Origin of the sequence: Leisingera sp. NJS201, assembly GCF_004535885.1 — a bacterium.
Classification (GTDB): Bacteria; Pseudomonadota; Alphaproteobacteria; order Rhodobacterales; family Rhodobacteraceae; genus Leisingera.
Map to the genome: position 1 here is coordinate 4061348 of NZ_CP038234.1, position 56025 is coordinate 4117372.

At 58.0% G+C, this 56025-nt stretch carries 56 protein-coding genes and 3 pseudogenes (2 of these 59 only partly in view); 36 read left to right on the top strand and 23 right to left on the bottom strand.

All coding sequences use genetic code 11. The features are described from left to right. The 4 genes from addA to ETW23_RS20100 all read left to right on the top strand — a co-directional run. Positions 1-958, top strand: partial view of a double-strand break repair helicase AddA gene (gene addA / locus ETW23_RS20085; protein WP_134831047.1) — the 3' end only. Its footprint begins 2396 nt before the window's first position; the window shows 958 of its 3354 coding nt (coding positions 2397-3354); the start codon falls outside the window, past its left edge; it ends in the stop codon at positions 956-958. Between the two features lie 62 nt (positions 959-1020). Next, a complete protein-coding gene (gene trxA, locus ETW23_RS20090) occupies positions 1021-1341 on the top strand; it encodes a thioredoxin (protein WP_027256960.1) in 321 nt (106 codons plus the stop codon). 157 nt (positions 1342-1498) lie between these two features. Beyond that, positions 1499-1846 carry a Lin0512 family protein gene (locus ETW23_RS20095; protein ID WP_134831048.1) on the top strand — a complete coding sequence of 116 codons (348 nt, stop codon included), beginning with the start codon at positions 1499-1501 and terminating at the stop codon, positions 1844-1846. Then, complete coding sequence (locus ETW23_RS20100; RefSeq protein WP_134831049.1) at positions 1843-2208, top strand: Lin0512 family protein; 366 nt, start codon at positions 1843-1845, stop codon at positions 2206-2208. The genes ETW23_RS20095 and ETW23_RS20100 overlap by 4 nt, the downstream gene beginning before the upstream one ends. A 58-nt stretch (positions 2209-2266) precedes the next feature. Here the strand turns inward: ETW23_RS20100 and ETW23_RS20105 are convergent, their stop codons facing one another. Continuing rightward, the gene (locus ETW23_RS20105) at positions 2267-2458 is read right to left on the bottom strand and encodes a DUF1127 domain-containing protein (RefSeq protein ID WP_134831050.1); all 192 of its coding nucleotides are present in this window, start codon (positions 2456-2458) and stop codon (positions 2267-2269) included. 220 nt (positions 2459-2678) lie between these two features. Here ETW23_RS20105 and hslV point away from each other — a divergent pair, with 220 nt between their 5' ends. From hslV to ETW23_RS20125, 4 genes are all read left to right on the top strand, one after another. Further along, the gene (gene hslV / locus ETW23_RS20110; RefSeq protein ID WP_129372676.1) at positions 2679-3242 is read left to right on the top strand and encodes an ATP-dependent protease subunit HslV; all 564 of its coding nucleotides are present in this window, start codon (positions 2679-2681) and stop codon (positions 3240-3242) included. Position 3243: 1 nt separating this feature from the next. Then, entirely contained in the window at positions 3244-4314 is a 1071-nt protein-coding gene (locus tag ETW23_RS20115) for a hypothetical protein (protein WP_134831051.1), read from the top strand. Positions 4315-4327: 13 nt separating this feature from the next. After that, the gene (hslU, locus tag ETW23_RS20120) at positions 4328-5638 is read left to right on the top strand and encodes an ATP-dependent protease ATPase subunit HslU (protein WP_134831052.1); all 1311 of its coding nucleotides are present in this window, start codon (positions 4328-4330) and stop codon (positions 5636-5638) included. A 78-nt stretch (positions 5639-5716) separates the two neighbouring features. After that, entirely contained in the window at positions 5717-6832 is a 1116-nt protein-coding gene (locus ETW23_RS20125) for an alpha/beta hydrolase (RefSeq protein ID WP_134831053.1), read from the top strand. A 6-nt stretch (positions 6833-6838) separates the two neighbouring features. On the opposite strand, the gene ETW23_RS20130 is transcribed toward ETW23_RS20125, so the two are convergent. From ETW23_RS20130 to ETW23_RS20140, 3 genes are read right to left on the bottom strand one after another with little or no spacing between them, the layout of a single operon-like run. After that, complete coding sequence (locus ETW23_RS20130) at positions 6839-7426, bottom strand: Smr/MutS family protein (RefSeq protein WP_129372673.1); 588 nt, start codon at positions 7424-7426, stop codon at positions 6839-6841. Beyond that, on the bottom strand, positions 7427-8479 hold the full coding sequence (locus ETW23_RS20135; protein ID WP_134831054.1) for a murein transglycosylase A: 1053 nt from the start codon (positions 8477-8479) through the stop codon (positions 7427-7429). Beyond that, positions 8476-9132 carry a Tim44/TimA family putative adaptor protein gene (locus ETW23_RS20140; RefSeq protein ID WP_134831055.1) on the bottom strand — a complete coding sequence of 219 codons (657 nt, stop codon included), beginning with the start codon at positions 9130-9132 and terminating at the stop codon, positions 8476-8478. Before ETW23_RS20140 ends, ETW23_RS20135 begins: the two co-directional genes overlap by 4 nt. A 115-nt stretch (positions 9133-9247) precedes the next feature. Between ETW23_RS20140 and ETW23_RS20145 the strand changes: the two genes are divergently transcribed. After that, positions 9248-9748, top strand: a complete 501-nt coding sequence (locus ETW23_RS20145) for an FxsA family protein (RefSeq protein ID WP_129372670.1) — start codon at positions 9248-9250, stop codon at positions 9746-9748. A 56-nt stretch (positions 9749-9804) separates the two neighbouring features. Further along, the gene (secB, locus tag ETW23_RS20150) at positions 9805-10293 is read left to right on the top strand and encodes a protein-export chaperone SecB (RefSeq protein ID WP_134831056.1); all 489 of its coding nucleotides are present in this window, start codon (positions 9805-9807) and stop codon (positions 10291-10293) included. 72 nt (positions 10294-10365) lie between these two features. Here the strand turns inward: secB and dnaQ are convergent, their stop codons facing one another. From dnaQ to ETW23_RS20170, 4 genes are read right to left on the bottom strand one after another with little or no spacing between them, the layout of a single operon-like run. Continuing rightward, positions 10366-11091, bottom strand: a complete 726-nt coding sequence (gene dnaQ / locus ETW23_RS20155; RefSeq protein WP_134831057.1) for a DNA polymerase III subunit epsilon — start codon at positions 11089-11091, stop codon at positions 10366-10368. Next, positions 11084-11677 carry a dephospho-CoA kinase gene (gene coaE / locus ETW23_RS20160; protein ID WP_134831058.1) on the bottom strand — a complete coding sequence of 198 codons (594 nt, stop codon included), beginning with the start codon at positions 11675-11677 and terminating at the stop codon, positions 11084-11086. The genes dnaQ and coaE overlap by 8 nt, the downstream gene beginning before the upstream one ends. Continuing rightward, positions 11674-12507 (bottom strand): shikimate dehydrogenase, encoded by an 834-nt coding sequence (locus ETW23_RS20165; RefSeq protein ID WP_134831059.1) that lies wholly within the window; start codon positions 12505-12507, stop codon positions 11674-11676. Before ETW23_RS20165 ends, coaE begins: the two co-directional genes overlap by 4 nt. After that, the gene (locus tag ETW23_RS20170) at positions 12504-13103 is read right to left on the bottom strand and encodes a nucleoside triphosphate pyrophosphatase (RefSeq protein WP_134831060.1); all 600 of its coding nucleotides are present in this window, start codon (positions 13101-13103) and stop codon (positions 12504-12506) included. Before ETW23_RS20170 ends, ETW23_RS20165 begins: the two co-directional genes overlap by 4 nt. A gap of 409 nt (positions 13104-13512) precedes the next feature. On the opposite strand from ETW23_RS20170, the gene ETW23_RS20175 reads away from it, so the two are divergent. The 7 genes and pseudogenes from ETW23_RS20175 to ETW23_RS20205 all read left to right on the top strand — a co-directional run bounded on the left by ETW23_RS20175 (position 13513) and on the right by ETW23_RS20205 (position 20956). Then, positions 13513-13968 carry a CopD family protein gene (locus ETW23_RS20175; RefSeq protein WP_134831061.1) on the top strand — a complete coding sequence of 152 codons (456 nt, stop codon included), beginning with the start codon at positions 13513-13515 and terminating at the stop codon, positions 13966-13968. Positions 13969-14142: 174 nt separating this feature from the next. After that, positions 14143-15414: a transcription termination factor Rho gene (rho, locus tag ETW23_RS20180; protein WP_129372663.1), complete on the top strand. Its 1272-nt coding sequence runs from the start codon at positions 14143-14145 to the stop codon at positions 15412-15414. A 32-nt stretch (positions 15415-15446) separates the two neighbouring features. Next, a complete protein-coding gene (gene mnmE, locus ETW23_RS20185) occupies positions 15447-16733 on the top strand; it encodes a tRNA uridine-5-carboxymethylaminomethyl(34) synthesis GTPase MnmE (protein WP_134831062.1) in 1287 nt (428 codons plus the stop codon). A 13-nt stretch (positions 16734-16746) separates the two neighbouring features. Continuing rightward, positions 16747-18621 carry a tRNA uridine-5-carboxymethylaminomethyl(34) synthesis enzyme MnmG gene (mnmG, locus tag ETW23_RS20190; protein WP_134831063.1) on the top strand — a complete coding sequence of 625 codons (1875 nt, stop codon included), beginning with the start codon at positions 16747-16749 and terminating at the stop codon, positions 18619-18621. Next, positions 18618-19235, top strand: coding sequence for a 16S rRNA (guanine(527)-N(7))-methyltransferase RsmG (gene rsmG, locus ETW23_RS20195; RefSeq protein WP_134831064.1), 618 nt, complete (start codon positions 18618-18620; stop codon positions 19233-19235). The genes mnmG and rsmG overlap by 4 nt, the downstream gene beginning before the upstream one ends. Continuing rightward, positions 19228-20036 (top strand): annotated as a pseudogene (locus ETW23_RS20200) (ParA family protein). The gene rsmG and the pseudogene ETW23_RS20200 overlap by 8 nt, the downstream one beginning before the upstream one ends. A gap of 26 nt (positions 20037-20062) precedes the next feature. Beyond that, positions 20063-20956, top strand: coding sequence for a ParB/RepB/Spo0J family partition protein (locus tag ETW23_RS20205; protein WP_134831065.1), 894 nt, complete (start codon positions 20063-20065; stop codon positions 20954-20956). Here the strand turns inward: ETW23_RS20205 and ETW23_RS20210 are convergent. From ETW23_RS20210 to rph, 4 genes are read right to left on the bottom strand one after another with little or no spacing between them, the layout of a single operon-like run. Then, positions 20946-21299, bottom strand: a complete 354-nt coding sequence (locus tag ETW23_RS20210) for a YbaN family protein (RefSeq protein WP_129372657.1) — start codon at positions 21297-21299, stop codon at positions 20946-20948. The two genes, ETW23_RS20205 and ETW23_RS20210, sit on opposite strands and share 11 nt — an antisense overlap. A gap of 4 nt (positions 21300-21303) precedes the next feature. Beyond that, entirely contained in the window at positions 21304-22458 is a 1155-nt protein-coding gene (gene hemW / locus ETW23_RS20215) for a radical SAM family heme chaperone HemW (protein WP_134831066.1), read from the bottom strand. Beyond that, complete coding sequence (gene rdgB / locus ETW23_RS20220) at positions 22451-23065, bottom strand: RdgB/HAM1 family non-canonical purine NTP pyrophosphatase (protein ID WP_134831067.1); 615 nt, start codon at positions 23063-23065, stop codon at positions 22451-22453. The genes hemW and rdgB overlap by 8 nt, the downstream gene beginning before the upstream one ends. Then, positions 23062-23775: a ribonuclease PH gene (gene rph, locus ETW23_RS20225; RefSeq protein WP_134831068.1), complete on the bottom strand. Its 714-nt coding sequence runs from the start codon at positions 23773-23775 to the stop codon at positions 23062-23064. Before rph ends, rdgB begins: the two co-directional genes overlap by 4 nt. Positions 23776-23918: 143 nt before the next feature. Between rph and hrcA the strand changes: the two genes are divergently transcribed. Both hrcA and ETW23_RS20235 read left to right on the top strand, forming a co-directional pair. Beyond that, positions 23919-24983: a heat-inducible transcriptional repressor HrcA gene (hrcA, locus tag ETW23_RS20230; protein WP_129372653.1), complete on the top strand. Its 1065-nt coding sequence runs from the start codon at positions 23919-23921 to the stop codon at positions 24981-24983. Between the two features lie 9 nt (positions 24984-24992). Then, complete coding sequence (locus tag ETW23_RS20235) at positions 24993-25556, top strand: nucleotide exchange factor GrpE (protein ID WP_027256989.1); 564 nt, start codon at positions 24993-24995, stop codon at positions 25554-25556. Between the two features lie 89 nt (positions 25557-25645). Here ETW23_RS20235 and mutS read toward each other — a convergent pair whose 3' ends face one another. Together mutS and ETW23_RS20245 are read right to left on the bottom strand one after the other, a co-directional pair. After that, positions 25646-28276 carry a DNA mismatch repair protein MutS gene (mutS, locus tag ETW23_RS20240; protein WP_134831069.1) on the bottom strand — a complete coding sequence of 877 codons (2631 nt, stop codon included), beginning with the start codon at positions 28274-28276 and terminating at the stop codon, positions 25646-25648. A gap of 101 nt (positions 28277-28377) precedes the next feature. Next, a complete protein-coding gene (locus tag ETW23_RS20245) occupies positions 28378-29211 on the bottom strand; it encodes a flagellin (RefSeq protein WP_134831070.1) in 834 nt (277 codons plus the stop codon). 300 nt (positions 29212-29511) lie between these two features. Here ETW23_RS20245 and ETW23_RS20250 point away from each other — a divergent pair, with 300 nt between their 5' ends. Both ETW23_RS20250 and ETW23_RS20255 read left to right on the top strand, forming a co-directional pair. Beyond that, positions 29512-31767: an NADP-dependent malic enzyme gene (locus tag ETW23_RS20250; protein ID WP_129372650.1), complete on the top strand. Its 2256-nt coding sequence runs from the start codon at positions 29512-29514 to the stop codon at positions 31765-31767. Positions 31768-31772: 5 nt separating this feature from the next. Next, positions 31773-32645 carry a ribokinase gene (locus tag ETW23_RS20255; RefSeq protein WP_134831071.1) on the top strand — a complete coding sequence of 291 codons (873 nt, stop codon included), beginning with the start codon at positions 31773-31775 and terminating at the stop codon, positions 32643-32645. Positions 32646-32724: 79 nt separating this feature from the next. Here the strand turns inward: ETW23_RS20255 and msrA are convergent, their stop codons facing one another. Then, a complete protein-coding gene (gene msrA, locus ETW23_RS20260; protein WP_247676689.1) occupies positions 32725-33354 on the bottom strand; it encodes a peptide-methionine (S)-S-oxide reductase MsrA in 630 nt (209 codons plus the stop codon). Between the two features lie 185 nt (positions 33355-33539). Here msrA and ETW23_RS20265 point away from each other — a divergent pair, with 185 nt between their 5' ends. Together ETW23_RS20265 and ETW23_RS20270 are read left to right on the top strand one after the other, a co-directional pair. Further along, the gene (locus ETW23_RS20265; protein WP_134831073.1) at positions 33540-34448 is read left to right on the top strand and encodes a D-amino acid aminotransferase; all 909 of its coding nucleotides are present in this window, start codon (positions 33540-33542) and stop codon (positions 34446-34448) included. Further along, complete coding sequence (locus ETW23_RS20270; protein WP_134831369.1) at positions 34448-35161, top strand: HAD family hydrolase; 714 nt, start codon at positions 34448-34450, stop codon at positions 35159-35161. The genes ETW23_RS20265 and ETW23_RS20270 overlap by 1 nt, the downstream gene beginning before the upstream one ends. A gap of 74 nt (positions 35162-35235) precedes the next feature. Here ETW23_RS20270 and ETW23_RS20275 read toward each other — a convergent pair whose 3' ends face one another. The 3 genes from ETW23_RS20275 to ETW23_RS20285 form a co-directional block, all read right to left on the bottom strand. Continuing rightward, complete coding sequence (locus tag ETW23_RS20275) at positions 35236-35520, bottom strand: SCP2 sterol-binding domain-containing protein (protein WP_129372646.1); 285 nt, start codon at positions 35518-35520, stop codon at positions 35236-35238. A gap of 79 nt (positions 35521-35599) precedes the next feature. After that, on the bottom strand, positions 35600-36064 hold the full coding sequence (locus tag ETW23_RS20280) for a DUF1810 domain-containing protein (protein ID WP_129372645.1): 465 nt from the start codon (positions 36062-36064) through the stop codon (positions 35600-35602). Beyond that, positions 36061-37287 carry an argininosuccinate synthase gene (locus tag ETW23_RS20285; protein ID WP_134831074.1) on the bottom strand — a complete coding sequence of 409 codons (1227 nt, stop codon included), beginning with the start codon at positions 37285-37287 and terminating at the stop codon, positions 36061-36063. The genes ETW23_RS20280 and ETW23_RS20285 overlap by 4 nt, the downstream gene beginning before the upstream one ends. A gap of 139 nt (positions 37288-37426) precedes the next feature. On the opposite strand from ETW23_RS20285, the gene ETW23_RS20290 reads away from it, so the two are divergent. Both ETW23_RS20290 and ilvA read left to right on the top strand, forming a co-directional pair. Next, positions 37427-38155: a hypothetical protein gene (locus tag ETW23_RS20290; protein ID WP_134831075.1), complete on the top strand. Its 729-nt coding sequence runs from the start codon at positions 37427-37429 to the stop codon at positions 38153-38155. 69 nt (positions 38156-38224) lie between these two features. Further along, the gene (gene ilvA, locus ETW23_RS20295; RefSeq protein ID WP_134831076.1) at positions 38225-39451 is read left to right on the top strand and encodes a threonine ammonia-lyase IlvA; all 1227 of its coding nucleotides are present in this window, start codon (positions 38225-38227) and stop codon (positions 39449-39451) included. A 14-nt stretch (positions 39452-39465) separates the two neighbouring features. Here ilvA and ETW23_RS20300 read toward each other — a convergent pair whose 3' ends face one another. After that, positions 39466-39789, bottom strand: a complete 324-nt coding sequence (locus tag ETW23_RS20300; protein WP_134831077.1) for an Hpt domain-containing protein — start codon at positions 39787-39789, stop codon at positions 39466-39468. A gap of 187 nt (positions 39790-39976) precedes the next feature. On the opposite strand from ETW23_RS20300, the pseudogene ETW23_RS20305 reads away from it, so the two are divergent. Continuing rightward, a pseudogene (locus ETW23_RS20305) lies at positions 39977-41229 on the top strand (PP2C family protein-serine/threonine phosphatase). Between the two features lie 78 nt (positions 41230-41307). Here ETW23_RS20305 and ETW23_RS20310 read toward each other — a convergent pair. Then, the gene (locus tag ETW23_RS20310) at positions 41308-41751 is read right to left on the bottom strand and encodes an NUDIX hydrolase (RefSeq protein ID WP_134831078.1); all 444 of its coding nucleotides are present in this window, start codon (positions 41749-41751) and stop codon (positions 41308-41310) included. Between the two features lie 77 nt (positions 41752-41828). On the opposite strand from ETW23_RS20310, the gene ETW23_RS20315 reads away from it, so the two are divergent. The 8 genes and pseudogenes from ETW23_RS20315 (at position 41829) to ETW23_RS20350 (ending at position 51171) form a co-directional block, all read left to right on the top strand. Continuing rightward, positions 41829-42815, top strand: coding sequence for an Hsp33 family molecular chaperone HslO (locus ETW23_RS20315; protein ID WP_134831079.1), 987 nt, complete (start codon positions 41829-41831; stop codon positions 42813-42815). Continuing rightward, positions 42808-43416, top strand: coding sequence for a CoA pyrophosphatase (locus ETW23_RS20320; RefSeq protein ID WP_254695090.1), 609 nt, complete (start codon positions 42808-42810; stop codon positions 43414-43416). Before ETW23_RS20315 ends, ETW23_RS20320 begins: the two co-directional genes overlap by 8 nt. Beyond that, positions 43416-44566, top strand: a pseudogene (locus ETW23_RS20325) (CCA tRNA nucleotidyltransferase). The gene ETW23_RS20320 and the pseudogene ETW23_RS20325 overlap by 1 nt, the downstream one beginning before the upstream one ends. Before the next feature lie 217 nt (positions 44567-44783). After that, complete coding sequence (locus tag ETW23_RS20330) at positions 44784-46622, top strand: ABC transporter ATP-binding protein (RefSeq protein WP_134831081.1); 1839 nt, start codon at positions 44784-44786, stop codon at positions 46620-46622. Beyond that, positions 46619-48463 (top strand): ABC transporter ATP-binding protein, encoded by a 1845-nt coding sequence (locus ETW23_RS20335; RefSeq protein WP_134831082.1) that lies wholly within the window; start codon positions 46619-46621, stop codon positions 48461-48463. Before ETW23_RS20330 ends, ETW23_RS20335 begins: the two co-directional genes overlap by 4 nt. Positions 48464-48517: 54 nt before the next feature. Further along, positions 48518-49765: a class I SAM-dependent RNA methyltransferase gene (locus ETW23_RS20340; RefSeq protein ID WP_134831083.1), complete on the top strand. Its 1248-nt coding sequence runs from the start codon at positions 48518-48520 to the stop codon at positions 49763-49765. A 1-nt stretch (position 49766) separates the two neighbouring features. Beyond that, on the top strand, positions 49767-50576 hold the full coding sequence (locus ETW23_RS20345) for an ion transporter (RefSeq protein ID WP_134831084.1): 810 nt from the start codon (positions 49767-49769) through the stop codon (positions 50574-50576). Between the two features lie 67 nt (positions 50577-50643). Beyond that, a complete protein-coding gene (locus ETW23_RS20350; protein WP_129372632.1) occupies positions 50644-51171 on the top strand; it encodes a murein L,D-transpeptidase family protein in 528 nt (175 codons plus the stop codon). Positions 51172-51235: 64 nt separating this feature from the next. Here the strand turns inward: ETW23_RS20350 and ETW23_RS20355 are convergent, their stop codons facing one another. Continuing rightward, the gene (locus ETW23_RS20355) at positions 51236-51718 is read right to left on the bottom strand and encodes a CAP domain-containing protein (protein WP_129372631.1); all 483 of its coding nucleotides are present in this window, start codon (positions 51716-51718) and stop codon (positions 51236-51238) included. Positions 51719-51888: 170 nt separating this feature from the next. On the opposite strand from ETW23_RS20355, the gene ETW23_RS20360 reads away from it, so the two are divergent. Together ETW23_RS20360 and ETW23_RS20365 are read left to right on the top strand one after the other, a co-directional pair. Beyond that, entirely contained in the window at positions 51889-52506 is a 618-nt protein-coding gene (locus ETW23_RS20360) for a L,D-transpeptidase (RefSeq protein ID WP_129372630.1), read from the top strand. 138 nt (positions 52507-52644) lie between these two features. Then, positions 52645-52827: a hypothetical protein gene (locus ETW23_RS20365; protein ID WP_024092111.1), complete on the top strand. Its 183-nt coding sequence runs from the start codon at positions 52645-52647 to the stop codon at positions 52825-52827. 80 nt (positions 52828-52907) lie between these two features. Here the strand turns inward: ETW23_RS20365 and ETW23_RS20370 are convergent, their stop codons facing one another. Both ETW23_RS20370 and hemH read right to left on the bottom strand, forming a co-directional pair. Continuing rightward, complete coding sequence (locus tag ETW23_RS20370; protein ID WP_134831085.1) at positions 52908-55916, bottom strand: aminotransferase class III-fold pyridoxal phosphate-dependent enzyme; 3009 nt, start codon at positions 55914-55916, stop codon at positions 52908-52910. Between the two features lie 72 nt (positions 55917-55988). Further along, positions 55989-56025, bottom strand: partial view of a ferrochelatase gene (hemH, locus tag ETW23_RS20375; protein ID WP_134831086.1) — the 3' portion only. It continues 1025 nt past the right edge of the window; 37 of the gene's 1062 nt are visible here — the last part of the coding sequence; its start codon lies beyond the right edge, outside the window; the stop codon is at positions 55989-55991.

Genomic DNA, 56025 nt, shown 5'->3' on the forward strand with positions numbered 1-56025 from the left:
TGCTGAAATCATGCTGGCAAATGGCACCCCGGTCTGGAAACTGCCCAAAGACCAGATGCCAGCCACTATGCTGGCCGCCCGTGAAGCCGCGCAGGACAAACTTCAAAATGAACGGTTGCGCCTGTTGTATGTGGCTCTAACCCGGGCAGAAAAGTGGCTGATCGTCGCCGCAGCCGGCGACACCGGTGAGCAGAACGACAGTTGGTACCGTATGTCGGAACGTGCATTGCGGGACGGCGGAGCGGTAGAATTTGAATACGAAGGCGGCACCGGGTTACGTTTGCAACACGGTGATTGGGACGGGCTGCCGCTCATAGAAACGCCTGCGCGAGCTGTTGAGAAACACATCTTGCCGGAAGTCTTTACCCGGCTGGCCAGACCTTACGCAGCACCGGCTCCCGCGCTCAGCCCTTCGGATTTGGGCGGGGCCAAGGCATTGCCGGGGGATCAGGGCTTGGACGAGGAGGCCGCCAAAGCCCGCGGCAGCAGGCTGCACCTGCTGTTGGAGCATCTGCCCGGCCGATCCGAAGGGGATTGGCCGGAGCTAGCAAAAAACCTTCTGCAAGATGCAGAAGACAGCGGCGAACTTCTGGCCGAAGCCTCAGCCGTTCTCAAAAACGCTGATTTGATTCATATTTTCAAGCCGGACACTCTGGCCGAGGTGCCTATTACAGCAGATTTGCATGGTTCGCGCCTGCATGGGGTGATCGACAGACTGATCGTAACCCCGGAAAAAGTCCTGGCGGTGGATTTCAAATCCAACGCAACTGTACCCGAAACGCCTGAAAAATGCCCCGAAGGCCTGCTGCGGCAGATGGGCGCCTATGCCCATGCGCTTGCACAGGTTTATCCGGATCACGCCATTGAAACCGCGTTGCTTTGGACCTGCAATGCAACCCTGATGCATTTGCCGCACGAGCTTGTGACAGGCGCGCTTCTGCGGCGGATGGAACCTTGACGATCAGTTAAGCCGTACCTAGGTTCCAACTCCAGTTGCCACACACTCATGGAGACATGCATATGTCCACCGTAGCCGTCACCGACGCCACTTTTGACGCCGAAGTCAAGAACTCCGACATCCCCGTTGTGGTGGATTTCTGGGCTGAGTGGTGCGGTCCCTGTAAGCAGATTGGCCCCGCTTTGGAAGAGCTTGCCGCAGAATTCGGCGGCAAGGTGAAAATTGCCAAGGTCGATGTCGACAACAACCCGAACTCCGCCGCCGCCATGGGTGTGCGCGGAATTCCGGCGCTGTTTATCTTCAAGGACGGCCAAGTGGTTTCGAACCGTGCCGGCGCCGCCCCCAAAGCTGCGCTGCAAAGCTGGATCGAAGACTCGATCTGAGCCTGATCCTTTTTGCGGATTTCAGAGGGTTGTCCCCGCGGGGACAGCCCTTTTCTTTTGCCCGCATACGCTGGTGTATCTGGGGACGGTAAACTGGCTCTTTCCATTGCCTCCATTGCCTGTAACGGTCCGGCCCGGAACAGATACAGGAGGCACTATGGCCAAGACCCGGGTATTGGTGGAATTCGGCATGGGCACATCGCTCAGGCGCGAAGATTACACCGAAGCTGCCCGCCGCGCGATCAAGGACGCGCTGTGGCACAACTCCGTCAGCATGGCGGAACTGTTTGATTTCCAGAAAGAAGACATGATCATCGACGCAGAGATCGGCGTTCAGAAACCCGAAGCCGTGGACAAGGATGCGCTGCTGGAGATTTTCCCCTATGGCCAGCCCAGCATCCGGGTTGTGAAGGGTGGTCTCAATATCGAAAAGCCCCACGGCGGCTGCACGGTAATCGCCAATGCGGCCGTGATTGTGTCCTTTGACATGGAGGCAGCGGAATGACCGAAAAACGCATCATCCTGGAAATGGGCACCGGCAATGACCTGTATGGCCAGGATTACAACAAGGCCGCCCGCCGTGCGGTGCAGGACGCGTTGCACCATTCGTCGATCACCCTGTTTGCCAAGCTCGGGATTGATCACGGCGAAATGCGGGTGGACGTGACAATCGGTGTGCAGCAGCCGGAAGCAGTGGATTGCGATCTGGTGGCCCAGGATTTGCCGCGGGGCCGCGCCAGTGTGCGCGCCGTGATGGGCGGGCTGGATGTAGAGGATGCAGAAGCCGGAACACGTCACGTGGTCGCCACGGCTGCGATCGAGGCCTGGCTGCCGGATCAGGCTGGCAAGTATAAAACCAGCATCTAAAAATGAACAAAGCCGCCCGATAACGGGCGGCTCATTCAAAACTGCTGATCATCTGATATCAGATATTGGCGATATCAGCACGGTTCATGCCGATGTCTTCCAGCTGAGCGTCCGACAACCGGGCCAAAGCCTTGCGGGTTTCACGGCTCTCGTTCCATTCCACGAGAGCATTTTTCACGTTGATCAATGTGTCGACCACGCGGAGAACGGTGACTGCTCCGAGCGGCGCATAGATGTTTGCGGTAGTCATAGCGCTAGTCCTTCTGAGAAACAGCCGACCCTGTGCCGGTTGTGAGCCCCATTTAGGATGTGCAGCTGAGTCTCACAATTGCCGGTTCATCAGCCCCGGATTGCAATTTCTGCATAGCAGTGAACAGCCCTGCAGCAGCTGCCTGGCAGTGGACTTTGCGCGTTCTCTTGTGCCGGCGGTGGGATGGTTCCATATAGAGGGCAATAAAGCGGAGGCACAAATGGCAGACGATCAATTCCCCGGCTGGCACGGCACCACCATCATCGGCGTGAAGAAGGATGGCCAGGTTGTCATCGCCGGCGACGGCCAGGTGTCGCTGGGACAGACGGTGATCAAAGGCACAGCCCGCAAGGTGCGCCGCCTGTCCCCGGGCGGGTTTGACGTGGTGGCGGGATTTGCCGGATCAACAGCCGATGCATTCACCCTGCTGGAGCGGCTGGAAGCCAAGCTCGAGGCCACTCCAGGCCAGCTGGCGCGGGCAAGCGTGGAACTGGCCAAGGACTGGCGCACCGATAAATACCTGCAGAAACTGGAGGCCATGCTGATCGTCACCGATGGTGCCGACATGTTCGTGATCACCGGTGCCGGCGACGTGCTGGAGCCTGAGCACAACGTGGCTGCCATCGGCTCCGGCGGCAATTTTGCCCTGGCAGCAGCACGCGGCATGATGGACAGCGGCAAATCCGCCGAAGCTGTGGCCCGCGATGCCATGGCCATCGCTGCTGAAATCTGCGTTTACACCAATGGCAACCTCACAGTTGAGAGCATAGGCCAGGAAAGCTGATATGACCCAGATAGATCAAATTGATCTGCGCGCTGCAGTAGGATCCGGCTTGCTGTCCGAGGCCCAAGCTGCCTCGCTTCTGGCTTTGGCGCACAGCCGCAGAGGCGCACGGGAGAATCTGGCGCCTGGCGATGAACCCTTTGAACTGTTCAAGGGGTTCAATGAAATCTTCATTGTGATCGGGCTGTTAATCCTGGCCTCTGGCTGGATGGCCTTCACAGCGGTTGATCTGGCCGGGTCAATCGGCGGCTATCAGGACAAGGCCGTCTATTCGGCCATCGCCGGTGCAGCCGTGCTGTGGATGCTGTCTGAATACTTCATCCGCCGCCGCCGGATGGTGGCACCCGCGATCGCACTCTCGCTTCTGTGGGCCGGCAACGCCGGTACCGGTTTTTCTGCTGGCTACTCCCAGCCCTTCATGATCGCGCAAAACGATTTTTCGAGCCTGCCGCTGCCATTTGCGCTGACAACCGTTGCCATTGCTGTTTTCTGGCTGCGCTTTCGCGTTCCATTTGCCATGGCACTGATCGCCTTGGGTGTCTTTGTTCTCGCCCTCTTATCAGGATCGATACAGGCAGGCACTCCTGCCGGCATCAGCGACCTATTCCTGCTGTCGGCCAGCGGGCCGTTTGCCTGGATTACGCTGGCCGTCGGATTTACTGTATTTACTGCAGCCATGGCCTTTGATCTCAGCGATCCGCACCGGGTAACCAGGCGCTCGGCCCAAGGTTTCTGGCTGCACGTCGTTGCGGCGCCGGCCCTGGTGAATACTATTGCGCTCAGCTTGCTGGAGGCCGGCACCGCAGGTTCCAACATGCTGCTGCTCGGTGTGCTGCTGCTGTTTGCCATGATCGCAATCATCATTGACCGGCGCTCGTTCCTGATTGCCGCAATCGGCTATAGCGTTACCCTTGCAGGAACTGTTTTCAACGGTGAAGGCACCGCCATTACGATCCTGGCGCTCGGCGTGTTCCTGGTCGCTCTGGGGGCTTTCTGGAGCCATATCCGTGCTGCGCTGCTCTCAATCTTGTCTGGCGTGCTGCCGCTTGACCGGCTGCCGCCATCCCACTGAAACGGAAGTACCAATGACTGATCTGACCCCACGCGAAATCGTTTCTGAGCTGGACCGTTTCATCATCGGCCAGAAAGAAGCCAAACGTGCCGTTGCCGTGGCCCTGCGCAGCCGCTGGCGGCGCAAGCAGCTGGCTGATGACCTGCGGGATGAGGTATACCCGAAGAACATCCTGTTGATCGGCCCAACCGGTGTTGGCAAAACTGAAATTTCCCGTCGTCTCGCCAAGCTGGCACGCGCGCCCTTCATCAAGATTGAGGCGACCAAGTTCACTGAGGTCGGATATGTGGGCCGCGATGTGGAGCAGATCATCCGGGATCTGGCAGACAGCGCCATCGCCCAGACCCGCGAATTCATGCGCGAGGATGTGAAAGCCAACGCCCAGAAAGCTGCCGAGAACAGAGTGCTGGAAGCCATTGCCGGCTCAGACGCGCGCGAAGCCACCCGCGAAATGTTCCGCAAGAAGTTGAAATCCGGCGAACTCGACGACACCGTGATCGAACTGGATGTTGCAGACACCTCCAACCCGATGGGCAATATGTTCGAAATCCCCGGCCAGCCCGGCGGCAATATGGGTGCGCTGAACCTGGGCGACCTGTTCGGCAAGGCGATGGGCGGACGCACCACCCGCAAAAAGATGACCGTTTCCGAAAGCTATGAGGTGCTGATCAGCGAAGAGGCAGACAAGCTGCTGGACGATGAAACCGTCACCCGCATCGCGCTGGAGTCGGTGGAGCAGAACGGCATCGTTTTTCTGGACGAAATCGACAAAGTCTGCGCCCGCCAGGAGACCCGCGGCGGCGACGTCAGCCGCGAAGGCGTGCAGCGCGATCTGCTGCCGCTGATCGAAGGAACCACCGTCAGCACCAAACACGGACCGGTCAAGACCGACCACATCCTGTTCATTGCCTCCGGCGCGTTCCATATTGCCAAACCCTCGGACCTGCTGCCGGAACTGCAGGGCCGTCTGCCGATCCGGGTAAGCCTGCGGGCGCTGACCGAAGCGGATTTCGTGCGTATCCTGACCGAGACCGACAACGCATTGACCCTCCAGTATACTGCATTGATGGGCACGGAAGAGGTTGAGGTAACCTTTACCGAAGACGGTATCGCCGCGTTGGCCAAGATTGCCGCCGAAGTAAACCAGACCGTGGAGAACATCGGCGCCCGGCGGCTGTACACGGTGATGGAGCGGGTCTTTGAGGAGCTGTCATTTACAGCGCCGGACCGCTCGGGCGAAGCGGTCACTGTGGACGCAAGTTTTGTGAAGAAAAATCTGGGCGAGCTTGGCCGCTCAGCTGATGTCAGCCGTTACGTGCTCTAAATTGCCAGAGAACGTTGCGGCCACTGGACTTTGGCGGCAGGTGGAGTAGCCTGCCGCCAATTGATTGAGGTGAACATTATGCACGGGCTGCGCCTGATTTCCGGTGTGATCATGGTCCTTCTGGCCGCCTGTACTGACAGATCCTTTACACCAACAGTTCCTGAGGCGTTGGAACTGGGCAGTCCCAAGACCATTTTCGCAGCCACAAACCGCGAACCGCTGCCGGACGGCACCTTTGGGTCAGAGCGCACCGATGGAGTGAGCCTGCTTGAACTCACGGTTTCAATCCCGCCGGATCATAAGCCCGGTTCGCTGAAGTTCGGCTACGCAAACCCGGACCCCTCCACTGAATTCACCATGGCAGGCCGAAAAACGTTTACGACAGAGGCAGCCTTTTCCGCCCGGCTGCAGCAAGAGCTGGCAAAGTTTCCCAAACAGGAGCGCGAAGTCACGGTTTTTGTTCACGGTTTCAACTCCACCCAGGCCGAGACCGCTTTCCGGGCTGCCCAGTTGACCCACGACATTAATGTTCCCGGGGCAACGGTCATCTATTCCTGGCCAAGCAAGGGCCGTCCGCTGGGCTATGCCTATGATGGCGACAGCGTGCTGTTTGCCCGCGACGGGCTGGAGGCACTCCTGCGCAATCTGCGCGCGTCCGCGGTCGAACGGATTGTGGTTGTTGCCCACTCCATGGGCGGGCTGCTCACGATGGAAACCCTGCGCCAGATGGAGATCAAAACGCCTGGCTGGACAGCGCAGAACCTGGGAGGTGTCATCCTGATGTCACCCGATCTGGATGTCGACGTGTTCAAATCCCAGATGCAGAGGTTCACGCAGGTGCCGCAGCCGTTCCTGATTTTCGTTTCACGAAAAGATAACGTCCTGACACTGTCACAGCGCCTGCGCGGCCTGAATGGCCGTGAAAGACTGGGAAATCTGGACAGTATTGACGCTGTCAGCGGTCTGCCGGTTGAAGTGATCGACACCACAGCCTTTGCAGATGAAGCGGAATCGCAGCATTTTGTGGCAGCCTCGTCGCCGGCGCTGATTGCCCTGTTGAACGGTGCGCGGGAAACCGCAGACACATTCACGCACAACCAGGACCTGCTGCAAAAGATTCTGCCGGGTCAGATTGTTATCCAGGACAGCACCATCAAGGTTGCACTGGAAAGCACGCCCGCGGACAACAGATAAGCGGCGTCAGCGGCTGCGTCTGAGATAAACGTAATAGGCGCCTTCACCGCCATGGCTGATATGGGCAGGGGTGACCTGCATCACTGCTTGCGCCAGCGGCGGCAGCGACAGCCATTGCGGCACCTTGTGGCGCAGCACCCCGCGCGGGACCGGCATCGGGCCTGGCTCATCACGGTCCTTGCCCTTGCCGGTGATCACCAGCACCAGCCGCTTTCCGGAGGCCTGGGCAGACAGAATAAACCGGGTGAGGGCAGGGTGCGCCGAGTCGATCCTCATGCCGTGCAGGTCCAGCTTGCCTTCCGGCCTAAGTTTGCCGCGCTTCATACGGCGGAAGGATTTCTCATCCATCTGCACCGGATTGCCGGCCAGGCTGCGGGCAATCGAAGGCTTCAGATCGTGTTTCAGCGGTTTGGGCTTGGCGCGGCTTCCAATCTCAAACGGATCCAATCTCGGCTCAGGGTGCTTAACCGGTTTGGGTTTCGGCATCGGCGGAGCAGGGGGCGTGGAATGCGCGCCCGGATGTATACGTTCTGCGTGTTTCACGACCTTGTGCCAGAGGTCGATCTCATCTCCTGTCAGTTTCCGCCGTGTCATTCAAAGGTCTTCCGGCAGCATCGCATAGGCCCGCTGGATCGGCAGCAGAACCACCATCCGCCCAGGGTCTTTCATGGTTCCGGCGGTCTCGCCGGCCTCATCACCTGTGCCGACAAAAATATCAGCCCGCTGTGCGCCCTTTATTGCGGATCCGGTATCCTGCGCCACCATCAGGCGGCGCAGCGGCATATGCCCGTCCTTTTCCACCCAGACCGGCGCACCCAGCGGGGTGTATGCGGGATCGGCGGCAATGGTGCGCATTGGCGTGACCGAGCGGTTCATAGCGCCAAGCGGCCCTTTGGAGGCAGCCACTTTGCGCACTTCGCGAAAGAACACATAAGACGGATTGTGGAACAGCAGCTCCTTGCCGTCCGACGGGTTGCGCCGGACCCAGGATTTGATCACCTGGGCGCTGACCTGATGGGCGTTGTAGACACCGCGGCGCACCAACTCCTTGCCGATGGATTTATAAGTGTGGCCATTGGCACCGCCATAACCCACCCGGATCATAGAGCCATCAGGCAAGCGGATCCGGCCAGAACCCTGGATCTGCAGAAAGAACAGCTCCACCGGGTCATCCACCCAGGCAATCTCCAACCCGCGGGATTCCATGACACCACTGGTCAGAATGTCCCGCCTGGGCAGCCACGAACCGGTGCCGCGTGCCTCGGGCGGCATCTTGTAGACGGGATAGCGAAACCGGCCTGTGGGGTAGCGGGAACCGTTCAGTTCCGGCTCGAAATAGCCGGTGAACAGAGCCTGATTGCCATCCTCAATCAGAACCGGGCGGAAGAACAGTTCGAAAAACGCTCTCGCCCCCTCGGGGGTCTGCGATTGCGCTGCCTTGCACAAGGCAGCCCAGTCGGGATCCTTTAAGTCCTTGCAGGTTCCCAGAAAAACCTGAAGTGCCTGAGCATGATCGTCTTTTGCCCAGCCATCCAGCTGAGCAAAGTCCAGGATGCTGGACACGGCTTCTGATTGCGCCCCGGAGGCGGTCATCGCGGCACCTGCGATTGCAGCTGCCCCAAGTACCCCCCGAAGCGCCGCAATCATGCGTCCGTCGCTACCAGCTGCCAATTGGGGTCATCGACGCCCATGTTGCGGGCAAAGACCCAGGTGTCCTTCTGACGCTTCACTGCCTTGGGGTCGCCTTCGACAATATCACCGCCGCGGTCGCGGACAACAGAGGTCATCTCACCAACAAAACGCATGGTGATCTCAGCGCGGCCCGTTTGTGTGTCGAGCGAGGCATCCGCCACGGTGGTTTCGCGCACGCCGATAAACTCAGCCTCGATCTTGAACCCCTGATCCTCACGCTGCGCAACGGCGTCTACAAAGCTCTCGAACACATCCTCGGCCAGGAACGGCTGGATGTCGTCCAGATTGCCATGCTCAAAGCCCATCAGGATCATTTCGTATGCACCGCGTGCACCCTGAACGAATTCCTGGACCTGAAAGGATGGCTCAACCCGCTTCATCGCAGCCAGGGCCTGGGCTTGCGGGCTGTCTTCGGCCACATAATCGGTGATGTCGCGGTCCGGGCCGCCTTCGATCACTTCCAGATCGGGGCGGCGGCTCCGCGCTTCGGATTGCGGCAGCGGTGGCTTTTCGAAACCTTCGCGTGTCCCAAGTACGCTTTTCAAGCGCAAGATCAGAAACACGGCGATACCGGCCAGAACCAAAAGCTGAATCACAGGCGACTCCATGGATACCTCATGCTAGGCGTTCGTGCTTTGTTTGAAACCAAAGCGGTCAGACCTTATGTAGGTGACGGGCGGGGGCAAGTCTACCGCCCGGGTGTATGATCGCAAGGAAACCCGCATGTATCTCTTCCTGGCTTTTCTGATGGTTCCCATCATTGAAATCGCTTTGTTTATTCAAGTCGGGGGCGCCATCGGGCTGTGGCCGACTCTGGCTATCGTGGTTCTGACCGCCGTGATGGGCACCTGGCTGGTGAAAACCCAGGGCCGCATGGCGATGGGGCAGCTGCGGTCGTCGTTTCAGAAAATGTCCGATCCGGCTGAACCTTTGGCCCATGGGGCTATGATCCTGTTCGCCGGCGCCCTGCTGCTGACCCCTGGATTCTTTACCGACGCCTTTGGCTTTGCCCTGCTGATACCGCCGGTGCGGCTGGCAGTTTACCGCTACATTCGGGCCCGAGTAACAGTGGCGCAGTTCCAGATGGGGCCCGGCAGCATGCAGGGGCGCAACTACCCTGGAACCGCCGGCAAGCCGGATGATATCATTGACGGAGATTATGAAGATGTGACCCAAGGTGAACGTCCAAACACCCCGTCAGGCTGGGTTGACGGCCCCCGTTGAGCTACCCGGACCAAGCTGCTAAGCACGGTCAAAAGCAAATTTTCAGGAGTATCCCGATGGCCGAAAACGGCGAAGCCCAGCAGCAGCCGCAAGTCCAGATGAACGTTCTGGGCCAGTTCATCCGCGACATGTCGTTTGAAAACGTGATGGCGCAAAAAGGCACCGGCGGCGACGTGCAACCCGATGTCAGCGTTCAGGTGAACCTGGATGCGAAAAAACGTTCGGCCGAGAACCAGTATGAAGTTGTCACCAAACTGACTGTTGAATCCAAGAACAAGGAAGGCGGCGAAGTCCTGTTTGTTCTGGAACTGGAATATGTCGGCGTGTTCAACATCGCCGGCGTGCCGGAAGACCAGCTGCATCCATTCCTGCTGATCGAATGCCCGCGCATGACCTTCCCGTTCCTGCGCCGCATCGTGTCAGACGTCACCCGCGACGGCGGCTTCCCGCCGCTGAACCTGGACAACATTGATTTTGTGGCGATCTATCGCAACGAATTGGCCCGCCGTCAGACCGAAGCGGCAGCGGCGGCCCCTACCCAATAAAGTTTCTGATATTCGGAATAGAAAACGCCGCTGGGTTTCAGCGGCGTTTTTCATTTGCGGATCTGACCCCGGTCAGGAGACATTCCACAAAGCCTCTTCACCCAGCTTTGCCACGAACTCGTCATGCGCTGCCAGCTCCTCTGCGGTGATCCGCTGGGGCAATGCCGAGGGGCGAGGGCCAGGGCGCCAGTCATCTTCCACCTTTGCAGTGCCGGAAGCCGACTGTGCAGACAGGCCAAAATCCGGCTGGCGGCCGCCGATCAGCTCCAGATAGACATCGGCGAGGATTTCAGAGTCGAGCAATGCCCCGTGCAGGGTGCGGTTGGCATTGTCGATATTGAAGCGCCGGCACAGCGCGTCCAGCGTCGCCGGCGAGCCGGGAAACCGCTTGCGCGCTATCGCCAGCGTGTCGAGCGCCTGATCCATCGGCAGTTTGGGCAGTCCCATCCGGTCCAGTTCATAGTTCAGGAACTTCATGTCGAAGCTGGCGTTATGAATGACCAGTTTTGAGTCCTGCACGAAATCCAGGAAACTCTGCCCAACCTTGGCAAAAACCGGCTTGTCCCGCAGCGTCACCGCGCCGGGTTGAGGCTTTTGCGGCGGCTCCAGCAGGTCTGGACCGATGCCGTGAACCGAAAACGCCTCGGCCGGCATCATCCGTTCCGGATTGATATACTCATGGTACGTCTTGCCGGTGGGCATGTGGTTAAACAGCTCTACCGCACCGATTTCAACAATCCGGTCGCCGGAGAACGGGTCAAACCCGGTGGTTTCGGTATCAAGAACGATTTCACGCATTGACCTGTTTGCTCCTGATATCTGCGAGGATTGCTGCCACCTGCGCCTGGGCGTGTTCCAGCGTGTCCGTTTCGATCACGTAATCGGCGCGGGCGCGTTTTTCCTCAATCGGCATCTGCTTTTGCAGGATATGCTCGAATTGCTCAACCGTCATCGTTCCCCGGGCAAGAACCCGTTCTTTTTGTGTCTCTGCATCCACGAACACGCAGGCCACTGCGTCCATTTCTGCATCACCACCCGTTTCAAACAGCAGTGGAATGTCAAAGACCAGGATATCGTTTTGCGCTTCTTTGCGGAACTCTGCCCGGTCCTGTGCGACAAGCGGATGCACAATAGCTTCGATATGCTTCAGTGCATCAGGGTTTTCCCCGATGATACGTTTCAACACAGCACGGTTTACCGCGTCATCCCCGATCGCATCAGGAAAAGCTGTCTTCATTGCCTGAACCGCTGCGCCTCCGGCGCTGTAAAGCCGATGCACGGCTGCATCTGCATCCCAAACCGCACAATCCCCGGCGGCGAACAGCTTGGCAGTTGTACTTTTGCCCATTCCGATAGAGCCGGTAAGGCCGAGGCTGAAGCTCATCTTAAAGCCGCCGCCCGCGTTGCGGCATCCACATCGGGGCGGTGTCCGAACCAGCGTTCGAACCCTGGCACCGCCTGATGCAACAGCATGCCCAGCCCGTCAACCACAGTGCAGCCAGCATCCTCAGCCGTCTGCAGCAAGTCGGTTTTCAACGGCGCATAGATCAGATCAGTCACAACCGCATTCGACTGCAATCCATCCATTGGAACACGCAGACGCGGTTTACCGACCATTCCCAAAGAGGTGGTGTTCACAATCAGCGCACCCTCCTCGATGACATTGCCGGCCTGTACCCATTCGACCACCCGTACACGGTTGCCGAATTCCGAATGCAACTGGTCAGCCCGGCCGCGGGTGCGGTTGGTCAGCAGGATCTCCGGCACTCCGGCTTCCAGCAGTGAGGCAACAACCGCGCGGCAGGCGCCGCCAGCCCCCAACAGAACTGCTGGGCCGGATTGCGGATCCCAATCCGGCGCTCCCTGATGCAGATTGGTGATGAAGCCGTAGCCGTCAGTATTGTCAGCCAGGATTGTTCCATCCCTGCGAAAGATCAGCGTGTTAGCAGCGCCGATCAGTTTAGCCCGGTCTGTGACCTTATCCGCAATCTCCATCACTGCTTCTTTGTGCGGAATGGTGACATTTGCACCAACAAACCCCATTTTAGGCATCAGCCGGACGGTTTCGGCCAGATCATCAGGTTCCACATGCATCGGCACATAGTGGCCGGAAATACCATAGGTGTTCAGCCAGTGACGGTGCAGCTGCGGGGACTTGGAGTGTCCAACCGGACAGCCGATCACGCCGGCGAGCGGGACTTTTGCTATTGTCATTGCTCGATTACCCCTTGCAAACCCAAGTAACTGATAAGCTCCATCAGCGGCAAGCCCAAGACATTAAAGTAGCTGCCGTCAATGCTGGCAAACAGCCGCACACCTTCTTCCTCCAGCTTGTATGCACCCACCGCATGGCGGATGCTTTGCCAGTTCCGGGCGACATAATCCTCGAGATATGCATCGGTGCATTTCCGCATGACCAGACGGACTTGTCCGACATGGCGCCAGATGGGCTCACCGTCGCGGTAAATCACGGCGGCAGACAACAGTATGTGCCGTTTGCCCCGCATCTCCTTCAACTGAGCCACCGCTTCATCGGCACTGACAGGTTTCGAAAGAAGCCTTCCTTCGAAATCAAGAACCTGATCACATCCCAACACAAGCTTTCCGGGACGCTTGCCGCTGATCTTACGTGCCTTGGCTTCTGCCAGTGCATCGGCGACATCGCGCGGAAGCGCCTCTTCGGCCAACAGCGCGGACTTGATCGCCTGCTCGTCCAGACGCGGGACATCGGTTTCAAATTCTATCCCGGCCTGACGCAGCAGTTGCGCCCGGATTTCGGAACCTGAAGCCAGCACTATGTGGGCAGTCATGTGGAAAACCCCGTGGGAAAGAAGCAGACGGTTTCAGGACGTTTTGTATGGTTTTCCGCGGTTAAGTAAAGACTCCAGGGCTTGACGCAAATTCCGGGATTCAATTCGCTGAGTCGTCCTTTGTGGGGCAGGATAACTTTATTTTCGTGGATATGCCGGCTCTCCCCGGATCATCCCGGCCTTATCCCCAAGCATCGAAGAGTGAACACATCATGAATGCACCTTATTTCTAAGGCGTTAAAAAAACTTCATGCCTCCTGTCCCGTCCCATCTGGAATCTTATCCCTGCTGGGGATAAGCGGAGGAGGATTCACTTATCCACCGGAATCCATGCACACTACAAAAACATCATCCTTCTAATATATCTTTAATTATTAGGGTGATCAGATCTGACCGGGGAGAACTGCCCATGGACCTGAGCGACCTGATGTTCACGCTCTACCCGTATGCCAAATCACTGCACATCATGGCTGTGCTCAGCTGGATGGCAGGGCTATTCTATCTCCCCCGTTTGTTCGTGTATCATGTGGAGCAGGCAGAGAAGGTCCAGGATACAGTGCCGATCTTTCTGCAAATGGAAGAGAAGCTCCTCCGGATCATCATGCGCCCTGCAATGTACGTATCTTGGGCCGCAGGGCTGTTTATCGTGCTGACTCCAGGGATTGTTGACTGGACCTATGTTTGGCCGTGGAGCAAGGGCGTATCCGTGATCGCCATGACGTGGTTCCACCATTGGCTGCTGTTCCGCTATCGCGACTTTTCTGCAGGGAAGAACAGACTGTCGGGCCGGCAGTTCCGAATGATGAACGAAGTGCCAACCGTCCTGATGGTGGTGATTGTTGTCTCGGTGATCTTCAAATTCTAACGCAGAGGCGCGGCAAGGGACCTGGCAACCCCGGAATGCCTGCAGCCGGCGTTTGACTCATCTGAAACGAGTCCCTATGTATGGCACTCAACGGGCCCGTCCGGGCCACCGTGTTTTCCAATCCTGTCGTGTGACCACCCCCTGAGTAAGCGGGGGAGTAGAGGCCGTATCTATATGACCGTGCAATCCCTGAATCTGTCTGATCTCAAGGCAAAAAGCCCCAAGTCTCTGCTGGCTATGGCCGAGGAGCTGGAGATCGAAAACGCCTCGACAATGCGCAAGGGCGAGATGATGTTCCAGATCCTGCGTGAACGCGCGGATGAGGGCTGGGATATCAGCGGTGACGGCGTGCTCGAAGTGTTGCAGGACGGTTTTGGTTTCCTTCGGTCGCCTGAGGCTAACTATTTGCCGGGACCGGACGACATTTACGTGTCACCCGACATGATCCGCCAATACTCTCTTCGTACCGGCGACACTGTTGACGGCCAAATCAAGGCGCCGCTGGAGACAGAGCGCTACTTCGCGCTGACCAACGTTACCTCGATCAACTTTCAGGAGCCTGAGAAGGCACGCCACAAAATCGCCTTTGACAACCTCACGCCGCTGTATCCGGATGAACGGCTGAAGATGGAAGTCGAGGATCCCACCATCAAGGATCGCTCGGCGCGGGTGATCGACCTGGTGGCACCGATCGGCAAAGGCCAGCGGTCGCTGATCGTGGCGCCGCCGCGGACCGGTAAAACGGTGATCCTGCAGAACATCGCGCATTCGATCGAGAAGAACCATCCTGAGTGTTATCTGATCGTATTGCTCATCGACGAGCGCCCGGAAGAGGTGACGGACATGCAGCGTTCGGTGAAGGGCGAAGTAGTGTCTTCCACCTTTGATGAACCTGCCACACGCCATGTAGCGGTGTCCGAAATGGTTATCGAAAAAGCCAAACGTCTTGTAGAGCACAAACGAGATGTTGTTATCCTTCTGGATTCAATCACAAGACTTGGTAGGGCCTTTAACACTGTTGTGCCTTCGTCAGGCAAGGTTCTGACCGGTGGTGTTGATGCAAACGCCCTGCAGCGGCCCAAGCGGTTCTTTGGCGCTGCCCGGAACATCGAAGAGGGTGGCTCGCTGACCATCATCGCCACCGCGCTGATCGATACCGGCTCGCGTATGGACGAAGTGATTTTCGAAGAATTCAAAGGCACCGGTAACTCGGAAATCGTGCTGGACCGTAAGATTGCGGATAAGCGGGTGTTCCCTGCCATCGACATCCTCAAGTCCGGTACCCGGAAAGAGGAGCTTTTGGTCGACAAGATCGATTTGGCCAAAACCTTTGTGCTGCGCCGCATTCTGAATCCGATGGGAACCACAGATGCGATTGAGTTCCTGTTGTCCAAGCTGAAGCAGACAAAGTCGAACACCGAGTTCTTCGACTCGATGAACACCTGATCGGGGCGGGCGAGTAAAAAAAGGGCCATCCCATGGACACGATCTTTGCGCTGGCCTCCGCACAGGGGAAGGCCGGAGTCGCAGTAATACGCATCTCAGGTCCTTTGGCGCATGAAGCCGGCGCGCAGCTTTGTGGAGGCGTTTTGCCGGCGCGGGACAAAAGTCTGCGTGTCTTACATGACGACTCAGGTGAGCGCCTGGATGAAGCTTTGGTGCTTAGCTTTACGGCTCCCAAGAGCTTCACTGGGGAAAATACTGTTGAATTTCAAGTGCATGGAAGTACAGCTGTTGTATCAGCGGTGCTGGAAAACCTAGGCCGCTTTACTGGTTTGCGGATGGCTGATCCGGGCGAATTCACCCGGCGCGCTTTGGAAAACGGTAACCTGGACTTGGCTCAGGTTGAGGGGCTCGCGGATCTGATTGACGCGGAAACCGAGGCGCAGCGCAAGCAGGCACAGGTTGTTCTTGCCGGCGGGCTTGGAAAATTGGCTGAAACCTGGCGCAGCAGTCTGATTCGCGCGGCTTCCTTGATCGAGGTAACTATTGATTTCGCTGACGAAGAAGTGCCGGTTGATGTAACCCCGGAAGTCTCTGCGCTGCTGTCTAATGTTCAGGCCGGCCTCGAAAGAGAGACAGATGGGGTGAAAATTGCGGAGCGAATCCGCAGCGGGTTCGAAGTGGCCATTATCGGCGCACCCAATGTCGGAAAATCCACACTGTTGAATGCGTTGGCCGGCCGCGAGGCGGCGATCACGTCTGAGTTTGCCGGAACCACCCGCGATATTATCGAAGTGCGTATGGATCTGGCCGGCTTACCAGTCACTTTACTGGACACTGCAGGTTTGCGGGATACCGACGATCACGTTGAGGGTATTGGCATCGCATTAGCGCGGAAACGCGCGGAAGATGCGGATATGCGCGTATTTTTGGCGGAAGATGATGATATTTTGGACGTCGAGATGGAGAATGGTGATATCCGTCTTCGCCCAAAGGCTGACCTCCGCGAAAACACGGCAGATGCGATCTCAGGCAGGTCTGGTCAGGGAATCGACAGGCTTGTCGAACACATTTCGTCGGTTCTTAAAGAGCGCTCAACTCAGGCCGGAATTGCGACTCGCGCCCGACACCGGGATGCTATGCTTTCTGCGTTGGTTAGTTTGGCCGAAGCACAGGTTATCCTGTCGCGTGGTTCGGAATTCTATGATATTGCCGCCGAAGAAATGCGCTCGGCGATCCGGGCTCTGGAGACACTAGTGGGCCGGATCGGAGTGGAGAATCTCCTGGATGAGATTTTCTCGAGCTTCTGCCTGGGAAAGTGAAGGAGTGTTTCACGTGAAACATTCGAAGTATGATGTGATTGTCGTTGGTGGTGGCCATGCCGGCACGGAAGCCGCTCACGCTGCCGCACGAATGGGTGCGAAAACGGTACTGATCACACTGAGCCGCAGTGGGATTGGTGTTATGTCTTGCAATCCTGCTATTGGTGGATTGGGTAAGGGGCATCTTGTCCGTGAAATTGATGCCTTTGACGGCGTAATGGGCCGTGTTGCTGATCTAGCTGGGATACAATTCCGTCTCCTGAATCGTCGGAAAGGACCAGCGGTTCAAGGGCCAAGAGCGCAATCCGACCGAACAATTTACCGTCAAGAAATCCTGAGGCTAACCGAAGCGCAACCGAACCTTGATATTCTCGAAGGTGAAGTAACTGATTTTCTCATGTCGGGCAAAGCCGTGACAGGGGCTGTGCTGGCTGACGGAAGTGAAGTTCCAGCAAAGGCAGTTATTCTCACCTCCGGAACATTCCTGCGTGGCGTCATCCACATCGGAGACATCTCCAAACCAGGAGGCCGGATTGGTGACAGGCCTTCCGTCCGGCTAGCGGAACGCCTGGACAGCTTTGAACTGCCGCTAGGCCGGCTGAAAACGGGTACACCGCCCCGACTGGACGGACGCACAATCGACTGGGATAGTCTGGAAGCCCAGCCAGGGGACGATGACCCGGTCTTCTTCTCATTTATGACAAGAGCAATAAGCGCTAAGCAAGTTTCCTGCGGAATTACTCACACCAATACCCAGACACATGACATCATCCGGCAAAACCTGGAGCGGTCAGCAATGTACGGCGGCCATATTGAAGGTGTTGGTCCACGTTACTGTCCGTCGATAGAAGACAAGATTGTCCGTTTCTCTGACAAAGAATCGCATCAGATTTTTCTGGAACCCGAGGGTGTTTCGGATCACAAAGTCTACCCAAATGGCATCTCGACAAGCTTACCGCAAGACGTTCAGGAGGCATATGTCCGGTCTATCAAGGGACTTGAGAGAGCTACTATCCTTCAGCCCGGATATGCCATTGAGTATGACTATGTAGACCCGCGCGTATTGAAGCTGGACCTGTCCCTGAAGGATACTCCAGGTTTGTACTTGGCCGGGCAGATAAATGGGACAACCGGATACGAGGAAGCGGCAGCACAGGGATTGGTTGCCGGTTTGAACGCTGCGTGTATGGCGCGGGAAGAAGAGCCTGTTACGTTTGGCCGGTCAAGCAGCTACATCGGCGTAATGATCGATGATCTCACCACAAACGGTGTCACTGAGCCCTACCGGATGTTCACATCCCGTGCTGAGTTTCGCCTGTCCTTACGGGCAGATAACGCGGACCAAAGGCTAACGCCCATGGCTATAGAACTGGGTTGTGTTAGCGATGGCCGGCGGGCTGCGTTTCAGGAGAAAAATGACGGGCTAATCTCAGGGCGGAACATCTTGGAGACACATAAATTCACACCCAAGGAGGTGTCCTCAGCCGGAATACGGGTTAACCAAGATGGAAACCGCCGTAGCGGAATGGACGTTCTTGCGTTTCCTGAAGTCTCCTTTGAAGACGTCATTCCACTGATGCCGGATTTGGCAGGTGTAAAGATGGAAAATCGTCGGCAGTTGGAGCGTGATGCTCTCTACGCCAACTATATTGCACGCCAAGAACGGGAAGTCACTGCGATGAAGAAGGATGAGGGATACCGTTTCCCCGCCGAATTTTCATTTGAAGGAATTGACGGCCTTTCCAAGGAATTGCAAAGTAAGTTGTCTCAGTCCAGACCGGAAACCCTGGCGCAAGCCGCCCGCATTGACGGAATCACTCCGGCTGCGCTTGCGCTTTTGCTCGCACGTTTGCGTCGTGGCCTTCCAAGAGAGGGGAAATCCGCGTGAAAAATGGGAAACTTCCTCAAGGACTTGATGTTTCACGTGAAACATTGCAGAGGCTTGAAGCCTTTGAACGGGTCATACAAAAGTGGAATCCGAAAATAAATCTCGTTTCGAAATCGAGCTTGGAACATCTTTGGATGCGCCATATCGCCGATTCCATTCAAGTTTTTCGCTGTACAGATCCTGTTGGACATTGGGTCGATATAGGTAGCGGTGGCGGTTTCCCAGGGCTGATTGTTGCGATTTTGGCTGCAGATGAAGTACCGGACATGAAGGTAACATTGATCGAAAGTGATCAGAGGAAATCTGCGTTCCTTAGAACAGCCGCGCGAGAATGTGCTGTCAAGACGACTGTTTTAACCGAAAGAATTGAACAGGTTGAACCTCAAAGAGCGGATATCCTGTCTGCGCGTGCTTTGGCGGACTTGTCTACATTGCTTGAGTTTTCAGAGCGCCATCTGGCATCCGAAGGGATGGCTCTGTTCCCTAAGGGGGAAAGCTGGAAAAAAGAAGTGGATAACGCCAGGCAGCAATGGCAGTTCGTGGCGGAACAGGTTAAAAGCCTGACAGAACAAGAAGCAGTAATCCTGAAAATAAGGGAAGTGGCACGTGTCTGATTATTCCCGCCCTGAGGGGCCTCGTATTATCGCGGTCGCAAATCAGAAAGGCGGGGTTGGGAAGACAACAACAGCCATAAATCTGGCGGCTGCTTTGGTGGAAACCGGGCTTCGTGTGTTGGTCGTCGACCTTGATCCGCAAGGGAATGCCTCAACTGGCCTTGGGATTGAACCGTCGGATCGGGATCTGACGACATATGATCTTTTGGTTGAAGACTCATCTCTGGGTGAGGTCATTCAAACAACCGAGATTGAGGATCTGTGCATCATCCCAGCGACTGTTGATCTCAGCTCTGCGGATATCGAACTGTTTACCAATGAAAAACGCAGTTTCCTTCTGCATGATGCTCTACGCCAAACCGCGATGGACGAATATGATTGGGACTATGTTCTGATTGATTGTCCGCCTTCGCTGAATCTCTTGACAGTCAATGCAATGGTTGCAGCACATTCGGTTCTGGTTCCGTTGCAAAGTGAGTTTTTTGCCTTGGAAGGGGTGACCCAGCTCATGCTGACAATTAGAGAAGTTCGGCAGTCAGCGAATCCAAACCTTCGAATCGAAGGAATTGTCCTGACAATGTTCGATCGTCGCAACAACCTGTCGCAGCAGGTGGAACAGGACGCCCGGGATAATCTGGGTGATTTGGTGTTTCAAACAAAGATCCCCGCAATGTCCGGGTGAGCGAAGCACCTTCTTATGCGCAACCGGTTCTAAACTATGACACAAACTCTCTTGGCGCACAGGCATACCGGGCGTTGGCAGAGGAAATCCTCACAAAACATCACAAGATAGCGGCGTAAATGCAGAATACCTACCGGAGGCAATCATGGCAGACAAAAAAACAAAACCACGCGGACTGGGCCGGGGATTGTCAGCATTGATGGCAGATGTGAACCCTGCACCGGTGAGTACGCAGGCAGAGGCACCACGGAATGCAGAGATTCTGGTGCCGATCGAAAATGTCATTGCCAACCCAAATCAGCCGCGCCGTCAGTTCTTGCAAGAAGACTTGGATGATCTGACAGCCTCAATTAAGGAAAAGGGTGTTCTGCAGCCGCTGATCGTGCGGCCGCGGCCTGGCGGAAAATTCGAGATTGTGGCTGGTGAACGCCGCTGGCGCGCCTCACAGGCCGCGCAGTTGCATGAAGTTCCAGTACTGATCCGGGATTACTCGGATCTTGAGATGATGGAAGTGGCCATCATCGAAAACATTCAGCGCTCGGATCTTAATGCGCTGGAAGAGGCGCAGAGCTACAAGCAACTGATGGAAAAGTTCGGCCATACGCAAGAACGCATGGCCGAAGCACTTGGCAAAAGCCGGAGCCATATTGCTAATCTAGTGCGCTTGTTGCACCTGCCGGATGATGTTCAAATTCTGGTGCAGGAGCGCAAGCTGTCGGCTGGCCATGCCCGGGCACTGATCACTTCGGATAATGCTTCAGATCTTGCCGTGAAGATCGTCAAGGGTGGGCTGTCTGTCCGCGCGACCGAAGCATTGGTGAAGAAAGATGCCGCCGGAGTTCAGACATCTGCCGAAAAGAAACCGAGAAAGCCGCAGGAAAAGGATGCGGATACCCGTGCTCTTGAAGGAGATCTGTCGGCAGTTCTTAAAATGAAAGTGCTTATTGATCACAAGCCTGGTGGCGAGGCCGGCGCCGTAACGATCAGCTACGAAAACCTGGATCAACTGGATGAGCTGTGTAACCTGCTCAGCCGCTAGGCCGGGTCCAGATGAAGAAAAGAACAGAAGATAGAACAACCGCCTGGATCCCTATTATGTAGCCAGGGGCACCAAGCAGCAGAGATAGTCCGAAGACGGCGGCAATCGAAACGGTTGCCGCCTTTTTTGCGCCTGGCCGGATGGCGCCGTGGTCGCGCCAATCCAGGATCATGGGACCAAAAATGTTGTGATCAACGATCCAACTGTGCAGACGTTCAGATGAGTTGGCGAAGAAGAACGCGGCAAGGAGAAGGAAAGGCACGGTTGGAAGTAAAGGCAGAACAATACCTACGACGGCCAAGCCGACACAGAACAGTCCTAGGCCGGCATAGATAAAACGCATTGATTCAATCCATCAACAGTTCGCGGAGCACTGCATTCAATAGCGCGCGTCCTTGATCAGTCGCGCGGAGCTTCTTCTCTGAGATAGTGACCATGCCCATCTGTACAAGATCCTCAAGTCGACCCTCGGGGAGATTAACGCCTGATAGTTGAGTGTACCGTGCTAAATCCAGACCTTCGGACAGGCGCATCCCCATCATCATGTATTCAGCCGCAGCATCTTCCTGCGAAAGAGATTCGCGCAGGGACTCCCCGTTTCCCTTGCTGACGGCTTCCAGCCAGGCACCTGGGGCCAGATGGGTTTCCGTGGCGTACCGGTTTCCATCAATGCTCAAACGGCCATGAGCGCCGGGGCCGATCCCGGCGTAGTCGCCATATCGCCAATAGATCAGATTATGACGGGATTCCGAACCCGGCTTGGCGTGGTTGGAGATTTCATAGCCGGCCATGCCAAAAGACGCGCAGATGTCCTGGGTGGCCTGATACATATCCGCGGCGGTGTCGTCAGCTGGCAGACCGCGCAGTTTACCCCGGGCGTAGCGATCACCAAAAGCGGTGCCGTCCTCAATTGTCAGCTGGTAGAGCGACAGGTGGTCAATAGCCATGGAAAGTGCTTCGCGAAGTTCCGCTTCCCAGGTTTTCAGTGTTTGGCCCTGACGGGCATAAATCAAATCAAAGCTGACACGGTCAAAGCATTTGCGGGCGATATCAAAGGCTGCTTTGGCTTCGGAGACACTGTGAATACGTCCCAGCCGGCGCAAGTCCTCGTCGTTCAGGGCCTGAATACCCATGGAGATCCTGTTGACTCCGGCGTCGCGGTAGCCGGCAAAGCGACCTGCCTCGACCGAGCCGGGATTTGCTTCAAGAGAGATCTCTATGTCATTGGCAAAGGGCCAAATTTCACGTGCCCGATCAATAACAGCGGCGACAGTTTCCGGCTGCATCAGAGAGGGGGTGCCTCCGCCGAAGAATATTGAGTTAAGGACACGGCCTGAGAGCTGTTCCGAGAGTCTGTCGAGTTCGCTTAGATAGGCTCTAACCCATAGTTTTTGGTCTATATTTGCGGCGACATGACTGTTGAAGTCGCAATAGGGGCATTTGGCTTGGCAAAAGGGCCAATGCACGTAGAGGCCGAAACCCCCATTGCGCCAGTCATCCACCGAAACAGCCCCGGATGAACTGGGCAACTGCTTTGCCACGATGGCTGATCTTGTTCTTTTCCGTTGGGTCCATTTCGGCGCAAGTGATGCTATACCCCTCCGGTTGGAACATCGGATCGTAACCAAACCCATGCTCGCCGCGGATTGGCCAAATCAGCTGGCCGGGCATCACGCCTTCGAACACCTCGTCGTGGCCGTCTGGCCAGGCAATGACCAGGGTACAGCGGAACTGGGCGGTGCGGGGGGCCTCGGGGCCGGCAGCGTTCAGCTCGTCATTGGCGCGGGTCATCGCCATTTGGAAGTCACGGCCATTCGGGGTTTCTGCCCAATCGGCGGTGTAGACCCCCGGGGCACCGTTCAGAGCGTCGATAGTGATCCCGGAATCATCGGACAAGGCCGGCAGGCCGGTTGCCTTGGCCGCTGCATGGGCCTTGATGCGGGCATTGCCGACAAACGTGTCTTCGGTTTCTTCCGGCTCCGGCAGGTTCATTTCGCCGGCGCCGGCAACGCTGACGCCAAACGGGGCGAGTATCTCGGTGATCTCGTTCAGCTTGCCCTTGTTGTGGGTGGCGACAAGCAGCTTGCCGCCTTCCAGTTTGCGGATCATGTGCAGGCGGCCTTTTGCATCTCTGCCAGCTCTGTGGTGCCTTTGGCGGCCAGATCCATCAGCTGGTTCATCTGGTCGCGGGAGAACAGGGAGCCTTCGGCAGACATCTGCACTTCGATCAGCTTGCCCGAGCCGGTCATGATGAAGTTGCCATCGACGCCGGCCTCGGAATCCTCCGGGTAGTCGAGATCCAGCACCGGCTGGCCGGCATAGATGCCGCAGGACACAGCAGAAACAGGATCCATCAGCGGGTCGATGTGGACGTCGCCGGCTTTCATCAGCTTGTTAACCGCCAGGCGCAGGGCGACCCAGCCGCCGGTGATCGAGGCGCAACGGGTGCCGCCATCGGCCTGCAAAACGTCACAGTCGACGGTGATCTGACGCTCGCCCAAAGCCACGCGGTCGACGCCGGCCCGCAATGCGCGGCCGATCAGACGCTGAATTTCAACCGTGCGGCCGCCTTGCTTGCCCGACGCAGCCTCGCGGCGCATCCGGGTGTTCGTGGCGCGGGGAAGCATACCGTATTCAGCAGTGACCCAGCCAAGGCCGGTTCCCTTGATAAAGGGCGGCACCCGGTCTTCGATGGTGGCGGTACACAGGACGTGGGTATCGCCAATCTTAATCAGGCAGGAGCCCTCAGCGTGTTTGGTGAAGCCGGTCTCAATCGACACGGCGCGCATTTCATTCAGTTCTCGTCCTGAGGGTCGCATGGCACATCCTTTATTTGCTGGCTTGGGGATATCCCCCGGACGCCAAGCTATGCAAGCCCGATTGACCTTTTCCCATGCTGCTCTTTAATGACAACCTAGCTTTGGGTTCTTATGTTGAATCCGCAAGAAACGCTGGAACATCGATGAGCGACGCGAACAATATTCTGCAAGATCTGAATGACCGTTCGCGGGAAGTCTTCCGGACGGTGGTTGAAAGCTATTTGGAGAGCGGCGATCCGGTTGGGAGCCGCACGCTGACACGTTCACTGAGCGAAAAGGTAAGTGCGGCCACGGTTCGCAACGTTATGCAGGATCTGGAATTCCTTGGCCTTCTGGATAGCCCGCATATTAGCGCTGGCAGGGTGCCCACCCAGATGGGCTTGCGGATGTTTGTCGATGGGTTGCTGGAGGTTGGCGACCTGAACGCAAACGACCGCCAGAAGATCGACGCGACGCTGGGCAAAAATGCCGGCGATGTGGGGGGCATGCTGGACCGGGTCGGCGCGGCGCTGTCCGGTGTGACGCAAGGTGCTTCGTTGGTGCTGACGCCCAAACATGAGGCGGAGATCCGGCATATTGAATTTGTCTCATTGGCGCACGACCGGGCGCTGGTGGTGCTGGTGTTCTCGGATGGCCATGTAGAAAACCGCCTGTTTAAGCCGCCGCCGGGACAGACGCCCAGTTCGATGCGGGAGGCTGCGAATTTTCTTAATGCGCTGATTGAAGGGCGCACGCTGAGCGAGGTGCAGCGGGAGATCCAAAAAGAGATCTCGGCACGGCGGCAGGAAATCGATAGTCTGGCACATGCGATGATCGAAAGCGGGTTGGCCGTCTGGGAGGATGACGACAGTGATCAGGCCCGACTTATTGTACGCGGGCGGGCGAATCTTCTGGCGGAAACCGGTGCGGCGGAGGAGCTGGAGCGGATACGGACCTTGTTTGACGATTTAGAGCGCAAGCGTGATATCGCCGAATTTCTGGAACTGACCGAAGACGGCGATGGCGTGCGCATTTTTATCGGTTCGGAGAACAAACTTTTCTCACTTTCGGGTTCCTCTTTGGTGGTGTCTCCCTATATGAACGCGGATCGAAAGATCATCGGTGCGGTGGGGGTGATTGGCCCGACGCGCCTGAATTACGGACGGATTGTGCCGATTGTAGACTATACGGCACAACTGGTCGGCAAACTGTTGTCGGACCGGAGTTAGAGGTGAAACATGGCAGAGCTCAAGGACGAAGACTTTCTGGATGATATCGCTGCCGCCGAGGCAGAAGAGCTGGCGGGGCAGACCGAGGAATTTGATGATGCCTCGTTGGAAATCGATGCACTCCGGGCGGAACGGGATGAGCTGAAGGACCGGTTCATGCGGGCGCTGGCGGATGCCGAGAACGCCCGCAAACGCGGTGACAAGGCACGCCGGGAAGCGGAGAATTACGGTGGTTCGAAACTGGCCCGTGACATGCTGCCGGTTTACGACAACATGAAGCGCGCGATCGAAGCGGCGACCGATGAGCAGCGCGAAGTTGCGGCGGCGCTGATCGAAGGTGTGGAACTGACCATGCGGTCGCTGCTGGGTGTGTTTGAAAAGCACGGCATCCGGGTTGTGTCGCCAGAAGTTGGCGACAAGTTTGATCCGCAGGTGCATGAGGCGATGTTCGAAGCGCCGGTGCCGGGCACCAAGGCAGGTGACATCATCCAGGTGTCCGCCGAAGGCTTTATGCTGCACGACCGCCTGCTGCGGGCCGCGCAGGTTGGTGTGTCGTCCACGCCGGCCGGCTGATGTGAACAGACCCTGACGGGCCTGTGCCTTCGGCGAGAGTATTTTCGGAAAGATGAAAAGGCGGGTCCGTTTGGATTCGCCTTTCCTTTTTAGATTGCAGCTTCTTTTAGTTTGTAAATCATTTCCAGTGCTTCTCGCGGGGAGAGGTCGTCCGGCTGTATACCGGCGAGGAGTTCTTCGGCCGGAGAGGGCCCTGCCGGCGCCGTGGGTTGCGGTGGCGGGGCTGCTGCGAAGAGGGGGAGGTCGTCGATTTGGACCTTCGTTCCGCCTTCGCGGCTGCTTTGCTCCAGCATGCCGAGTACATCCCGCGCACGCGCAACTACTGATGCCGGGAGGCCGGCCAGCTGCGCAACCTGGACACCATAGGACCGGTCAGCGGCGCCTTTGTGCACTTCATGCAGAAAGATCACTTCGCCTTCCCATTCTTTGACCGCTACTGTGGCGTTGTCGACGCCTTCCAATTTGGCGGCAAGCTGGGTCAGCTCGTGGTAATGGGTCGCAAAAAGCGCGCGCGAGCGGTTAACCTCATGCAGGTGTTCCAGCGTGGCCCAGGCGATGGAGAGGCCATCATAGGTGGCAGTGCCACGGCCGATCTCATCCAGGATCACCAGGGCACGGTCGTCGGCCTGATTTAGAATGGCTGCAGTTTCCACCATTTCCACCATGAAGGTGGAGCGGCCGCGCGCGAGGTCGTCCGAAGCACCGACCCGGCTGAAAAGCTGGCTAACGACGCCGATATGGGCACTTTCCGCGGGAACGTAACTGCCCATTTGGGCAAGCAAAGCTATCAGAGCGTTCTGGCGCAGGAAGGTCGACTTGCCGGCCATGTTCGGACCGGTAAGCAGCCAAACCGCGGCACCATCCTGGGCTGACAGATCGCAGTCATTGGCCACAAAAGTTTCGCCGCCCTGCTGGCGCAGCGCTTGTTCCACCACAGGGTGGCGACCGCCCTCCACGTGGAACGCACGGCTTCCATCAACCTTCGGACGGGTCCAGTTTTCGCCGCGTGCCAGATCGGCCAACCCGGCCAGAAGATCCAGCTCGGCCAGCCCGCGGGCGGCGGTGTTAAGACGGGCGGCGGACTCCAGGATTGCCCCGGAAAGCCCCGCATAGAGCCTTTTTTCAATCTCCAGTGCCAGGTTTCCGGCATTCAGGATGCGGGTTTCGATCTCGCTTAGCTCCACCGTGGTGAAACGGACCTGATTTGCTGTTGTCTGGCGGTGAATGTAGGTCTCATTGAGAGGTGGCGACATCATCTTATCCGCGTGGGTTGCGGTGGTTTCGATGAAATAGCCCAGCACGTTGTTATGCTTGATCTTCAGTGAGGTGACGCCGGTGTGCTGGGCGTATTGCTGCTGCATCGAAGCAATCACCGAGCGGCCTTCGTCGCGCAGAATGCGGGCTTCGTCCAGTTCCGGATCGTAACCGGTTGCGATGTAACCGCCGTCCCGTGCCATAAGCGGCGGTTCGGCAACCAGGGCCGGATCGAGGAGAGACAGCAAATCGTCGAACCCTTGCAGATCCGATATGGCCCCGGCCATCAGCGCAGGCAGTTCCAGCCCGGCGCAGAATCCGGCAATTGCTTCGGCCTGCGACAGCCCGTTGCGGATGGCAGCCAGATCGCGCGGGCCGCCGCGCTCCAGCGCCAGACGGGAGAGCGCCCGATCGAGGTCCGGTGTTTTGCGCAAAGCCGCGCGCAGGTCTTCGGCGGTCTGTGCTTGGTCAACAGTGAAGTCCAATGCAGCAAGGCGCTGGTGGATCACATCGAGATTACGGGAGGGGCTGGACAGCCGTTGTTCCAGCAAGCGGGCGCCGCCGGGTGTGACAGTGCGGTCAACAACTGCCAGCAGCGAGCCGGCGCGGCCGCCGGACAGCGAACGGGTCAACTCCAAGTTGCGACGGGTGGCGGCGTCGATCTGGACCACCCGATCCTGCGCTTCCTGCTGCGGCGGCTGCAGCAGCGGCAGTTTGCCTTTTTGGGTGATCTCCAAATAATCGATCAGCGCGCCCATGGCTGAGACCTCAGCCCGGGTGAAAGTACCGAATCCATCCAATGCGCTGACGTTGAACAGAGAGCAGATGCGTTTTTCTGCCGCGGTGCTGTCAAAGCTCGCCTTGCCCAGCGGAGTGAGCGGGATCTTGTATTCTTCAGCCAGAGGGAGGGCAGCGTCATAGGCCGGACCATCAGCAACGATCAGCTCTGATGGCGCCAGACGGGCGAGCTCGGGTGACAAGCGGACCCGCGCGACCGGCATCACGTGGAACGCTCCGGTGGAGATGTCCGCCCAAGCCAGCGCCGCCTCATCCCGCAGTTCAGAGTAAGAAACCAGAAAATTGTGGCGGCGCGCTTCTAGCAGAGACTCTTCGGTGAGAGTGCCCGGGGTCACAAGCCGCACCACATCCCGCTTCACCACCGATTTGGAACCGCGCTTTTTAGCCTCGGCCGGGCTTTCCAGCTGCTCGCCCACGGCAACGCGAAAGCCCTTGCGGATCAGCGTCAGCAGATAGCCCTCGGCGGCATGGACGGGCACGCCGCACATCGGAATGTCCTCGCCATTGTGCTTGCCGCGTTTGGTCAGCGCAATGTCCAGGGCTTCAGCGGCGTTGACTGCGTCCTCAAAGAACATCTCGTAAAAGTCGCCCATCCGGTAAAAAAGCAACGCATCCGCATGCGCTGCTTTGATCTCGAGATACTGCGCCATCATGGGCGTAACGGTCATGAAAATTCCCCCGGGTCGTCGTTGTAAAACGTGTACATTGGGGGCGGTCCGAGGAAAACCCGGATGTGACTGCCGCCAGGAACTCCGGCGGCAGTCTGCTGTTAGTAAAGGTTGCGCAGCGTGTCCGGCATCGTGTTGACGATGGAGAGCGACAGAGTGCTCAGCTGTTGCTGCGCTTGCAGCGCCAGAAGTTTTGTCGCCGCTTCCTCCATGCTGGTGTCGATCATCGAGCTGACCCCTTGGGTGATCGAATCCGACAGCTTGCCGACATACTGGTTCTGTTCGGCAATGCCGCCGGCGCTAGCGCCAAGAGCAGCGGAACTGTCGATTGCGTAAGCCAGGAACCCTTCGATTTCTTCTAGGGCGGTCAGCGCGCTGGCGCTGTCGGTGATGGCAGTCCGGTTGCCAATGTCAAACTGCGGGCTGCCTTCGAAGTCGGCGCCATTTACGCTGATCGTGGTCACGCCTCCGGTTGCGGATAGTGCAGAGGGGACAGTCAGCGCTGTGCCGCCATTGCCGTCCACATCGGTTTTCAGCAGGTTCACACCATTGAAACTGGAGGATGAGATGATCGAATTGATCTGCTCCGTCTTTTGTGACAGGGCCGCTTCGAATTTGCTGAAATCCCCCATCCCGCTTGCCGCCATAACAGCCAGTGACCGCATTTCTGTTAAAGTGTCAGTGATCTGTTCCGCTCCGGCGGAAGCAACTGCCACGGTGGCTTCACCCAGCGACAACGTGTCTGAGACAGAACGCAATCCCGAAATATCAGAATCCATCAGCTCGGAAATAGCCCAAAGGGCGGCGTTATCCTGTGCCGTGTTGACTTCTTTGCCGGTGGATATGCTGTCTTGCACGGTGTCGAGCTGGCTATTGACGCCACCCAATGTCTGCAAGGCAACCATCGCGCCGGAATTGTTTTGGAAACTTATCATTCCTCATTATTCCTTTGATCCTAGGCCCGTGTTCCGGGCGGACAAATGTCATTCTGACACGTGCTTCTCAGGCTCATAAGTTCGAGCGCGCAGCGCCACCTGGCTTACAGATGCGTGTTAATACCTATTAATAAATTACAGCAGCCGGGCGTCTACTTTAAGGTGAAAACTTGGCGCTATGCATCGTCCTTTAGTCGCATTTATCTCAATTCTGGCTATACAGATTCTTGAAAGCCCGGATTGAGGGGCGCGGTTGGCTGGGCTAAGACGGACCGCGACGAGGAGAGGACACGAGAAAAAATGCCCAAGACAAAGATCACCGACGAAGAAGCCCTAGCGTTTCACCTGGAGCCGTCTCCAGGCAAATGGGAGATCAATGCCACCGTCCCGATGACAACGCAGCGGGATTTGTCTTTGGCGTACTCTCCAGGTGTTGCGGTGCCTTGCGAGGCAATCGCGGAAAACCCTGAAACTGCTTATGATTACACCAACAAGGGCAACTTGGTTGCGGTGATTTCCAACGGCACGGCGGTGCTGGGTCTGGGCAATCTGGGGGCTTTGGGCTCTAAGCCGGTGATGGAGGGCAAATCTGTCCTGTTCAAACGCTTCGCTGACGTGAACTCGATCGACATCGAACTGGACACCGAGGATCCGGACAAGTTCATCGAAGCGGTTAAGCTGATGGGGCCGACCTTTGGCGGCATCAACCTGGAAGACATCAAGGCGCCGGAGTGTTTCATCATTGAGCAGAAGCTCAAGGAAGAGATGGACATTCCCGTGTTCCACGACGATCAGCACGGCACTGCGGTGATCTGCGCGGCCGGCCTGATCAACGCGTTGCATCTGTCGGGCAAGAAGATTGAGGATGTGAAGATCGTCCTGAATGGCGCAGGGGCAGCCGGCATTGCCTGTATCGAGCTGCTGAAAGCCATGGGCGCGCGGCACGAGAACTGCATCGTCTGCGACACCAAAGGCGTGATCTATCAGGGCCGTACCGAGGGCATGAACCAGTGGAAATCTGCCCATGCGATCAGCACGGATCTACGCACGCTCGAAGAAGCCATGCGCGGTGCCGACGTTTTCCTGGGTGTATCGGTCAAGGGCGCGGTAACCCAGGAAATGGTCGCCGCGATGGCCGACAATCCGGTGATTTTTGCGATGGCCAACCCGGATCCGGAAATCACTCCGGAAGAGGCGCATGAGGTGCGCGTCGATGCCATCGTCGCCACCGGCCGGTCCGATTACCCGAACCAGGTCAACAACGTGCTGGGCTTCCCCTACCTGTTCCGCGGCGCGCTGGATATCCACGCCCGCGCCATCAACGACGAGATGAAGATCGCCTGTGCCCACGCGCTTGCAGCACTCGCACGTGAGGATGTGCCGGATGAAGTGGCGCTGGCCTATGGCAAGTCGCTGTCATTTGGCCGCGACTATATCATTCCGACGCCCTTTGATCCCCGGCTTATCCATCGGATCCCGCTGGCGGTGGCCAGGGCTGGCATGGACACCGGTGCCGCCCGCCGTCCGATCGTGGACATGGACGCCTATGAGGTGGGATTGAAATCCCGCATGGATCCGACCGCCTCTATCCTGCGCGGATTGAATGCCCGTGCCCGGTCCGCCCAGTCCCGGATGATCTTTGCCGAAGGAGATGACCCGCGTGCGCTGCGCGCTGCGGTGATGTACCAGCGTTCGGGCTTTGGCAAATCGCTGGTTGTGGGCCGGCAGGAGGATGTGCGCACCAAACTGGAAAAAGCCGGCCTTGGCGATGCCGTGCGCGAGCTGGAAATTGTCAACGCTGCCAACACGCCGAATTTCGATTTGTACAAGGACTTTTTGTACAGCCGTTTGCAGCGTAAAGGCTTTGATCACAAGGATATTCACCGGCTGGTGGGACGTGACCGGCACGTGTTTGCCAGCCTGATGCTGGCGCATGGGCATGGCGACGGTCTGGTCACCGGCGCAACCCGGAAATCGGCCCATGTGCTTGAGCGGATCAACCATGTGTTTGATGCCGATGCTGATCATGGAGCCGCTGGTGTGACCGCACTGTTGCACAAAGGCCGGATTGTTCTGATCGGGGACACGCTGGTGCATGAATGGCCGGATGAGAACCACCTGGCAAACATCGCTGAACGTGCCGTGGGTGTTGCCCGCCATATGGGACTTGAACCGCGGGTGGCCTTTGTCAGCTTCTCCACTTTCGGTTACCCAGTGTCAGAACGTGCGGAAAAGATGCATGTCGCACCCGCTGTATTGGACAAACGCGGTGTTGATTTCGAATACGAAGGCGAGATGACCGTTGATGTGGCACTGAACGAGCGGGCGCAGCGGTACTACCCGTTCCAGCGTCTGACCGGCCCGGCCAACATCCTGATCGTGCCGGCCCGCCACTCAGCCTCGATTTCGGTCAAGCTGATGCAGGAGATGGGCGGCGCCACGGTGATCGGCCCGATCCTCTCTGGCATCGACAAACCGATCCAGATCTGCTCGACCACCTCCACCACCAATGACATTCTGAACATGGCGGTACTGGCAGCCTGCAACATCGGGTGATCTGAATGGCGATCTGGAACCTGGGATCAATCAACGCGGACATGGTCTATGCCTTGCCGCATCTGCCGGCGGCGGGGGAAACCCTTGCCGCTAGGCGCCTTGACCGCTTTTTAGGCGGGAAAGGCGCTAACATGTCCGTTGCCGCCGTCCGCGCTGGCAGCGAGGTTAATCACATTGGCGCTGTTGGACCTGACGGGGCTTGGGCAACTGAGCGGTTGAAGGTTTATGGCGCCGGAATTCGCAATATAGCCCAGGTGGACATCCCAACCGGCCACGCCATCATTGCGGTGGAGCCGGAGGGGGAAAACCAGATTATCCTGTTTCCAGGCGCCAACCGTGCGCTGACCCAAGACCAATTGGAACAAGCGCTTTCGCGGGCAAATGCAGGCGACATTCTGGTGATGCAGAATGAAACCAATATGCAAGCCGAAGCTGCCCGTGCGGGCCGGGATCACGGGATGCGGGTCTGCTACGCCGCCGCCCCTTTTGACGCGGACGCCGTTCAAGCGGTTCTTCCGCTTCTCGACTTCTTGATCCTGAACGAGGTGGAAGCCGGACAGCTGAAAGAGGCCTCTGGCAAGTTGCCGGATGAGCTTGGCATCAAAGACGTGATTATCACTCTTGGTGCTAAAGGAGCCCGGCATATCAACGGCGAAACCGGTGCGATTCTGGATGTTCCCGCTCTTCCGGTAACGCCTGTGGATACCACGGGGGCAGGGGACACTTTCACCGGGTATGTCCTCTCAGGTCTGGATCAGGGTTTGCCGTTGTCCGAGGCAATGTCGCAGGCCGCACAGGCTGCGGCACTGATGGTCACACGGCATGGCACGGCAGATGTGATTCCTGATTTGAAAGAAGTGCAGGCGGCCTGTTTTTAGTCTGCGGCAGCCTGCTTCTTTCTGGTTCATAAATACTCCGGGGGAATTGGCCGTCAGGCCAAGGGGGCAGCGCCCCGTTTCAATGCCCGTTTGCAAAAGGCGCGGCATCGCCCCACAGCTGCGCCACCCGCTCATCGCGCCCGCAGGCCTGGCGGTATCGCTTATAGGCCTCCGCCTGCCGTTTGGGGCCAAAGCGGGTGAACACCAAGTTGTCCCCCTTGTAGTAGTCCTGATGATAGTCTTCGGCTTCATAGAAGGTCTTTGCTGAAAGGACAGGCGTCACGATTGTTATTCCCAAGGCATCCTGAGCTTTGGAAATAACCCGCCTGGCCAGGGCCTTTTCCACCTTGTTAGAGACAAATACCGCCGTGCGGTAGCTCTCTCCGCGGTCGCAGAACTGGCCGCCTGCGTCGGTCGGATCAACCGAGCGGATAAACAATTCCAGCAAATGCCCGCGCGAGACTTTCGCCGGATCAAAAGTAATTCTTACCGCTTCGTAATGGCCGCTGCCGCCGCGGCTGACGTCTTTGTAAGTCGGGCTTTTGGTCTTGCCGCCGGTATAGCCCGACACGGCCTCGATCACCCCGGGCACGCTTTCAAAATCGCTTTCCACACACCAGAAGCATCCCCCTGCCACGGTCAGATCTTCAGTTGCTTGCGCCTGCACCGGATTGGCATGAGCTACCGTGCCGATCGCAATTAGCCCCATCAAAGTCAAAGGTCTCAGTTTTTCCAGAAAACGCATCTTGGGCCTCCAGTTAGCTTTGTTGCTACCCTGCCGGCGGATGCGCAGTCCCTCAACCCGGCAGCGACGGATTTCACGGACAGGTGACAGCAAGTTACTGCTTGGAAATTGGATCCAATATTACTAACGTGCCGGCAAAGGAGGATCCCATGACTGAAAAGATGAGCACTCACCAGGCTGAAGAAGATCAGCGCAACGAAGAAATCCTGATCTATCTGAACGGCAAAACTGTCGCCAAGGCTGAGGCCAAGGTGAGTGTCTATGACAGCGGTTTCATGCTGGGCGACGGCGTGTGGGAAGGGCTGCGGCTGTACAATGGAACCTGGGCCTTCTTTGACGAACATCTGGACCGGCTGTTTGAGGCTGCCAAGGCGATTGACTTGGACATCGGGTTGGACCGGGAGGGCGTGAAAACCGCTGTGTTAGAGACACAGAAGGCCAATGGAATGACCACTGATGCCCATACCCGGTTGATGGTCACACGCGGGGTAAAAACACGCCCTTTCCAGCACCCTTCGCTGTCGCAGCAAGGTCCGACGATTACCATTATCATGGAGCATTCCCGCCCCAATTTGCCGCGTCCGATAAAACTGGCCACAGTGCCGCATATCCGCGGGCTGCCGATGACGCAGGACCCCAAACTGAATTCCCACTCCAAGCTGAATTGTATCATCGCCTGTATCGCTGCCGAGAAGGCCGGCGCGGATGAGGCGCTGATGCTGGACGTGAATGGCTTTGTGAACACCACAAATGCTTGCAACTTCTTTATCGTGCGCAAGGGGGAGGTTTGGACTTCGACCGGAGATTATTGCATGAATGGCATTACCCGGCAGAAAGTGATCGACTTGTGCCGCGCCAACGATATTCCGGTTCACGAGCGGAACTATTCGCTGGTGGATGCATACGGTGCCGACGAAGCCTTTCTGACTGGCACTTTCGGGGCGCAGACACCGGTGGGCAGCATCGACGGGCGGCAGATCGGCAGCGGTCAGATGGGACCCATGACCGAAAATCTTCGTGGCCTCTATAAGGATCTCATCGAAAAGGAGTGCGCATGATGCGGATTGCCATGTGGTCCGGGCCGCGGAACCTGTCGACGGCGCTGATGTACGCCTTTGGCAACCGAGGTGATTGCGCAGTGGTGGATGAGCCGTTTTACGCCGCCTATCTGGCGATGACCGGCCTGAGCCACCCGATGCGGGCAGAAATTCTGGACAGCCAGCCGCAGGAACCGGATGCCGTGGCAGAAGCGCTGCTGGGGCAGGTTCCAGGCGCCAAGCCGCACTACTATCAAAAACATATGACGCAGCACATGATCCCCGGCGTTCCGCGGCAGTGGATGCAAGAGGTCGCAAATGTCTTTTTGATCCGTCATCCTGCCCGTGTGATCGCCTCATATGCTGTGAAGCGGGAAAATCCCAGCTTGGAAGACATTGGATTCCGCCAGCAGGCGGAGCTGCTCGAACTGGTGCGCAGCTGGGGACAGTCACCGGTTGTTGTTGACAGTCATGACATTCGGGATGATCCGGCAGGCAAACTGGAACAATTGTGCGAGACGATTGGCATGCCGTTTTCCCCGAAGATGCTGACCTGGCCAAGGGGCGGGCATAAGGACGACGGCGTGTGGGCGGCGCATTGGTACGGTGCGGTCTGGAATTCAACCGGCTTTGCTGGCCCGGAAGGCCCGCTGCCGGAGGTGCCGGAGGAGCTGCAGCCCGTGCTGCAGGCGGCGCTGCCAATATATGAGCAAATGAAGGCAGCTAAAATCTGAGGGGGAAAAGGGGGCGTTGCCCCCTCGCGCATGCGGCGCTCACCCCCAGGATGTTTTCAGCCGGAAGAAGAGGCTCAGCCGATCAGTTTGCCCAGTTTCATGGCAACACCCATGTCGCCGGAGATCTTGATTTTGCCCATCATTACGGCTGTCATCGGGTTGAGCTTGCCGGTGAGCAGCTTTTTCAGGTTCTCTCTGGAAAGCTGCAGCGTGCAGTCGGTGTCACAGTCTTCGGTGCAGGCAGCGCCATTGGCGAGCACGATAACGCCGTCGTTCCCGCAGTCGAATTTCAGCGTGCCGTCAAAGCTCTTTCCTGCCAGACCTGTGCGGATGTCCTCGGCGATGTCCTGAAGTGACATATATTCCTCCCTTGCTTGCGGTGAGGGTTAGGCACGCAAGGGTAGCCGGGCAATAGTGACCAAGGGGGAGGGCGCCGGGTTACGTTTCGGCAAGGGCTGCCTTGGTAAGCGGACAGGGCTGACCGCCATAGAAGGTATCAAGCACCTGCCGGAATTCCGCCGGCGCACCGGGGACAGCCGCAAACAACGTCATTGAAGAGCGTAGTTTCTTAGCGTCGGTACTGCCGAGGATCTGCGCGGGATCGGTACCCTGATGCTGCAGCACCAGTCGGCTGGTGTCTACCAGGCGGCTGCGCAGTTTTTCGTGGTTCAGATAGGCGATGGCCTCGGCCTGGTCCTCGATCCCGTAAAGCTGCGCCATGTGGGATTGGCCGAGTTCGGCCAATTGGGGAAAGACGAACCACATCCAGTGGCTCGTCTTTTTTCCTGCAGAGAGTTCAGCCAGGACAGCCGCCCAAACGGTGTCCTGAGCTTCGACGAACATTTCCAGTTCTTCCGCGAAATCGTCCTCGAAATCGCCGTCTATGCCGCCGTAGTCACTCACTTTTTGATCCGGCGCTCGCGGGCGGCCAGCAGCTTGAGGCGCAGGGCATTCAGCTGAATGAAACCTGCAGCATCCGTCTGGTCATAGGCGCCGGCGTCTTCCTCAAAAGTCACATGCGCTTCGGAGTAGAGCGAGTGATCCGACCAGCGGCCCACGCAGACTGCGGAGCCTTTGTAAAGCTTCAGGCGCACGGTTCCGGTGACATGTTCCTGGCTCTTGTCGATAGCAGCCTGCAGCATTTCGCGCTCGGGCGAATACCAGAAGCCATTGTAGATCAGCTCTGCGTATTTCGGCATCAGCTCATCTTTGAGATGCATTGCGCCGCGGTCCATGGTGATCGATTCAATGCCGCGGTGGGCTTCCAGCAGCAGGGTTCCGCCAGGGGTTTCATAAATGCCGCGGGATTTCATACCGACAAAACGGCCTTCGACCAGATCGAGACGGCCGCAGCCATGCTTGCCGCCCAATTCGTTCAGTTTGGTCAACAGGTCTGCCGGGCTCAGCGTCTCACCATTAATGCTGACGGCATCGCCCTTTTCAAAACCGACCTCGATGAACTCAGGTTCATTCGGCGCGTCCTCGGGGTGAACGGTGCGCTGGTAGACATAGTCAGGCGCCATTACTGCCGGGTCTTCCAGAACCTTGCCTTCGGAGGAGGTGTGCAGCAGGTTTGCGTCAACCGAGAAGGGGGCTTCGCCGCGTTTGTCCTTGGCCACCGGAATCTGGTTCGCTTCGGCAAATTCCAGCAGACGGGTACGCGAGGTCAGATCCCATTCACGCCAGGGTGCGATCACCTTGATGTCCGGGTTCAATGCGTAGGCTGCCAGCTCAAAGCGGACCTGATCGTTGCCCTTGCCGGTGGCGCCGTGTGCAACCGCGTCGGCGCCAGTGGCCTCAGCAATCTCAACCAGGCGCTTGGAGATCAGCGGGCGGGCGATGGAGGTGCCCAGCAAATAGAGCCCCTCGTAAACCGCATTGGCGCGGAACATCGGGAAGACGAAGTCGCGGACAAATTCCTCACGTACATCCTCGATGAAGATGTTTTCCGGCTTGATGCCCAGCATTTCTGCCTTTTTGCGGGCGGGCTCCAGTTCCTCACCCTGGCCGAGATCGGCGGTGAAGGTGACAACTTCGCAGCCGTATTCGGTCTGCAGCCATTTCAGGATGATCGAGGTGTCGAGGCCGCCGGAATAGGCGAGCACAACTTTCTTAGGCGCGGACATGGAATTCCCTCTCAGGTCAGAACGCCAGCGGCGTAGCGGGTTTTGCCCGGAAGGGCAAGGTTAACCGGGGTTCTCATTGTTGTAGTCACCCCCTAAGTTGCGCCCGAAAACATCACATTTGGCCCAGGAGAATTGCGGCGTGACTGGTTGGAAGATATTTTCGCATTCATTGTTTTTGCTCAATCATAATTTGAAAGATGCAGTTCGCATCTCCTCACCCTTGATCGCAATGATGGCCATTGGCTTTGCTATGGGAGACGGCGGCACATTCGCCGGGGAGACATTTGATCCAGCAGCAGGCCAATCCCAAAACTTGCTGCTGCAATTCCTTACTGGAATGGCGGGTCTATGGGTGGCAGTCGCTTGGCACCGGTTTGTCCTGCTCGAAGAACAAGGCGGTCTCGTGCCTGCTTTCCATGGGCGCCGAATGCTGTCTTATTTTTTTGTTCTTCTTCTTCTAACTTTGATGATGACCATTGCCGGTGGGACCGCGGGCGGTTTGGTTGGAATTTTGAGCGGGGCTTCGGGGCCGATTTTCATCATCGGTATTGTTGGTATCGTTGCTGTCGCTGTGTGGGGATTCTATCGGTTGTCGCCGCTATTGCCAGCAGCTGCCCTTGGCCAAGCTCTGGGTGCACGGAGCGCTTGGCAAGCCACATCTGAAATCTCCGGAGCAGTATTTCTGGCGGCGATACTGCTGATATTCTTTTTCCTATTAGGGGCAGCTGCTGCCCTGCTCATTCTGTTTCAGGTCAGTGCGGTGGTTGGCTTGGTGATGCTTGGTGTTCTGCAATGGGTTTGGACGATGGCAGGCATCAGCATTTTGACCACCATTTACGGCATCGCAATTGAGCGTCGCCCGATCTAATCCAGTATTCTTAGGTATGCCTTGCGCCCGCCCCTTGCCTTGGGGCGGGCTTGCGCCACTGAATGGCTCATGAGCGATTTCAAGACCCAGGCCCAAAAGGCCGAGGCGGCGATGCGCGATGTGTTTCCGCCCACGCCGCTTCAACGCAATGTGCACCTGTCCGAGCGTTTCGGCGCGGATATCTATCTTAAGCGCGAGGATCTGAGCCCGGTCCGCTCCTACAAGATCCGCGGTGCGCTGAACGCGATGCGCAAGCAGCCGGATCAGGAGCTGTATGTTTGTGCCTCGGCCGGCAACCATGCGCAGGGCGTTGCTTTCATGTGCCGTCATCTAGGCAAGCGCGGCGTAATCTTCATGCCGGTGACAACGCCGCAGCAGAAAATCCAGAAGACCCGGATGTTCGGCGGCGACAATATCGAAATCCATCTGGTTGGCGACTATTTCGACATTTGCCTGGCTGCTGCGCAGGAGTGGTGTGCCAAGGAGGGCGGGCATTTCCTGTCGCCCTTTGATGATGCCGATGTGATAGAAGGCCAGGCCTCCATCGCCGTGGAGATCGAAGCGCAGCTGGGTAAAACACCGGATCACGTGCTGCTGCCGGTTGGCGGCGGCGGCATGTCGGCCGGTGTTTCCTCTTGGTTTGGTGACGGGGTGCATAGCCTGTTTGTTGAGCCTGAAGGCGGTGCGTGTCTGCGGGCAGCGCTTGCCGCAGGCAAGCCGGTTGCATTGGATCATGTCGACACTTTTGTCGATGGCGCTGCGGTGGGGCGGATCGGCGCGCTGCCGTTTGATATTCTAAAGGAGGTGCCGCTGCCGGATGTACTGGCCATCTCCGAGGACCGCATCTGCGCCACCATTATCGAGATGCTGAACGTGGAAGGCATTGTGCTGGAGCCGGCCGGCGCGCTGTCGGTCGAGGCGCTGCAGGATGTGCGCTCCTGGATCCGCGGCAAGACGGTGGTTTGCGTCACATCCGGCGGCAACTTTGATTTTGAACGTCTGCCAGAGGTCAAAGAACGGGCGCAGCGCTATTCCGGAGTTAAGAAGTACTTCATCTTGCGCCTGCCGCAGCGGCCTGGAGCGCTGAAGGAGTTTCTTGGCATCTTAGGCCCGGAGGACGACATCGCCCGCTTTGAATACATGAAGAAGTCCGCCCGCAATTTCGGTTCGGTGCTGATCGGGATCGAAACCAAGCGGCCGGAGAATTTCGAGCAACTGTTTGCACGGCTTGATGCGGCCGGGATGACCTTTACGGACATCACCCAGGACGAGACCTTGGTGCAGTTTGTGATCTGACATCTGAAGCCTGGTCAGAATTTTTCGGACATCCCGGTCAGGAAAGCAGATCTGGACGCTTGGAAATTGGCGATGATGGCAGCGACATCGACATCTTCTGCGCCACCTTGTGCCGACTTTCGCTCGCCGTCCATGCACAGACCCGAAAATTCATCAAACCCGAGGTTCAGCGCGCTGCCTTTCAGGAAATGCAGGTCCTGCTCCAGCTGACTGCAATCACCGCCTTGCAGCCTGCCGATAACTTCCTCGACCTCTTCGAGAAAAATTTCAACAACTTCCTCGAAATCCTCGGCGCCAACTTCTTCGCGCAGCTCGGTCACTCGCGGCCAGTCAATCATGTCATATGTCCCTAAGATCAGTCGCCATGCGCAATTTCTTAAGTTGATTGCAGTAAAAATATAGTGAAATAAAGAGGGAAGCTCAAATTTTAGGTTTCACCGCCTGTTAAATTTCTGGACCGATAGTATCACAAGATCGTCTGATTTTGCCATTTGTGAGGTGCCTTCGGTGCTGCCAGAAAGTTCGATGGACAACGAGGACCACACAGTGGCCGGATCAATACGCCGTGTGCTGGTCGTTGATGACAGCCGCCTGCAAAGACGCATTCTAGTTGCTTCTCTCAAGAAATGGGGGTTTGAGGTCGTCGAGGCTGAGAGCGGCGAGGCCGCGATGGAAGTTTGCCAGACAGAAACTCCTGACTTGATCCTCAGCGACTGGATGATGCCGGGCATGAACGGGCTGGAGTTTTGCCGCGCGTTCCGTACTCGCTCCAGCGAGGAGTATGCTTATTTCATCCTGCTGACCTCAAAGAGCGAAAAGAACGAGGTTGCAGAAGGGCTTGATGCAGGCGCCGACGATTTCCTGACCAAGCCGGTCAGCTCGGATGAACTGCGGGCGCGGATTTCTGCGGGTGAGCGGATCCTGAGAATGCAGCGGGAACTGTCTGAGAAGAACCGTATCGTGTCCGAAACTCTGGGGAGTTGCAGCGGGTTTATGATGCGATCGACAAGGACCTGATCCAAGCCCGCAAGATTCAGGAATCACTGGTGCCGGAACTGTCCAAGGATTTCGGATCCTCCACTGTCAGTCTGCTGCTGAAGCCCTGCGGCCATATTGGCGGCGATCTGGTGGGAATGTTCTCTCCTGGCGTGAACCGAATCGGCTTTTATTCTATCGACGTGTCCGGTCACGGCATCACGTCGGCGATGATGACAGCGCGTCTCGGCGGCTATCTGTCTTCGAATTACTTCGATCAGAATGTCGGGATGGAGAAACGCTTCAACCGGTTTTACGCTCTGCGCCAGCCGGAGGAAGTCGCCAGCCTGCTGAATGCACGGCTGATCGCTGATACCGGGATCGAAGAGTACTTCACCATGGCCTATTGTATCGCCGATTTGCGCAGCGGTGTTGTTAAGATGGTGCAAGCAGGCCACCCGCATCCGCTGTTGCTGCGCAAGAACGGTGAACTGGAGTTCATCGGTAAGGGTGGTGTGCCGGTGGGACTGGTTCCCGATATCGGCTACAGCCAGGAAGAATTTGTCATGGAACGTGGCGACCGCCTGCTGCTGTTCTCTGACGGCTTTACAGAGGCGCGGCTGGAAGATGGGTCCATGCTGGAGCCGGAGGGTCTGCTGGAGCTGGTTGGAAAATGCGGGTCAGAGCAAAGCAGTAAGGAATTTCTGGATGATCTTTACTGGCATTTGACGCAAGTTATGAGCAAGGAACACGGGCTTGAGGATGACGTCTCGGCCACATTGTTTGAGTACCAGGGTCCGTAAACCAGTCAGGTTGGTTGTCTGATGTTGTCCTGGCTTCGGCTGGGATGTTGTCTTTTCGGTGGTTGGCGTCTCAAACCCTTACAACCGGGCTGCCAGTTGGGCTGCAAAATGCCGGTCGCCGGCATTGCCAAGCCGGAGGGCGGCTTCCTGCGGGGTGACCCACAGCGCTTCATGCCCTTCTTCTGCAGGCGGGCCGATCCGGCGCAACGGGCGGGCAATGTAAATATGGCAAATTTTTTCGGCCCAAAGATCATACTCCGGCATATAGGCAAAGCGCCGGAACACACCCATCTTGTGCGGCGCGGCAATCTTCCAGCCGGTTTCCTCATAAACCTCTCTGTGCAGTGCGGGAATGGGTGACTCGCCTGGATCGATACCGCCTCCTGGCAGCTGCAGGTCCGGATGAGGCGCATACTGGCAGGTAATCAGCAGCTTGCCGCCCCGCGGCAGCAAAGCATAGGCGCCCGGACGCATCCGGTAACGCTGGCCGTTTTCCGGTGTCTTACCAAATCGCCTGATCACGGGCCGGCCCCTTCACTCCAGTATCAATTCTCCTATATAGCCCCGGTATGCCAATCCCCGGCGCGTAAGGAAACCCCATGACACTTGGTTCGAAAATCGCGTGGGACGACACCGTCCTGCCCTTCCAGCTTGATGCATCGGACATGCGCGGCCGCGTTGCGCGGCTGGACGGCGTGCTGGATGGCATCCTGAAACAGCATGATTACCCGCCGGTGGTTGAGGCGCTGGTCGCTGAGATGGCGCTGTTGACGGCACTGATCGGGCAGACGATTTCCCTGCGCTGGAAGCTGTCGTTGCAGGTGCAGTCCAAGGGCGCAGTGAGGATGATCGCGACCGACTATTACGCACCGCAAAAAGAAGGCGAAATCGGCCGGATCCGTGCCTACGCAAGCTTCGACCGCGACCGGATTACCGATAGCAACCCTTTTGATCAGGTCGGAGAAGGGTACTTTGCTATCATGATCGACCAAGGCCAAGGCACCAAGCCGTACCAGGGCATCACCCCATTGTCCGGCGGGTCGCTGCGCGCTTGTGCCGAGGCCTATTTCGCGCAATCCGAACAGCTGCCGACCATGTTCAAGATGAGCTTTGGAAAATCATCCGAGCCTGGAGTTGACGAGCATTGGCGCGCGGGCGGCATCATGCTGCAGAGCATGCCCAAAGCGTCGCCCTTTGCTGCGCAAAGCGAAGGATCGGGTGAAGTTCTGCAGGCCAGCGATCTGGTGTCCGGTGATCAGGAAGAAAACTGGAATCGGGCCACATTGCTGTTGGATACCGTGGAGGCACTGGAGCTGATCGGACCGTCAGTGTCCCCGGCTGATCTGTTGATCCGATTGTTTCACGAGGAACAACCGCGGGTCTTTGATGTTCAGGCCGTCCGTTTCGGCTGCACCTGCTCCGAAGAGCGGGTACGCCAAAGCCTGTCGATCTATTCGGCCAAGGACATTGGCACCATGACAAACGAAGATGGCCGGGTCACCGCGGATTGCCAGTTCTGCAGCGCGCATTACGATTTGGACCCGGCAAGCGTGGGGTTTGAAGCGGAAAACCCGTCCGGTGAGTGAGGCCGCGCAAAACCTCGCCAACAGAATTTCCGCCGCGCTGAAACACCAGGGCGGCGGCTCTTCCGACTTTGATCTCAACCCCGGTACCGTGCTGCCAGAAGGGCGCAAGCTGCGGCCGGCCGGGGTGCTGGTGCCCATTTCCGTCGCCGGAAATACACCGCGGCTTATTTTGACCAAACGTTCTTCGGCGCTGAAGCATCATCCGGGCCAGATCGCTTTTCCCGGCGGCAAGGTGGATGCCGGCGACACGGACGCCTGCGCCGCTGCATTGCGCGAAGCCTGGGAGGAAATCGGCCTGCCGCAGGAGTTGCCGCAGATTGCCGGCTGCCTGCCGGAGCATGAGACGGTGACCGGATTTTCGGTGACGCCAGTTGTGGCACTGATCCAGGAGGAATTCACCGTGCGTCCGGAAACGGGGGAGGTGGCCGAGGTTTTTTCCGTCCCGCTGACCCATGTGCTGGACCCAAAAAACTACATCATTGAATCCCGCCGCTGGCGCGGCACCCGCCGCCGCTACTATACCGTTCCATACGGCTCCTATTACATATGGGGCGCCACAGCGCGGATGCTGCGCGGTTTTGCGGCACGGATGGAGATGTAATGCGGATTGACCAATCCTGGTTGAAGGATCCTGCGACGCAGGCTGTTTGCAAGGCGGTCAATGCAGATGGAGCGCAGGTATTGTTTGTCGGCGGCTGCGTTCGAAACGCGCTGCTGGGGGAGGCGGTCTCCGACATGGACATCGCCACCGATGCACTTCCGGACCAGGTGATGGCGCTGGCAGGCCGAGCCGGGATCAAGGTGGTTCCCACCGGTATTGATCATGGTACAGTGACGCTGATCAAGAACGGCATCCCGCATGAAATAACTACATTCCGCAGGGATGTTGCGACTGATGGCCGCCGGGCAATTGTCGCATTTTCAACAGATATCACTGAGGATGCCCGCCGCCGCGATTTCACTATGAACGCGATTTATGCGCGTCCCGATGGCGAGATTGTCGACCCTTTGGACGGCATGGCAGATTTGCAAAAACGCCGTATCCGGTTCATCGGCACAGCAGAGAACCGCATACGCGAAGACTACTTGCGGTCCTTGCGCTATTTTCGCTTTCACGCTTGGTACGGCGATCACGCGCTGGGGTTTGACCCGGATGCGCTGGCAGCGATTGCAGCCAGTCTGGAGGGTCTGGCCACGCTGTCCAAGGAACGTGTCGGGGCTGAGATGCTGAAACTTCTGGCGGCACCTGATCCTGCGCCCTCGGCCGCGGCTATGCGGCAGGCTGGTGTTCTGGCACAGATTTTGCCTGGCGCCGATGACCGCGCCCTGGCGCCGCTGATTCACCTTGAGGCCGGGCGAGCTGCATCCTGCATCCGGCGGCTTGCCGCGCTCGGGGGGAGGGCCTTCAGGAGGCCTTGCGGCTCAGCAAGGCGCAGACCACTCATCTGCAGGCGATCCGCGAAGCTGCGGCCGGCACGGCCGGGGCAGGGGAGTTGGGCTACCGATTGGGTGCGGAACAGGCGCTGGATGCGCTGCTGTTGCGGTCTGCATTGCTGGAACAACCGGTTTCACCCGATTTGGAGAGCAAAATCGCGCAGGGTGCAAAGGCTGTTTTTCCGGTGAAAGCCCGGGATCTGCTGCCGGACTGCAAAGGCCCGGAACTGGGAGCGAAGCTGCGGAAGCTGGAGGCGGACTGGATTGCTTCGGGCTTCTTGCTCAGCCGGGAACAGCTGCTGGACTCCTTCCACTGACATAGGGTGTCAGCAGCGTCAGAACCTTTGGGGGTGACAAGAAAATATATCTTGCGTACGCATAGGGCAGCCACCACATGACGGATGAATGCTGATGTATTCTGGGATCTGGTTTCCTTAACGCCTGAGACCTAGCCCCGTTTGACATGGGAGCCATGGGCGGCCCGCTGTCCTCATCTGTATTCCAAATCAATGCTCGAACACCTGGAGCACCCGCATGTTTCGCTTCTTTGAAAACCTCATTGACCCTTATTGCGCCCACCCTGAGACCAACACGCCGCCAACGCGGTTGTGGCCGTTCCTGCGCGACTACGCAACGCCGTTCAAAACAGTCTTTATCCTGACCGCGCTGATGTCGGTCATTGTTGCCGCGATCGAGGTCGGGCTGATCTACTACATGGGCAGGATTGTCGACCTGATGTCCGGCAGGCCCGAGCAGGTTTGGGAGGCGCATGGAACCGAGCTGATCCTGGTTGCATTGTTCATCCTGTTGCTGCGGCCATTGATCCAGCTATTGGATGTGGTGCTGCTGAACAATGCGATCCTGCCGAACTTTGGCACGCTGATCCGCTGGCGGGCGCATAAACATGTGCTGCGCCAATCGGTGGGCTGGTTCGAGAACGACTTTGCAGGCCGGATTGCCAACCGTATCATGCAAACCCCGCCGGCCGCGGGGGAGGTGGTATTTCAAGTCTTTGACGCAATCACCTTTTCGCTGGCCTATCTGGCAGGCGCTGCGGTGCTGCTTTGGGTGGCAGACGTGCGGCTGATGCTGCCGCTGGGGATCTGGTTTGCGCTTTACGCTCTGTTGGTGATGTGGACGGTCAAGCGGGTCGGCCCGGCCAGCCAGGCGTCATCTGATGCGCGCTCTACCGTGACGGGGCGGGTCGTTGACAGTTACTCCAACATTCACTCGGTCAAGATGTTCGCGCATCACGACAACGAGCTGAGATATGCCCGTGATGCGATCGAGAACACCCGCAAAACCTTCCAGGCAGAGATGCGTATCTTCACCGTTATGGATGCCGCACTGGTCACGCTGAACGGGCTGCTGATTGTTGGCGTGGTCGGTTGGGCGATTATGCTGTGGTCGCAGGGGACTGCCTCGGTGGGCCTGGTGGCGGCGGCCACGGCGCTGACCCTGCGGCTCAATGCGATGACCGGCTGGATCATGTGGGCATTGACCTCGTTCTTCCGTCAGCTGGGTGTTGTGGCTGAAGGGATGGAGACCATAGCCCACCCCATCGATCTGGTGGATGCGGCCAACGCGGATCCGTTGCAGCTGACCAAGGGTGAGATCGAACTGCGAAGCCTCTCGCACCATTACGGGCGTGAGGCCGGCGGGCTCGACAAGATCAGCCTGACAATCCAGCCGGGCGAGAAGATCGGCCTGATTGGTCGCTCTGGTGCCGGCAAGTCGACACTGGTTAAGCTGCTTTTGCGGTTTTATGATGCCGAAAGCGGCCAGATCCTGATCGACGGTCAGGACATCCGCGCGGTGACGCAGGCCTCGTTGCGCAGCCGCATCGGTATGGTGCAGCAGGATAGCGCGCTGATGCACCGTTCGGTGCGGGACAATCTGCTGTATGGCCGTCCGGACGCCACCGAAGAGCAGATGATTGCCGCCGCCAAACAGGCGCAGGCGCATGAGTTCATCCTGGATTTGGAAGACCCCCAGGGCCGCAAGGGGTATAACGCCCATGTGGGTGAGCGCGGGGTGAAATTGTCGGGCGGCCAGCGCCAGCGCGTGACACTGGCCCGGGTGATCCTGAAGGACGCGCCGATCCTGATCCTGGACGAGGCCACCTCGGCGCTGGATTCCGAAGTCGAGGCGGCGATTCAGGAAACGCTTTACGGCATGATGCAAGGCAAAACGGTGATCGCCATCGCACATAGGCTGTCCACCATCGCGCAGATGGACCGTATCCTTGTGATGGATCAGGGCCGTATTGTTGAAGAAGGTTCGCATGAGATGCTTTTGCAGGCACAGGGACTTTATGCACAGCTCTGGGCGCGCCAGTCCGGAGGCTTCTTGAACATCGAGGCAGCAGAATGAAGATTGGCAATCTGATCGACGCCTTTCGCCCGGCCGATGGCCCGCCGCCGCAGCGGCTGGGGGCTTTTCTGCACTGGTGCTTGACCGGGGCCTGGCCAATGCTGCTGCTGGCGGCGGCATTCTCGGCGCTGGCCGGCGCGATGGAGGCGGGCACGGCCTATATCCTGGGAATTGTGATCGACACCGCAATAACCAGCGGGCCTGAGCAGTTCTTCTCGGCGGGCAATGCGGCGGTGATCGCGCTGGCATTGGGATTTTTCCTGTTTGTGCGACCGGTGCTGTTCGGATTGTCTGCAGCCTCAAATGCAATAATTGTCCAGCCTAACGTGAACCCGCTGGTGCTGTCGCGGCTGAACCGCTGGACGCTGGGCCAGCCGGTGCGGTTCTTCGACGATGATTTTGCCGGGCGGATTGCTCAGAAACAGATGCAAACGGCGACGGCAGTCACCTCGGTCACCACCGAGATGATCAGTGTTGTTGCGTTTGCATTGGCGTCTCTCGCCGGGTCATTGGCCTTGTTAGGCTCTATTGATTGGCGCATTACCGGCGTGTTTCTGGTCTGGCTGGTTGGCTACTTCGGGCTGATCCATTGGTTCCTGCCGCGTATCCGCAAGCGCTCTGGCACGCGGGCAGGGGCGCGGGCGATGGTGACCGGGCAGGTTGTGGATTCCATTACCAACATCAAGACGGTTAAGCTGTTCGCGCATGCTGATCACGAAGAGCGGACTGCCCAGGATGCTATGGTCAGCTACCGTGAAAAGTCGCTGCAATTCGGTTATCTCTCGGCCAGCTTCCGGTTCTGTTTGATGTGCCTGGCGGGTATCCTGCCAGTGCTGCTGATTGGCGCGACGCTGTTTCTTTGGCAGGCGGGCAGCGCAACCGAAGGGGACATCGTGGCCGCTGGTGCAGTCTCGATCCGGATTGCGCAGATGACAGGCTGGGTCAGCTTCACGCTGATGGCGATCTATTCCAACATTGGTGAGATCGAAAACGGAATGAAGACCCTCTCGGCCCGCGAAAGAGTTGAGGATACATCCGATGCCAAGCCGCTGGTTATCAGCAAAGGCGGCATCGAATTTGAACAGGTGGAATTCGCCTATGGCCGCGACGTGGGCGGGGTGCAGGGCATAAGCCTGGCCATCACCCCAGGTGAGAAGCTGGGTATTGTCGGTGCTTCCGGGGCAGGGAAGTCGACGCTCGTTTCACTTCTTCTTCGGCTCTATGATGGGGAAAACGGGCGCATTCTGATTGACGGACAGGACATTTCCGGTGTCACCCAGAATTCGCTGCGCAGCCAGATCGGTATGGTCACCCAGGAAACCGCCATGTTCAACCGCTCTGCCAGGGACAATATCTTGTATGGGCGGCCGGATGCGCCGGAGGAAGAATTGATCGCCGCTGCGGAGAAAGCTGAGGCGCATGAATTCATCACTGAGCTGGAAGACGGGCAGGGCAACAAAGGCTATGACGCTTTTCTGGGTGAGCGCGGCGTGAAGCTTTCGGGCGGGCAGCGGCAGCGGATTGCTCTGGCCCGGGCTATCCTGAAGGACGCGCCCATTTTGGTTTTGGACGAGGCAACCTCGGCGCTGGATTCCGAGGTTGAAGCCGCCATTCAGGCCGCCTTGCACCGGGTAATGGAGGGCAAGACGGTATTGGCGATCGCGCACCGGCTGTCGACGCTTAGCGAGATGGACCGGATTATTGTGATGGAGAAAGGACAGATCGCTGAAAGCGGCAGCCATGAAGAGCTGCTGGCCAAGGCGGGGCTTTATGCTGCTTTCTGGGCGCGCCAGTCCGGTGGATTTATCTGCACGGATGAGAACAAGGCGGCGGCTGAATAAAAAATCCGGTGCATTTTGCTTTTGCTGACCGGCTTGCCGCTGTAATGAGCGGCCATGACTGACGCAGCCAGAACTACAGCAACGATCAGCCGGCTAGGCCATCAAGGCGATGGCGTGGCCGATGGACCCTTGTTTGCCCCGCGCACACTGCCGGGAGAAACCGTTTCAGGTTTCGCAGAGAACAGCCGCCTGACCAGTATCCGGATCGAGACCCCGTCGGAGCACCGGGTGCAGCCAATCTGCCGCCACTACAAATCCTGCGGCGGTTGCCAGCTGCAGCACGCCAGTGACGGATTTGTGGCTGAGTGGAAAACGGACGTCGTACGCACCGCGTTGACGGCACAAGGGCTGGAGACAGAGTTTCGCCGGATCCACACTTCGCCGCCCGGCGCCCGCCGCCGTGCGACGCTGGCAGTACGGCGTACCAAAAAGGGTGCGATGGCCGGGTTTCATGGTCAGGCGTCGGATGTGATCACTGAAATTCCCGACTGCCAGCTGGTGGAACCCGCCTTAAAGGCTGCCATTCCCGTTGCAGAGGCGCTGGCGATGGCCGGGGCAAGCCGGAAGACACCGTTGGCGGTGACGGTTACCACCTCAGACGCTGGATTGGACATACTGGTCAGGAACGGCAAGCCGCTGGACGGGCCATTGCGGATCAAACTGGCGCAGCTGGCAGACCAGAACCGGATTGCCCGGTTGACCTGGGACGATGAACCGGTTGCGATGGAACAGCCGCCAGTGCAACCCTTTGGCGCGGCGCGCGTTTGCCCGCCGCCGGGGGCTTTCCTGCAAGCCACCCGGGATGGTGAGGCGGCGTTGCTGGCGGCGGTTCAGGAAATAACAGGCGGAGCCAAGCGGATCGTCGATTTGTTTGCAGGCTGCGGCACCTTTTCCCTGCCTTTGGCGCAGACGGCCGAAGTACATGCGGTGGAGGGCGAACATTCAATGCTGGAAGCGTTGGATGCAGGCTGGCGCCGGGCGGCAGGGCTGAAGAAAGTCACCACCGAGGTCCGCGACCTGTTCCGCAATCCGTTGCTGCCCGAGGATTTGAACCCGTTTGGTGCAGCTTTTGAAGCTGCTGTGATTGATCCGCCGCGCGCAGGCGCTGAGACACAGACTGCGCAGCTGGCCAAAGCCCGAACACCTGTGATTGCCTATGTCTCCTGCAATCCGGTGAGCTTTGCCCGCGATGCCAAGGTTCTGGTTACGGCGGGTTACAGCCTTGACTGGGTGCAGGTTGTTGATCAGTTCCGCTGGTCCGCCCATACCGAGCTGGTTGCGCGATTTACTATGAAAGACTGAGATGACTGATACCCAAGCGTCCACCCCGACCCGCCGCCTGGCAGCCATTCTGGACAGTGACCGGTTCGGCCGGTTTATTACCGCTGTCATCCTGGTCAATGCAGTCACCCTGGGATTGGAGACTGCCCCATCTGTCATGGCCAGGATTGGCGGTCTGATTCACCTGATCGACAACATTTGCTTGTCCATTTTTGTGGTGGAGATACTGGCCAAACTCTTTGTGCGCAGGTTGCGGTTTTTCCTGAGCGGCTGGAATGTGTTCGATTTCGTGATCGTCGGCATTGCACTGGCGCCGGGGACACAAGGGCTGTCAGTGCTGCGGGCGCTGCGTATCCTACGGGTGCTGCGGGTCATTTCAGTTGCACCGCGCCTGCGCCGGGTGGTCGAGGGGTTCATCACCGCGCTGCCGGGGATGGGCTCGGTTTTCCTGCTGATGGCGATTATCTTCTACATCGGGTCCGTGATCGCGACCAAGCTGTTCGGCCAGGACTTCCCGGAATGGTTCGGAGATCTGGGCCGCAGCGCCTATTCGCTGTTCCAGATCATGACGCTGGAAAGCTGGTCGATGGGGATCGTGCGGCCGGTGATGGAAGTGCATCCGCACGCCTGGGCGTTCTTTGTGCCGTTCATCATGGTGACGACCTTTGCCGTGGTGAACCTTCTGGTCGGTCTGATCGTGAACTCCATGCAGGATGCCCATGGCGAAGAAGAGGTGGAACGCACCGATGCCTATAGGGACGAAGTGCTGAGCCGCCTGGAGGCGATTGAACAGAGGCTAAGCAGCCAATTGGACCCGGACAGGAAATTGTGAATTTCCTTAACAGGCAATTCGCGGTAAAGGCTGAATAGAGGCAAAAAAAGAAATACAGGCATTGAGAATGGACAGACGGGCATTTGGTTTCGGTGCGGCCGCGAGCCTTGCGCTGGCTGGTTGCAGCACCTCCGGCAGCGCAGTGAGCCGGTTTCACTCATATGACGGACCGCAAGTGACTTCGATCGTGATCAACAAGGGTGCGCGTAAGCTTTACCTGATGCACAACGAAGATATCCTGCGCGAGTATGAGGTTGATCTGGGGTTCGCACCATTGGGGCACAAGGCGTTTGAGGGTGACGGAAAGACACCTGAGGGCACGTATGTGATTGACCGGCGCAATCCCAACAGCCGCTATCATCTGTCGGTTGGGATCTCTTATCCAAACGGGCAGGACCGGGCAAATGCGCATGCTCAAGGCAAGCGCCCGGGCGGTGAGATTTTTATCCATGGAGAGCCGAACAACGGCAAGGAGCGCAAACGCGCAGCCCGGGTTGACGACTGGACCGCCGGTTGTATCGCGGTGTCAAATGAAGAAATCGAAGAGATCTATGCCATGGTGCAGGACGGCACGGCCATCGCTTTGCGGCCCTGAACATCTGCCAGGGCCGCCGCGTCTGCAGTTGCGCCGGCGCCGTGCATAAGCACAGCGTTGCGGCTCAGCTGCCCATAACCATCGTCCACCAGATTTTGCCGTTCGGCTCCTGGAACCAGGAGAACCCCATATTCGTGGCTTTTGGGTCGAGAATCACTGCGCGTGTGGCTGGGCGTTCCAGCCACGCAGACAGGGTTTGCTGCTCATTCTCGTAGGTTTCAGAGATGTTCTCCCCCAAAAGCGAGCCGGTGTAACCTGCACGCGACACCCGGTCCAGCGGCGAGGAGCCGTCGGATCCGAAATGCCAGGGCCGGTTTTGCACTGACATGTCCCGGGAATGGGTCGCTGCGGCCGCAGTCAGCTCGGCATTCAGCTGTACGGTTTGTGCACCAGCCGCCTGACGCAGCGCATTGACTGAATCAAGCATCCGGATCTGCACTTTGTCTGCGTTTCTAATACGGTAGGTGCTGCCGGATTCTGTTGCGGGCGTGCATGCTGCCGCCAAAGTTACAAAGGCAGCAGCTATCAGCAGAAAAACACGTTTCATATTGCTCTCTCGCTCCGTCGGTTGCTGATGCACTTATCCTTCCTGTTGCAGAGGTGCAAATGGACCGGCAGAAATATGCAGACCTGCCGGTCGGATTGATTTGCGACTGCGGCTTTCCGGTCATAAAATGGCGCAGCCATTGATCCTGATTGCGCAAGTTGGAAAGAGTGATGCCCCAAAACCCCTTTGATACCTTCAGCAGGCGGCATTTTCTTGCCGGCAGCGCTGCTTTGATCTCCTCGCCATCCTTTGCGCAAGAGACCGGCGACGAGGCGCAGCAGGCCTTTGACCCGTTGCGTCCGCCGCCAGAGCCGGAACCGGCTGTCCAGCGCAACATCTCCGCATTCCGGGCCAAATCCTGGAGACCATACTTTGATACCCTGCGGAACGGGGCGATTCTGGTCGATATCGACAGCCGGGCTCTGCATTATTGGTCCCAGGATGAAAGCGTTTACAAACTGTTCCCGTCTTCTGTGCCGCTGTCCGACGATCTGACCCGCCGCGGCCGGACCAAGATTGTTCGCAAAGTTGACGGCCCAGGCTGGGCTCCAACCCCGAATATGCGCAAGCGCAACCCGGAATGGCCTGCGTTCATTCCGCCGGGGCCGGATAACCCGCTTGGCACCCACGCGCTGTATCTTAGCTGGAAGTATTACCGCATCCATGGAACCCATGATACGCGGAAAATAGGCCGCAAATCATCGAATGGCTGCATCGGGCTTTACAATGAACATATCGCCGATTTGTTCAGCTTGACCAAAGTCGGCACCCAGGTGTTGCTTATTTGACGACACGTGGCGGGGCGCTAAGCTGTTAACTATAACAAGCAATTGCAATCCCGCGGTTTTGCTGGTTAGAAAAAAATACGAGATAAGTCTTGGGTGCGTGGTTCAGTTGTATGATCCGTGCGAATTCTGGAGGTTAACATGAAAAAACTCGTTATCGCTGCTGCGCTGACTGCTGCTGCTTCGACTGCCACTGCTGGCAACCTGTCCGAGCCGGTTGTAGAACCGCCGGTCATCGTGGAAGAAGCTCAGGGTTCTTCCAGCGGCATTCTGCTGCCGCTGCTGCTGCTGGTTCTGGTCGGCGCAGCTGTTGCATCGAACTAAGTTTCGGTACACGGTTACAGAAAAGGCGGTGGGTTTCCACCGCCTTTTTTGTTGCCTGATCTGCGGGTCAGGAGGGGCTGTCAGGCCGCCTCCACTTCGCGCAGGATACTATCCAAGACATAGATGATCATGTCTGCGTCTTCTGCACCTATGGTCAGCGGCGGTCGGATCTTCAGAATGTTGTCCTTGGGACCTTCGCTGCCGATCAGGATCCGGTGATCACGCATCCTGTTTTTGACGTAGGAGCAAATTCCGGTGGCCTCCGAGCCATCCGGGGTGATCAGTTCCAATCCCAGGAACAGCCCCATTCCACGCACATCGCCAACGCAGGCGTATTTCTGCTCCAATCCCTGCAGCCCTTCGATCAGCCGGGCGCCTATCACCCGGGCGTTGTCCTGCAGGCCTTCATCGTCAACGATATCCAGCACCTCCTTGCCGGTCCGGCAAGACAGGGTAGACCCGCCGAAGGTCGAGAAAAACTCGATCCCGTTGTCAAAGCTTTTTGCAATCGCCTTGGTCGTGACAAGCACGCCCAGCGGGTGGCCGTTGCCGATAGGTTTGCCCATCACCACGATGTCGGGAACTGCGCCCTGGTGTTCGAAGCCGAAGTAGTATTTGCCAAGGCGGCCCAGGCCGGTTTGCACTTCGTCGGCGATGCAGACACCTCCTGCCGCACGGATCTTTTCGTAAACTGCAGGCAGATATCCCTGCGGCGGGACAATCTGACCGCCAACAGAGGGAAAGGTTTCAGCGATGAAGCCGGCGATGCCGTGGCCCTTGCCTTGCAGGTTCTTGATTGCCGGATCGACCAGGTCCGCGAACTTTTGCGCGCGCTTTGGATCATCTCGGCGGAAGGAACCGCGGTAGTCGTCTGCAACTTCGACCAACTCCACCCAGTCCGCATGGCCTGCACCGCCGGGCTTGTTGAACTTGTAAGCGGAGATGTCGATCGCGCCTGTTGTGTTGCCGTGATAGCCGTGATCGGGCGTCACCATGCCCTTTGCCCTGGTGTGGGCGCGGGCCAGGCGCAGGGCCAGCTCATTGGCTTCGGTGCCCGAGTTTACGAAAAAACAGACCTCAAAAGGATCTGGCAGCTTGGACAGCACCTTGTCTGCAAAGGCGGTTTGTGCCGGATGCAGATAGCGGGTGTTCGAATTCATCCGCTTCAGCTGATCCGCTGCCACCGCCTGGATGCGCGGATGGGCGTGGCCCACATGTGGCACGTTGTTGTAAGCGTCCAGATAGGGCCGCCCCCATTCGTCAAACAAGTGGTGCTTCCAGCCGCGCACCAGCATCACCGGGTCATTGTAGGTGAGGCTGAGGTTGCCGCCAAAATGGGTGCGGCGTCGGGCCAGAACCTCACCTTTGTCGGTTGGGTGATAGCGGACTTTTTCATCCGGCAGGTTGAGCAGGGCCGCGGGGTTGGGGCAGATTGCGCGCCACAGGTACATCTCATCCGGGTCGCCTGCGCCGGGCCAGCCGGCCTCGATTCCTTTGGTGGTCAGGGCCAGCTGGAAATGCACATGCGGTGCCCAGCCGCCGTTCTGGCCAGGGTCACCCAGGCGGCAGAATTCCTCGCCCTTTTCCACCATATCACCCGGTTTCAGGCGGCCCAGGAATTCCGGGTCCAAATGGCCGTAGAGAGTGAAGAACGGATCGCCCATAGGCGTTTCATGGCGCAGGATGATCACCCCGCCGTAGTCCAGATGCCCGTCCCGGTACTCTGCCGCAAAGACTTCACCACGCATGGGCGCAAATACCGGCGTGCCAGCGCCGGCAAAGGCATCCACCGCCAAATGCACAGTGCGGCGGCCGCTGGCTTTCCAAGGGCCTTTGCGGAAAGCGGGCTCTGTATAGATCAGCCGTGGCTCATGATAATAGCCAAGCCAGATGCGGCCCTGGTCCTCGAACTCCTCGCCAACTCTGGCCGCTTCTTCCAGCGGCATGTGGAATGGGTTCTGCGGCCAGGTGGAGTGTTCCACCGACAGCGATCCCATCGGTGCATCTGCCAGGTCCTGGCCCATCAGCGGGGCGAATTTGCCGTGTTCCTGCTCCAGCCAGGCCATCACACGGTCTGCACCATCAACGACCGGCAGGCCGCACGCCGCGCGCAGCCGGGCAGTCAGCAACCCGTCCTGCAGTGTGTTTCCCTCCAGAAATCGCCAGGCCGGAGCTTGCGAGATGGTCACATAGGAATCATCCGGATTGTCCGCTGCCATCATGGTGGAATTGACAACACTCACCGCCAGCCGCGCGCGCAGCAGCGGCCAGACCATGTCTACCTCGGCAGGCGTCAAAGGATAAGCCTCGTGATACCCTGCAACCAGTGCTGCCATTGCTGCCTCCGGCGCTGGGTGGTCCAGCACGATATAGGCCGCAGCAATTGCCAGGTCGCAGATCCGCGGTGCGGCGCACATGTCGCCCAGGTCGATGAGGCCTGACACCCTGCGGGTTTCACCCAGTTCTCCCGCCACCATGATGTTGTAGTCATTGGCGTCATTGTGGACGGCCTGCTTGGGAAGCTTCGCTAAAACAGGCTCTAACTTTGCGAAATCCGCGGAAATCCCTTCAATGATTGCACGGCGTGCCGGAGCGGTGATGCAGAACAGCTGATCCTTGATCCAGCCCGCGCGCATCAGGTCCCATTTGAAATCACGCTCCAGCCCATCGTGCCGGAAATCGGCCAGCGCCTTGGCCGAGCCGCCGAGAACCTGACCAATCTCATGGATCAGCGCATCGCTTTTGGGTTCTGCCTTGGCATAGCACCGCCCGGGTAGCTGGTTCAGCAGCCAGACCAGCCGGTTTTGCCCTTTTTCATCCGGGAGTGTCAGCAGCGATCGGCCATCCGCAGCGGCGATCACCCGCGGGCAGGGCAGATCCGGCTGGCGCGCGGCGATATGCTCAAACGCCTTTACCTGCATGTCGACCAGCCAGGTTTCGCAGCCGGGGCGCATCGCCTTGAGGATATAGCCCTGGTTCTCGGCACCTTTGGCCAGAAAGTTCAGGTCATATTCTCCATCCAGGCGGCTCAATTCCGCCTGGATGCCCCAATGCTGTTTCAGGGCTGCTGCCCAATGCGCAAGCGTCATCCAAAACTCTCCCCGGTCTGCCGGTCTGCCCGGCGATCCAATTTTGGATCCTATTTGAACCGGGAGAGCGCTTTAGTCCAGCCAGCCTTGCAGATTCTGCTCAATCACA

Coding starts and splice junctions, on each gene's coding strand:
- ETW23_RS20275 (WP_129372646.1), bottom strand. CDS start 35,520: ATGTCACTTCAGGACATCGCCGAGGACATCCGCACAGGTCTGGCAGGA.
- hslU (WP_134831052.1), top strand. CDS start 4,328: ATGACTGATCTGACCCCACGCGAAATCGTTTCTGAGCTGGACCGTTTC.
- ETW23_RS20135 (WP_134831054.1), bottom strand. CDS start 8,479: ATGATTGCGGCGCTTCGGGGGGTACTTGGGGCAGCTGCAATCGCAGGT.
- ETW23_RS20130 (WP_129372673.1), bottom strand. CDS start 7,426: ATGACACGGCGGAAACTGACAGGAGATGAGATCGACCTCTGGCACAAG.
- ETW23_RS20345 (WP_134831084.1), top strand. CDS start 49,767: ATGACTGATACCCAAGCGTCCACCCCGACCCGCCGCCTGGCAGCCATT.
- rdgB (WP_134831067.1), bottom strand. CDS start 23,065: ATGATCCGCAAACTGGAAGGCGGCAAGCTGCTTGTCGCCACCCACAAC.
- ETW23_RS20285 (WP_134831074.1), bottom strand. CDS start 37,287: ATGTCCGCGCCTAAGAAAGTTGTGCTCGCCTATTCCGGCGGCCTCGAC.
- ETW23_RS20205 (WP_134831065.1), top strand. CDS start 20,063: ATGGCAGACAAAAAAACAAAACCACGCGGACTGGGCCGGGGATTGTCA.
- ETW23_RS20170 (WP_134831060.1), bottom strand. CDS start 13,103: ATGACTGCCCACATAGTGCTGGCTTCAGGTTCCGAAATCCGGGCGCAA.
- ilvA (WP_134831076.1), top strand. CDS start 38,225: ATGAGCGATTTCAAGACCCAGGCCCAAAAGGCCGAGGCGGCGATGCGC.
- ETW23_RS20330 (WP_134831081.1), top strand. CDS start 44,784: ATGTTTCGCTTCTTTGAAAACCTCATTGACCCTTATTGCGCCCACCCT.
- ETW23_RS20235 (WP_027256989.1), top strand. CDS start 24,993: ATGGCAGAGCTCAAGGACGAAGACTTTCTGGATGATATCGCTGCCGCC.
- ETW23_RS20245 (WP_134831070.1), bottom strand. CDS start 29,211: ATGATAAGTTTCCAAAACAATTCCGGCGCGATGGTTGCCTTGCAGACA.
- ETW23_RS20270 (WP_134831369.1), top strand. CDS start 34,448: ATGCGGATTGCCATGTGGTCCGGGCCGCGGAACCTGTCGACGGCGCTG.
- hrcA (WP_129372653.1), top strand. CDS start 23,919: ATGAGCGACGCGAACAATATTCTGCAAGATCTGAATGACCGTTCGCGG.
- ETW23_RS20115 (WP_134831051.1), top strand. CDS start 3,244: ATGACCCAGATAGATCAAATTGATCTGCGCGCTGCAGTAGGATCCGGC.
- ETW23_RS20145 (WP_129372670.1), top strand. CDS start 9,248: ATGTATCTCTTCCTGGCTTTTCTGATGGTTCCCATCATTGAAATCGCT.
- ETW23_RS20300 (WP_134831077.1), bottom strand. CDS start 39,789: ATGATTGACTGGCCGCGAGTGACCGAGCTGCGCGAAGAAGTTGGCGCC.
- ETW23_RS20365 (WP_024092111.1), top strand. CDS start 52,645: ATGAAAAAACTCGTTATCGCTGCTGCGCTGACTGCTGCTGCTTCGACT.
- ETW23_RS20255 (WP_134831071.1), top strand. CDS start 31,773: ATGGCGATCTGGAACCTGGGATCAATCAACGCGGACATGGTCTATGCC.
- trxA (WP_027256960.1), top strand. CDS start 1,021: ATGTCCACCGTAGCCGTCACCGACGCCACTTTTGACGCCGAAGTCAAG.
- ETW23_RS20370 (WP_134831085.1), bottom strand. CDS start 55,916: ATGACGCTTGCGCATTGGGCAGCAGCCCTGAAACAGCATTGGGGCATC.
- dnaQ (WP_134831057.1), bottom strand. CDS start 11,091: ATGCGTGAAATCGTTCTTGATACCGAAACCACCGGGTTTGACCCGTTC.
- ETW23_RS20125 (WP_134831053.1), top strand. CDS start 5,717: ATGCACGGGCTGCGCCTGATTTCCGGTGTGATCATGGTCCTTCTGGCC.
- msrA (WP_247676689.1), bottom strand. CDS start 33,354: ATGGGGCTAATTGCGATCGGCACGGTAGCTCATGCCAATCCGGTGCAG.
- coaE (WP_134831058.1), bottom strand. CDS start 11,677: ATGAGCTTCAGCCTCGGCCTTACCGGCTCTATCGGAATGGGCAAAAGT.
- mnmE (WP_134831062.1), top strand. CDS start 15,447: ATGGACACGATCTTTGCGCTGGCCTCCGCACAGGGGAAGGCCGGAGTC.
- ETW23_RS20335 (WP_134831082.1), top strand. CDS start 46,619: ATGAAGATTGGCAATCTGATCGACGCCTTTCGCCCGGCCGATGGCCCG.
- rho (WP_129372663.1), top strand. CDS start 14,143: ATGACCGTGCAATCCCTGAATCTGTCTGATCTCAAGGCAAAAAGCCCC.
- hslV (WP_129372676.1), top strand. CDS start 2,679: ATGGCAGACGATCAATTCCCCGGCTGGCACGGCACCACCATCATCGGC.
- ETW23_RS20095 (WP_134831048.1), top strand. CDS start 1,499: ATGGCCAAGACCCGGGTATTGGTGGAATTCGGCATGGGCACATCGCTC.
- ETW23_RS20175 (WP_134831061.1), top strand. CDS start 13,513: ATGGACCTGAGCGACCTGATGTTCACGCTCTACCCGTATGCCAAATCA.
- ETW23_RS20105 (WP_134831050.1), bottom strand. CDS start 2,458: ATGACTACCGCAAACATCTATGCGCCGCTCGGAGCAGTCACCGTTCTC.
- ETW23_RS20340 (WP_134831083.1), top strand. CDS start 48,518: ATGACTGACGCAGCCAGAACTACAGCAACGATCAGCCGGCTAGGCCAT.
- mutS (WP_134831069.1), bottom strand. CDS start 28,276: ATGACCGTTACGCCCATGATGGCGCAGTATCTCGAGATCAAAGCAGCG.
- ETW23_RS20315 (WP_134831079.1), top strand. CDS start 41,829: ATGACACTTGGTTCGAAAATCGCGTGGGACGACACCGTCCTGCCCTTC.
- ETW23_RS20140 (WP_134831055.1), bottom strand. CDS start 9,132: ATGGAGTCGCCTGTGATTCAGCTTTTGGTTCTGGCCGGTATCGCCGTG.
- secB (WP_134831056.1), top strand. CDS start 9,805: ATGGCCGAAAACGGCGAAGCCCAGCAGCAGCCGCAAGTCCAGATGAAC.
- ETW23_RS20355 (WP_129372631.1), bottom strand. CDS start 51,718: ATGAAACGTGTTTTTCTGCTGATAGCTGCTGCCTTTGTAACTTTGGCG.
- ETW23_RS20210 (WP_129372657.1), bottom strand. CDS start 21,299: ATGCGTTTTATCTATGCCGGCCTAGGACTGTTCTGTGTCGGCTTGGCC.
- ETW23_RS20360 (WP_129372630.1), top strand. CDS start 51,889: ATGCCCCAAAACCCCTTTGATACCTTCAGCAGGCGGCATTTTCTTGCC.
- ETW23_RS20250 (WP_129372650.1), top strand. CDS start 29,512: ATGCCCAAGACAAAGATCACCGACGAAGAAGCCCTAGCGTTTCACCTG.
- ETW23_RS20100 (WP_134831049.1), top strand. CDS start 1,843: ATGACCGAAAAACGCATCATCCTGGAAATGGGCACCGGCAATGACCTG.
- ETW23_RS20265 (WP_134831073.1), top strand. CDS start 33,540: ATGACTGAAAAGATGAGCACTCACCAGGCTGAAGAAGATCAGCGCAAC.
- ETW23_RS20350 (WP_129372632.1), top strand. CDS start 50,644: ATGGACAGACGGGCATTTGGTTTCGGTGCGGCCGCGAGCCTTGCGCTG.
- ETW23_RS20165 (WP_134831059.1), bottom strand. CDS start 12,507: ATGACAATAGCAAAAGTCCCGCTCGCCGGCGTGATCGGCTGTCCGGTT.
- rph (WP_134831068.1), bottom strand. CDS start 23,775: ATGCGACCCTCAGGACGAGAACTGAATGAAATGCGCGCCGTGTCGATT.